General features: G+C 71.5%; 47 protein-coding genes and 1 pseudogene (2 of these 48 running past the window's edge). 31 read left to right on the plus strand and 17 right to left on the minus strand.

Annotation, left to right across the window (positions count from 1 at the left end):
• From ACSMXR_RS24805 to ACSMXR_RS24820, 4 genes are all read left to right on the plus strand, one after another.
• A protein-coding gene (locus tag ACSMXR_RS24805) for a hypothetical protein (protein WP_473169953.1) crosses the window boundary here: on the plus strand, window positions 1-77 show its 3' end. Its footprint begins 352 nt before the window's first position; only the last 77 of its 429 coding nucleotides appear in the window; the start codon falls outside the window, past its left edge; it ends in the stop codon at window positions 75-77.
• A 4-nt stretch (window positions 78-81) separates the two neighbouring features.
• Complete coding sequence (locus ACSMXR_RS24810; RefSeq protein WP_381853656.1) at window positions 82-582, plus strand: hypothetical protein; 501 nt, start codon at window positions 82-84, stop codon at window positions 580-582.
• Window positions 583-606: 24 nt separating this feature from the next.
• On the plus strand, window positions 607-984 hold the full coding sequence (locus ACSMXR_RS24815) for a hypothetical protein (RefSeq protein WP_473169954.1): 378 nt from the start codon (window positions 607-609) through the stop codon (window positions 982-984).
• Window positions 985-1,220: 236 nt separating this feature from the next.
• A complete protein-coding gene (locus tag ACSMXR_RS24820; RefSeq protein ID WP_137231887.1) occupies window positions 1,221-1,724 on the plus strand; it encodes an LPXTG cell wall anchor domain-containing protein in 504 nt (167 codons plus the stop codon).
• A gap of 70 nt (window positions 1,725-1,794) precedes the next feature.
• On the opposite strand, the gene ACSMXR_RS24825 is transcribed toward ACSMXR_RS24820, so the two are convergent.
• A complete protein-coding gene (locus tag ACSMXR_RS24825; RefSeq protein WP_473169955.1) occupies window positions 1,795-2,655 on the minus strand; it encodes a lysostaphin resistance A-like protein in 861 nt (286 codons plus the stop codon).
• Window positions 2,656-2,927: 272 nt separating this feature from the next.
• Between ACSMXR_RS24825 and ACSMXR_RS24830 the strand changes: the two genes are divergently transcribed.
• Window positions 2,928-4,145: a low temperature requirement protein A gene (locus ACSMXR_RS24830; RefSeq protein WP_473172444.1), complete on the plus strand. Its 1,218-nt coding sequence runs from the start codon at window positions 2,928-2,930 to the stop codon at window positions 4,143-4,145.
• 7 nt (window positions 4,146-4,152) lie between these two features.
• Here the strand turns inward: ACSMXR_RS24830 and ACSMXR_RS24835 are convergent, their stop codons facing one another.
• The 6 genes from ACSMXR_RS24835 to ACSMXR_RS24860 all read right to left on the minus strand — a co-directional run bounded on the left by ACSMXR_RS24835 (window position 4,153) and on the right by ACSMXR_RS24860 (window position 10,955).
• Window positions 4,153-4,692: a hypothetical protein gene (locus ACSMXR_RS24835; protein WP_473169956.1), complete on the minus strand. Its 540-nt coding sequence runs from the start codon at window positions 4,690-4,692 to the stop codon at window positions 4,153-4,155.
• Window positions 4,693-4,900: 208 nt separating this feature from the next.
• Entirely contained in the window at window positions 4,901-6,364 is a 1,464-nt protein-coding gene (locus ACSMXR_RS24840) for a glucoamylase family protein (protein ID WP_473169957.1), read from the minus strand.
• A 162-nt stretch (window positions 6,365-6,526) separates the two neighbouring features.
• Complete coding sequence (locus ACSMXR_RS24845) at window positions 6,527-7,753, minus strand: glycoside hydrolase family 1 protein (protein ID WP_473169958.1); 1,227 nt, start codon at window positions 7,751-7,753, stop codon at window positions 6,527-6,529.
• Window positions 7,754-7,849: 96 nt separating this feature from the next.
• Window positions 7,850-8,731: a carbohydrate ABC transporter permease gene (locus ACSMXR_RS24850; protein ID WP_218524860.1), complete on the minus strand. Its 882-nt coding sequence runs from the start codon at window positions 8,729-8,731 to the stop codon at window positions 7,850-7,852.
• On the minus strand, window positions 8,728-9,708 hold the full coding sequence (locus ACSMXR_RS24855; protein ID WP_137231881.1) for a carbohydrate ABC transporter permease: 981 nt from the start codon (window positions 9,706-9,708) through the stop codon (window positions 8,728-8,730). Before ACSMXR_RS24855 ends, ACSMXR_RS24850 begins: the two co-directional genes overlap by 4 nt.
• 2 nt (window positions 9,709-9,710) lie before the next feature.
• Window positions 9,711-10,955 carry a sugar ABC transporter substrate-binding protein gene (locus ACSMXR_RS24860; RefSeq protein ID WP_364891567.1) on the minus strand — a complete coding sequence of 415 codons (1,245 nt, stop codon included), beginning with the start codon at window positions 10,953-10,955 and terminating at the stop codon, window positions 9,711-9,713.
• 253 nt (window positions 10,956-11,208) lie between these two features.
• Here ACSMXR_RS24860 and ACSMXR_RS24865 point away from each other — a divergent pair, with 253 nt between their 5' ends.
• The gene (locus ACSMXR_RS24865; protein ID WP_473169959.1) at window positions 11,209-12,222 is read left to right on the plus strand and encodes an acetylxylan esterase; all 1,014 of its coding nucleotides are present in this window, start codon (window positions 11,209-11,211) and stop codon (window positions 12,220-12,222) included.
• 18 nt (window positions 12,223-12,240) lie between these two features.
• On the opposite strand, the gene ACSMXR_RS24870 is transcribed toward ACSMXR_RS24865, so the two are convergent.
• Window positions 12,241-12,705: a PaaI family thioesterase gene (locus ACSMXR_RS24870; protein WP_381906385.1), complete on the minus strand. Its 465-nt coding sequence runs from the start codon at window positions 12,703-12,705 to the stop codon at window positions 12,241-12,243.
• Between the two features lie 141 nt (window positions 12,706-12,846).
• A complete protein-coding gene (locus tag ACSMXR_RS24875) occupies window positions 12,847-13,917 on the minus strand; it encodes a LacI family DNA-binding transcriptional regulator (RefSeq protein ID WP_218524856.1) in 1,071 nt (356 codons plus the stop codon).
• Window positions 13,918-14,301: 384 nt separating this feature from the next.
• Here ACSMXR_RS24875 and ACSMXR_RS24880 point away from each other — a divergent pair, with 384 nt between their 5' ends.
• The 12 genes and pseudogenes from ACSMXR_RS24880 (at window position 14,302) to ACSMXR_RS24935 (ending at window position 31,502) form a co-directional block, all read left to right on the plus strand.
• A complete protein-coding gene (locus ACSMXR_RS24880) occupies window positions 14,302-16,764 on the plus strand; it encodes an ABC transporter family substrate-binding protein (protein ID WP_473169960.1) in 2,463 nt (820 codons plus the stop codon).
• 379 nt (window positions 16,765-17,143) lie between these two features.
• The gene (gene typA / locus ACSMXR_RS24885; RefSeq protein WP_137231875.1) at window positions 17,144-19,018 is read left to right on the plus strand and encodes a translational GTPase TypA; all 1,875 of its coding nucleotides are present in this window, start codon (window positions 17,144-17,146) and stop codon (window positions 19,016-19,018) included.
• A gap of 574 nt (window positions 19,019-19,592) precedes the next feature.
• Window positions 19,593-21,212 carry a peptide ABC transporter substrate-binding protein gene (locus tag ACSMXR_RS24890; protein WP_381853689.1) on the plus strand — a complete coding sequence of 540 codons (1,620 nt, stop codon included), beginning with the start codon at window positions 19,593-19,595 and terminating at the stop codon, window positions 21,210-21,212.
• Between the two features lie 129 nt (window positions 21,213-21,341).
• Window positions 21,342-22,270, plus strand: a pseudogene (locus ACSMXR_RS24895) (ABC transporter permease).
• Entirely contained in the window at window positions 22,263-23,219 is a 957-nt protein-coding gene (locus ACSMXR_RS24900) for an ABC transporter permease (RefSeq protein WP_218524852.1), read from the plus strand. Before ACSMXR_RS24895 ends, ACSMXR_RS24900 begins: the two are co-directional and overlap by 8 nt.
• Window positions 23,220-23,230: 11 nt before the next feature.
• Window positions 23,231-24,289: an ABC transporter ATP-binding protein gene (locus ACSMXR_RS24905; protein WP_473169961.1), complete on the plus strand. Its 1,059-nt coding sequence runs from the start codon at window positions 23,231-23,233 to the stop codon at window positions 24,287-24,289.
• Window positions 24,282-25,430 (plus strand): ABC transporter ATP-binding protein, encoded by a 1,149-nt coding sequence (locus ACSMXR_RS24910; RefSeq protein ID WP_387994712.1) that lies wholly within the window; start codon window positions 24,282-24,284, stop codon window positions 25,428-25,430. Before ACSMXR_RS24905 ends, ACSMXR_RS24910 begins: the two co-directional genes overlap by 8 nt.
• A gap of 164 nt (window positions 25,431-25,594) precedes the next feature.
• On the plus strand, window positions 25,595-27,229 hold the full coding sequence (locus tag ACSMXR_RS24915) for a peptide ABC transporter substrate-binding protein (RefSeq protein ID WP_137231870.1): 1,635 nt from the start codon (window positions 25,595-25,597) through the stop codon (window positions 27,227-27,229).
• Window positions 27,230-27,350: 121 nt separating this feature from the next.
• Window positions 27,351-28,274 (plus strand): ABC transporter permease, encoded by a 924-nt coding sequence (locus ACSMXR_RS24920; protein ID WP_030082826.1) that lies wholly within the window; start codon window positions 27,351-27,353, stop codon window positions 28,272-28,274.
• Complete coding sequence (locus tag ACSMXR_RS24925; RefSeq protein WP_381853700.1) at window positions 28,267-29,244, plus strand: ABC transporter permease; 978 nt, start codon at window positions 28,267-28,269, stop codon at window positions 29,242-29,244. The genes ACSMXR_RS24920 and ACSMXR_RS24925 overlap by 8 nt, the downstream gene beginning before the upstream one ends.
• A 13-nt stretch (window positions 29,245-29,257) precedes the next feature.
• Complete coding sequence (locus ACSMXR_RS24930; RefSeq protein WP_137231869.1) at window positions 29,258-30,235, plus strand: ABC transporter ATP-binding protein; 978 nt, start codon at window positions 29,258-29,260, stop codon at window positions 30,233-30,235.
• A complete protein-coding gene (locus ACSMXR_RS24935; RefSeq protein ID WP_137231868.1) occupies window positions 30,225-31,502 on the plus strand; it encodes an ABC transporter ATP-binding protein in 1,278 nt (425 codons plus the stop codon). Before ACSMXR_RS24930 ends, ACSMXR_RS24935 begins: the two co-directional genes overlap by 11 nt.
• A 20-nt stretch (window positions 31,503-31,522) precedes the next feature.
• Here ACSMXR_RS24935 and ACSMXR_RS24940 read toward each other — a convergent pair whose 3' ends face one another.
• Entirely contained in the window at window positions 31,523-31,999 is a 477-nt protein-coding gene (locus ACSMXR_RS24940; protein WP_137231867.1) for a DUF3515 family protein, read from the minus strand.
• A 353-nt stretch (window positions 32,000-32,352) separates the two neighbouring features.
• Between ACSMXR_RS24940 and ACSMXR_RS24945 the strand changes: the two genes are divergently transcribed.
• The gene (locus tag ACSMXR_RS24945; protein WP_473169962.1) at window positions 32,353-33,387 is read left to right on the plus strand and encodes a hypothetical protein; all 1,035 of its coding nucleotides are present in this window, start codon (window positions 32,353-32,355) and stop codon (window positions 33,385-33,387) included.
• 41 nt (window positions 33,388-33,428) lie between these two features.
• Here the strand turns inward: ACSMXR_RS24945 and ACSMXR_RS24950 are convergent, their stop codons facing one another.
• Window positions 33,429-35,555, minus strand: a complete 2,127-nt coding sequence (locus ACSMXR_RS24950) for a S9 family peptidase (RefSeq protein ID WP_381789837.1) — start codon at window positions 35,553-35,555, stop codon at window positions 33,429-33,431.
• 176 nt (window positions 35,556-35,731) lie between these two features.
• Here ACSMXR_RS24950 and ACSMXR_RS24955 point away from each other — a divergent pair, with 176 nt between their 5' ends.
• From ACSMXR_RS24955 to ACSMXR_RS24980, 6 genes are all read left to right on the plus strand, one after another.
• A complete protein-coding gene (locus ACSMXR_RS24955; RefSeq protein WP_010063247.1) occupies window positions 35,732-35,926 on the plus strand; it encodes a hypothetical protein in 195 nt (64 codons plus the stop codon).
• An 84-nt stretch (window positions 35,927-36,010) separates the two neighbouring features.
• Entirely contained in the window at window positions 36,011-36,940 is a 930-nt protein-coding gene (mshB, locus tag ACSMXR_RS24960) for an N-acetyl-1-D-myo-inositol-2-amino-2-deoxy-alpha-D-glucopyranoside deacetylase (protein WP_364891591.1), read from the plus strand.
• Window positions 36,937-37,416, plus strand: coding sequence for a DUF6113 family protein (locus ACSMXR_RS24965; protein WP_218524845.1), 480 nt, complete (start codon window positions 36,937-36,939; stop codon window positions 37,414-37,416). The genes mshB and ACSMXR_RS24965 overlap by 4 nt, the downstream gene beginning before the upstream one ends.
• A 175-nt stretch (window positions 37,417-37,591) precedes the next feature.
• Complete coding sequence (locus ACSMXR_RS24970; protein WP_473169963.1) at window positions 37,592-39,748, plus strand: hypothetical protein; 2,157 nt, start codon at window positions 37,592-37,594, stop codon at window positions 39,746-39,748.
• Window positions 39,749-40,046: 298 nt separating this feature from the next.
• Window positions 40,047-41,423 (plus strand): alpha-amylase, encoded by a 1,377-nt coding sequence (locus ACSMXR_RS24975; protein WP_376187552.1) that lies wholly within the window; start codon window positions 40,047-40,049, stop codon window positions 41,421-41,423.
• Window positions 41,424-41,539: 116 nt separating this feature from the next.
• A complete protein-coding gene (locus ACSMXR_RS24980; RefSeq protein WP_137231860.1) occupies window positions 41,540-42,808 on the plus strand; it encodes an ATP-binding protein in 1,269 nt (422 codons plus the stop codon).
• Window positions 42,809-42,911: 103 nt separating this feature from the next.
• On the opposite strand, the gene ACSMXR_RS24985 is transcribed toward ACSMXR_RS24980, so the two are convergent.
• On the minus strand, window positions 42,912-44,687 hold the full coding sequence (locus ACSMXR_RS24985; RefSeq protein ID WP_473169964.1) for a coagulation factor 5/8 type domain-containing protein: 1,776 nt from the start codon (window positions 44,685-44,687) through the stop codon (window positions 42,912-42,914).
• Between the two features lie 311 nt (window positions 44,688-44,998).
• On the opposite strand from ACSMXR_RS24985, the gene ACSMXR_RS24990 reads away from it, so the two are divergent.
• The gene (locus ACSMXR_RS24990) at window positions 44,999-45,502 is read left to right on the plus strand and encodes a DUF4265 domain-containing protein (protein ID WP_381853718.1); all 504 of its coding nucleotides are present in this window, start codon (window positions 44,999-45,001) and stop codon (window positions 45,500-45,502) included.
• 105 nt (window positions 45,503-45,607) lie between these two features.
• Here the strand turns inward: ACSMXR_RS24990 and ACSMXR_RS24995 are convergent, their stop codons facing one another.
• Both ACSMXR_RS24995 and ACSMXR_RS25000 read right to left on the minus strand, forming a co-directional pair.
• A complete protein-coding gene (locus ACSMXR_RS24995) occupies window positions 45,608-46,192 on the minus strand; it encodes a sugar O-acetyltransferase (protein WP_473169965.1) in 585 nt (194 codons plus the stop codon).
• Window positions 46,189-47,442, minus strand: a complete 1,254-nt coding sequence (locus ACSMXR_RS25000) for an MFS transporter (protein ID WP_473169966.1) — start codon at window positions 47,440-47,442, stop codon at window positions 46,189-46,191. Before ACSMXR_RS25000 ends, ACSMXR_RS24995 begins: the two co-directional genes overlap by 4 nt.
• A gap of 103 nt (window positions 47,443-47,545) precedes the next feature.
• Between ACSMXR_RS25000 and ACSMXR_RS25005 the strand changes: the two genes are divergently transcribed.
• The 5 genes from ACSMXR_RS25005 (at window position 47,546) to ACSMXR_RS25025 (ending at window position 55,441) form a co-directional block, all read left to right on the plus strand.
• On the plus strand, window positions 47,546-48,529 hold the full coding sequence (locus ACSMXR_RS25005; RefSeq protein ID WP_473169967.1) for an ArsR/SmtB family transcription factor: 984 nt from the start codon (window positions 47,546-47,548) through the stop codon (window positions 48,527-48,529).
• A 288-nt stretch (window positions 48,530-48,817) separates the two neighbouring features.
• Window positions 48,818-51,532 (plus strand): class III lanthionine synthetase LanKC, encoded by a 2,715-nt coding sequence (gene lanKC, locus ACSMXR_RS25010; protein WP_473169968.1) that lies wholly within the window; start codon window positions 48,818-48,820, stop codon window positions 51,530-51,532.
• A gap of 44 nt (window positions 51,533-51,576) precedes the next feature.
• Window positions 51,577-51,708, plus strand: a complete 132-nt coding sequence (locus ACSMXR_RS25015; RefSeq protein WP_003966507.1) for a SapB/AmfS family lanthipeptide — start codon at window positions 51,577-51,579, stop codon at window positions 51,706-51,708.
• An 80-nt stretch (window positions 51,709-51,788) separates the two neighbouring features.
• Window positions 51,789-53,543: an ATP-binding cassette domain-containing protein gene (locus ACSMXR_RS25020; protein WP_473169969.1), complete on the plus strand. Its 1,755-nt coding sequence runs from the start codon at window positions 51,789-51,791 to the stop codon at window positions 53,541-53,543.
• Complete coding sequence (locus ACSMXR_RS25025; RefSeq protein ID WP_473169970.1) at window positions 53,540-55,441, plus strand: ATP-binding cassette domain-containing protein; 1,902 nt, start codon at window positions 53,540-53,542, stop codon at window positions 55,439-55,441. Before ACSMXR_RS25020 ends, ACSMXR_RS25025 begins: the two co-directional genes overlap by 4 nt.
• Here the strand turns inward: ACSMXR_RS25025 and ACSMXR_RS25030 are convergent.
• From ACSMXR_RS25030 to ACSMXR_RS25040, 3 genes are all read right to left on the minus strand, one after another.
• The gene (locus tag ACSMXR_RS25030; protein WP_103507014.1) at window positions 55,410-56,015 is read right to left on the minus strand and encodes a response regulator transcription factor; all 606 of its coding nucleotides are present in this window, start codon (window positions 56,013-56,015) and stop codon (window positions 55,410-55,412) included. The two genes, ACSMXR_RS25025 and ACSMXR_RS25030, sit on opposite strands and share 32 nt — an antisense overlap.
• 270 nt (window positions 56,016-56,285) lie before the next feature.
• Complete coding sequence (locus tag ACSMXR_RS25035; RefSeq protein WP_137231852.1) at window positions 56,286-57,167, minus strand: transglutaminase-like and tetratricopeptide repeat-containing protein; 882 nt, start codon at window positions 57,165-57,167, stop codon at window positions 56,286-56,288.
• Window positions 57,168-57,282: 115 nt separating this feature from the next.
• On the minus strand, window positions 57,283-57,671 hold the end of the coding sequence (locus tag ACSMXR_RS25040) for a GNAT family N-acetyltransferase (protein ID WP_473169971.1). It continues 607 nt past the right edge of the window; the window shows 389 of its 996 coding nt (coding positions 608-996); its start codon lies beyond the right edge, outside the window; it ends in the stop codon at window positions 57,283-57,285.

A 57,671-nucleotide genomic window follows, 5' to 3' on the forward strand; every position in this document is an offset into this window, starting at 1 on the left:
GGCCCGTGGACCTGTGCGGGTGGGCGGCGGAAGCCTCGGCGAACCACGAGGTCCCGCCCCGTACGGAAGGGGGCTGACCGGATGCTGCAGTGCACCGCCGTGACCCAAGTCCCGTACCCGGAAACGCTGCTGGCGCTCGCCACCATGGAGGGCGGGCCCACGCATCCGCCCGACATCGTGGAGCCGGAGGACTTCGTCCTGTGCGAGCTGGGCGACCACGACGAGTCGGCCGAGCACGCCGCGCACCTGTGGACGGCGGACACCTCGGACGACCGGGACCTGTGGTTCCTCTGGTCGGGGACCGGAGCCCACCGCGTCCACCGGCTCGACACGCTGCCCCTGTGCCCCGCCGTGCTCCGCGAGCTGGCGACCCGCGCGGTGACCCTGTGCGCGTACTTCGACCACCATCCCGGGCCGCACTCCTTCTCGGTGACCGACCCGCTCGGCGACCTCATCGCCGAACACGTCCACAGCGAGGTCCGGCGACTCGTCTCGGAGGACGAGGCTCCCGGCACGCCCGACACATCTGGCACGCCCGACGCACCTGACGTACCCGACGTTCCCGATACCGACGCGCCCTGACGGCGACCGGAGGACTCCCGCCCCATGAACCAGTGCACCGCCGTAACCCTGCTGCCGCCCCCGGAGTTCGTGATCCGGCTCGCCGCTCCCGGCGACCGTCGCCCGGAGGCCGGGTACCTCCTCTGCGAGCTGGCCGCCGAGCACGACGGCGACCACGCGATGGCGTTATGGGACGACGACGCGAACCACACCGCCGTCTGGGCCCGTTGGAGAGGCGAGCGGGCGACCCTGGCGGAGCTGGCCTGGTGCGGTGCGGTCGACCCCCGGGGCGAGGACGCGTGCGGGCTGTACGTCGACCACCCCTCCGCCCACGACTGGGACATCGTCGATCCGACGCTCGCGGCGGTGGACGCCGAACTCGCGCGGGAGCACCCGCATCTCGCACCGCGTGACGGCATGTGACGATTCGTAATGAGTGGTAACAGCATGTGATGAAAGGTGAGGGTGTATGACCAAGGTGCCAGGTGCCACCGTGTCCGGGATTCCCTCGCTTTCGCGTGGCGGTCAGGTCGATACCCCTGCTGCCCGCGCCAGGGTGCGCGCCGCGCGCCGGTGAGGTTGGTTCGGGGTACGGGGCTTGCCTGAGCGGGGACCGAAGCGGTTCCCGGGCACGCCGAACCGTGGAGGGATGGGCTGCTATGCGAGCATCGGTCGTCACCGCCAGTGCTGCCTTCGCCACCGCCGCTTCCGTGCTGATGGCGGGGCAGGCGAGTGCCGAGCCGGTGGGCAGGCTCGAACTGAGCCCTTCCACCGTACGGGCGGGGGCAACGGTTTATGCGACCACGACGGCGTGCGGGGACGAGATGTCCGCTACGGGGGCCAGTAGTGCCAGCCCTGAAGGCAATGTCATGTTCAAGCTCGGGCCCGCCGCGGACAGCCCGTCCCTGCAGGGCGAGTTCACCGTGCCCTCGCGTACCGAGCCCGGCGACTACGACGTGAGCATCGTCTGCGAGGGAGGCCAGAAGGCGTACGCGCGCCTCACGGTGACCCGCACCCCCCACGGTCACGTCAGGACCGGCGTCGGAGGGTCCGTCACCTCCCAGGTGGGCACGGGGTACGCCCTCGCCGGCGCGGCCCTCATCGGCGGGGCCGGTCTCTACGCCTGGCGCCATCGGCGTAAGCCCCGCGCTCAGGAGGGGTGACCCGTTACGTAGTGGGCGGGGCCCGGCAGTCGCCTGCCGGGCCCCGCCCTTCTGGTGTCGCCGATCGAACTCAGGGAAGGACTCCGGCCTCCGGCGCGGCCGACCGGTCGGAAGTGCGGCGGGCGCGGCGCAGGCTCCACAGGGCGCACAGGATCACGGCGGCCAGGACGACGACGGCGGCGACGGTCTGCCCCGCGCCCGCGCTGCTGGAGGTCCCCTCTTCAGGGCTGAACAGACTCGGGATGAAGTTCCACGTGGTGTGGAAGGCGCAGGTGCGCCAGATGCCGCCGTCCGCGGTCGCCCACACCGCCAGGGCCACGCCGAGCAGGAACGTCATCAGCACATAGGAGGCCGAGGCCCCTTGGTTGAACATGTGCGCGCACCCGAACAGCGCCGAACTGCCCAGAACGCCCGCCACGGTTCCCCAGCGACGGCTCAGGACGGGAAGGAGGTATCCACGGAAGAGGACCTCCTCCGTGGAGGACTGGACGGCGACTCCGAGCAGCAGCAGCGCTCCCATGGCCAGGGAGGCGGATGTGCCGTCCCCGGCCTCCCCGTCCGGTCCGTCTCCCGCCATGATCCCGGTCACCGTATTGAGCACGAGGAAGAAGGCGGCGGCGGTCACGGCACCGAGCGCGATCTTGCGCAGGCGGTGCCGGCCACCGAAGCACAGGCCGAGGAGACTTCGGCCGTCGTTGACCCTCACCCAGATCGAGAGCAGGACCAGAGCCGGGAGGAAGGCCGCGATGGACCACAGGGCGATCTCCCGGTGTGTGCCGGACTCGATCCCCGCTTCCCGTACGAAGAGGTGCCCGACAGTCAGACCGACGATCAAGGACGCCGCCACGGCCAGGACTGCCGCGAGCCCGGAACCCTCCGGTGCCGCCGTACCGGAACTGTTCGTGGTCCGTCCGGAATCTTCCCGCCTCATCCACCCACTCCTTCGATCGGCACGTTGTTGCTCCGATCAACCTCTCTCCGGCGTCCGGGCCGCGCGCGTCCGGGGCGGAGGGACTGCTCCATACGGAGGAACCGGTCAGCCGTCGTGGGGCCGCCCGGACCGCTTCCCCGCCTGAGGCCGCTGGAGGCGGCGCGTGTTGCCCACCCGCATGACATGGCGTCAGAAATGATGGCCGCATGCCTGAGCACCCGCGGAAAGACGACGACCACGGCAGACGCGCCCGTCGGCGCCGCCTCGCCCCGATGGCCGGACGTGACCCCGAGGAGGACGGCCGGGTCTCCTCACCGCTGGAGCTGCTGTTCGACCTGACCTTCGTCGTCGCGGTCGGTACGGCGTCCTCCCAGTTCGCGGAGCTTCTGGCCGAGGGACACCTGGGGCACGCGGTCATCGCGTTCGTCATGGCGATGTTCGCGATCAGCGTCGCCTGGATCAGCTTCAGCTGGTTCGCCTCGGCCTTCGCCACCGACGACTGGCTCTACCGGGTCCTGACGATGGTCCAGATGATCGGGGTCGTCGTCTTCTCGCTCGGCCTCCCGGCGATGTTCCACTCCGTCGACGAGGGCGGCCACCTCGAACTGCGGGCGATGGTCGCGGGGTACGTCGTGATGCGGATCGCGATGGTGCTCCAGTGGGCGCGTGCCGCCAGGGAGGCCCCCGAGTACCGGGGCGTGTGTCTGGCCAACATCCGCTGGACGGTGGTCGCCCAGATCGGATGGGTCGTCCTGGCCTTCGTAGGACTGCCGGTCTACGCCGTGTTCGCCGCGTTCGTCGTCCTCGGCGCACTGGAACTGGCCCTGCCGGCCTTCGCCCAGGGGGCCGCGGGCGGCACGCCGTGGCACCCGCACCACATGGCCGAGCGGTACAGCCTCTTCGCGATCATCGTGCTCGGGGAGAGCGTGGTCGGCACGGTCGCCTCCTCGGGCGAACTGCTCGGCGGGGCCGACGGCACGGCCTGGACCGGGAACGCGATCGCCGTCGTGGTCGCGGGGGTCGGCCTGACCTTCGGCATGTGGTGGGTCTACTTCACGACCCCGTTCGGCGAAGTCCTGGAGCGCCGCCGCAACCGCGGCTACCTCTTCGGCTACGGCCACATCCCGCTGTTCATCGGCGTGGCCGGAGCCGGGTCCGGACTGCACGTGGCGGGCCTCTACCTGGAACACCACACGGAGATCCCCGAGACGACGGTCGTCCTCGCCCTGGCCCTCCCGGTGGCCCTCTATCTCCTGGTGGTCTACCTGCTGCACACCCTGCTGCTCTCGGCGGCCGACCGCTTCCACCTGCTCCTGATCGCACTGACCCTGGCGGTCCTGCTGGCCGGCTGCCTGCTGGCCGTGACGGGAGCGCCGTTGGCGGTATGCCTGATCGTCGTGATGCTCGCGCCCTTCGTGACCGTGATCGGTTACGAGACTCTCGGGCGCGAGCATCAGCGGCGCATGCTGGAGGGGATCGGGGTGGGGTAGGGCCCGCTCAGGCATCCGCCGCTCTGTCGGCCGGGTCGCTCAACAGCAGGGTGATGCCACACAGGCCGCCCAGCAGCCAGGCGACCAGCATCCACGTCCCCGAGCCGAGGGCGAGCAGCGCGGCGAAGGCGACCAACGACGCCGTGACACCGGCGACCGCCGTGCGCCGCAGGCCGCTGCCGGCGTCCCACTGGCGGCGCAGGAAGCCGGACCGCCGCCAGGTGCTCCAGAGGGTGACACCGACGATCACGGCTTCCACCGCGACGAACCCGGCGGGAACCGGCGGCAGGCTGAGCGCTTCCGCCTCGCCGCGCCACAGCTCCAGGAGTCCGGTGACCAGGACGATCGGGCCGACCAGGGCGAACACCCCCGCCACCAGGCGGAAGAAGCCGACGCCGATCACGTGTGCTCCGGACCCGACGAACGGAGTGGCGGCGTGGGAGAACGCGTGGAAACGGTGTGCGGCGCCCCGGAAGTCTGCCGCGACGACCCAGCCCAGCGTTGTTGCGAACGTTCCCCAGACCAGCGAAAACATCGTGTCACCCACCCCCGGAATCTGTCCGGCAGGTGTCTGTGCCGGATACGCCGTCAGGGTAGGGAGGCGTGACCCGCCCCCGGTATGCCGACTTCCGGCAATGTACGGGCCCCGCCGGCTGCCGGGCCGGCCACCAGGCTGCCTGTTCCCAGCGCCTGGCGCCCGGCCCGCCGTATGCCGCACCGGAAGAGGCTGCCCCCACTCGTGACAGCCGCCGCCCTCAGATCGAGAACCGCTCCCGCTCCAGCAGCGGTCGCACCCGGGTCCGGAAACCGCCCGTGCGGAACGGGCGTTGCAGCAGGCCCGGGCGCAACTCCTGGGCGAGAGCGGCGACGACCATGCCCTGGTCCAGGGCGAGCATGAAGTCGCTGACCCGGCCCGTGGACACGTTCACCGAGTCCCGGAAGCCGAGCCCGTCCTCGTACGCCCCGAAGTCCCGCTCCAGCGAACGGAGGTTGGCCACCGCCTCCCGGCGGGCGTACGGCAGGGCCAGGAAGGAGGCGTGCGGGGTGACCACTCCGTTGGTGAACGCCGAGGGCGGGGGCAGGGGTTCGCCGTCCGTGGTGTGGGTGCGGTCGGTGTTGGAGGCGTAGCCGTCGACCGCCATGCCGAGCGCGTCGACCCCGTACTCCTGGTAGCCGTCCTCGGGGACGTTGGCGGGGGAGAAGCCCCAGTAGCCGTACTCCGCCTCGCGCAGGCCGTGGTCGATCTGGCCCCGTACGTAACGCCGGTGCGTCACGCCCCAGGCGCGCGGCGACCACTCCGGCTCCGGCACGAACAGCGGCACCATCAGCGCCTCGAACATCGAGCCGCCCCAGGTGGGGACCACCTTCCGGTCGCGGTGCGTGTAGTGGCCGTTCCATACGCGTACGCCGTCGACCGTGACGTACTCACCGCCCGGCTTCTGCTCCTGCTCGTGCTCCGGCAGCATCGTGCGCAGCAGGTGCCAGTAGTGGTCGCCGGGCAGTGATCCGTCCGCGATGCCCAGGTAACTCGCCATGCGCGGCTCGGTGTTGAGCGCGCCGTAGTGGTGCGGGGTCGGCTCCTCCGTGTCCGTCCAGACGCCGCCGCGCAGCTGGCCGGGGCCCGCCACCGGGTCGGCCGGGTCGTACGGCGTGTAGAAGTACGACCAGTCGGCGGTGGCCAGGATGCGGTGGATGCGCGGTCGCAGCGAGGGCGCGGCGTCGGCCGCGATGCGCAGGCCCGTCACCAGCCAGGCGTTGTCCACCGAGGACAGGAACGGACGCACCGGGTCGCCCGTGCCCGGCCACTGCGTGAGCACCGAACCGTCGTGCGCGTCATACCAGTTGAGCCAGAAGCCGTGGTGGCGCTCCAGCTTCTCGACCGCCGTGACCGTACGGGTCAGGGCCCGGAGCATCGCCCCCTCGCCGATCACGCCCAGACCTGCCGCCGCCACCGTCGACCACAGGCCGCAGCCGATGTTGGTCGGGGAGGTCTGCGGCGACTGGGCGGGGGCTCCGGGGCCGCTGAGGTCGATCTTGTCGGTGACCAGGCCGAAGTCGGTCGTCATCGCCTCGATCGAGCGGTACGTGTCGACGAACCAGTGCTTGAGAAGGCGGGGATCGGCCGGGGCGGCGGCATGCGCGGCCGGGGAGGTGACTGCTCCCAGCGACAGGGCCGCGGCCCCGGTCCCTGCGGCGGTGAGAAACGTGCGACGGTCCATCGGTCCGGCTCCTGGTGGCAGAAGGGGGAAGAGGGGAACAGTGCTCGTGCGGGCGGCTCGGGAGCCGGCGGTCGTCAGGTTCCGCCGGCTCCCGGGCCGGAGGGAGCCGTCAGGTGGCTCCCCGTGTGAGGGGCGTCCCCCGAGTGCCGGGAGACGCCGGAATTACGCTGTCGTGCGCGGGAGTTCGCGGGTGCGGCCCAGCGAGCCCAGCCACTTCGCGGAGTCGCGCGGGGTGCGCTCGAAGGTCTCCCAGTCGATCGCGATCAGACCGAACGTGGCCTTGTAGGTGCCCCACTCGTAGTTGTCCAGCGCGCTCCACGCCAGGTAGCCCCGGATGTCGAGGCCGTCCTCCAGCGCCGAGGCGACCTCGCTCAGAGCGCCCGTGTAGTAGTCGACCCGGCGGCTGTCGTCGGCGGTCGCGATGCCGTTCTCCGTGACGATCAGCGGGACGTCCCCGACCACCTCGGCCGTGTGGCGCAGCGCCTCGCCGACCGCGCCCGGGTAGTACTCCCACGTCGTCAGCGTCCGCTCGACGTCGTCGGCCGCCGGGATCGGTCCGTCCGGGCCGATCCGCGTACGGGTGTAGGACTGCACGCCGATCCAGTCGTCGCCGCGCGCCGCCTCGATGAAGACGTCCTCGCGCGGGTGGCGGTAGGCGGCGGTGACGTCCTCCGCGCCGGGGAGGGCCTGGTAGACCTGGTTGGCGATGGTCCAGCCGACCTGGATGCCCGCGTCCAGGGCCCGGACCTCCTTCACCGCCGCGTGGTGCGCGGCGATGACGGCCGCGGTCGTCTCGTCGTCGGGGGTGGGCAGACCGGCGGGCGGGAAGCTGTTGTCGCCGCGCTTGGCCTGGCCCGCCATCACGGCGATCATGTTCGGCTCGTTGATCGTGCAGACGTGCCGTACGCCTTCGGAGATCACCGGCGCGCAGGCCGCGACGTACCGGGCGAACAGCTCCACCGCGCCCTCGGCGGTCCAGCCGCCGCGCGCCTCGAACCACTGCGGGACGGTGAAGTGGTGCAGGGTCACCATCGGGCGCAGACCGCGCTCGATCGCACCCTCCACCATCCGCCGGTAGTGGGCGAGTTCGGCGCGGGAGAAGTGGCCCTCGACCGGCTCGATGCGGGCCCACTCGATGGAGAAGCGGTAGTCCGTGAAGCCGAGCGAGGCCAGCAGGTCCATGTCCTCGGGCCAGCGGTGGTAGCTGTCGCAGGCGTCCAGGCTCGGCTCCGCGATGTGGGTGCCGGCGGCGTGCTCCTTGACCCACCAGTCGCTGTCGGTGTTGTTGCCCTCGATCTGGTGGGCCGCCGTGGAGGCGCCCCAGAGGAAGCCCTCGGGGAACGGCACGGAAGCCGTCGTCGGCTGGTTCGGGGCAGGGGGGTGCGTCATCGCGACTTGTCTTTCTGGTGGTGGTGTGGGGTGTGGCCGCGCGGTCGTTCAGGGGTGGGGTGCGGCCTCGTTACGTGAGGTCGGGTGGTCCGGGGGTTACTTCATGCCCGCCGTGGCGATGCCCTGGGTGAAGTGCCGTTGCAGGGCGATGAAGACGATCAGCACCGGCAGCACGATCAGGAAGGCCCCGGCCATCAGCATCCCGTTGGAGCCGCCGGCCTTGTTGGGGTCGGTGGCGAAGGTCGCCAGGGCGACGGGGAGGGTGTACTTGTCGGGGTCGTTGGTCGCGATCAGCGGCCAGACGAAGTTGTTCCAGGAGCCCAGGAACGTGAAGATCGACAGGGTCGCGAGGGCGGGCTTCACCAGCGGCATCACGATCCGCCAGAAGATGTACCACTCGCTCGCGCCGTCCATCCGGGCCGCTTCCAGCAGCTCGTCCGGGATCGACTGCATGAACTGCCGCATCAGGAAGACTCCGAAGGCCCCGGCGGCGAACGGCAGCACCAGACCCGCGTAGCTGTCGATCAGCTGGAGCTTGCTCATCAGCACGAACAGCGGCAGCAGCATCAGGTTGCCGGGCACCATCAGCGCGCCGAGCACCAGGCCGAAGATCTTGTTGCGGCCGGCGAACTTCAGCTTCGCCAGGGCGTAGCCGAGCATCGAGCAGAACACCAGGTTCGAGACGGTCACCAGGACCGCCACGATCACCGAGTTCATGAAGTACAGCGGCAGGTCCAGCTTGTCGAGCAGCTGCCGGAAGTTGGTCAGGGTCCACTCGGTGGGGATCCACACGGGCGGGCTGGCCGACAGCTCGCTCTGCGTCTTGAAGGCGGAGAGCCCCATCCAGAGGAAGGGCGCCGACATGACCAGCAGGCCGAGCGAGAGCAGGACGTAGACCAGCGGGCGTGCGGTGCTCCGCTTTCCGGGAGACCGCTTGTCCAGGGTCTTGGCCGGTGCGTTGCTGCTGGTGGCGCTCATTTCGTGTTGTCCTTCAGCAGTCGGAGCTGGAGCACCGTGATGCCCATGATCACCACGAAGAGGACGTACGCCATGGCGCTCGCGTAGCCCATGTGGAAGAAGTTGAACCCTTCGCGGTACATGTTCAGCGAGACCGTGAGGGTCGAGTCGGACGGGCCGCCCTGGGTCATCACGAACGGTTCCTCGAACACGTTGAGGTAGCCGATCGTCGTGATCACCGTGGCGTAGAGGACCGTCGGACGCAGGAGCGGGATCGTGATGGACCGGAACTCCTGCCAGACGCTCGCACCGTCCAGCTTCGCCGCCTCCCGCACCTCGGTGGGGATCGCCTGGAGGCCCGCGATGAACAGCACCATCACCGTGCCGACGTTCCGCCAGACGGCCATGACGATCAGCGAGGGCATCGCCAGCGTCTCGGAGCCGAGGAAGTCCGGTGCGGTCCAGCCCACTTCGGAGAAGAGGCCGGCGATCAGCCCGTCGCTCGGATCGAGCACGAACCGCCAGACGACGGCGACCGCGACGATGGTGGTGACCACCGGGGCGTAGAAGCCGACGCGGAAGAAGGTCCGCGCCCGGTCGATGCCGTTGTTCAGCAGGACGGCGACGACCAGCCCGATCCCGATCGTCAGCGGTACGCCGACGACCACGAAGTACCCCGTGTTGAAGAGGGACTTGAGGAACTTCTCGTCGCCGAAGAGGTTGACGTAGTTCTCGAACCCGATGAACTCCGCCTCCCACGGGCGCGTCACATTGCGCAGCCCGAAGTCGGTGAAGCTCATCGCCAGCGTGGCGAGGATCGGGAACGCCATGAAGACGGCGAACAGCACGAGGAACGGGGTGGAGAACAGCCAGCCCGCCGCGTTCTGCACGCCCAGCGTACGCTTGCGGCGGCCGCCGCCCGCGGGCGCCGGGGACGGTGCGGCCCCGGCCTTCGCGGGCCGCGCGGCCTTCTCGGTCGTGGTGGTCGAGGTGCCCATGGCTACTGCTTCACGAGGCCTTCGATCTCGGACTGCGCCGTCTTCAGCGCGTCCTCGGCGGAAGCCTTGCCCTGCGTCACCTTGGCGATGGCCTGGTCCACCTTGTCGGTGATCTCGGTCCAGTTGGCCAGGGACGGCGAGGACTTGGCGGTGTCCATCTGCTTCTTGAAGGTCTGCAGGTCGGCGTCGTCGGCGAGGACGCCGGACTCCCACGCGGAGGTGTTGGCGGGCAGGTCCTTCGTCCGCTCGTACCAGTCGGACTGGCCCTTCGTGTCGGTCAGGTACTTGATGAACTCGGTGGCCGCCGCCTTGTGTTCGCTGTCCTTGGAGACGACGAGCGAGGAACCGCCGGCCATGGAGGTGGAGGAGGCGTCCGCGGGCACGTTGGCGATGGCCCACTTGCCCTTGATCTGCGGCTGGCCCTCGTTGAGCAGCGTCACGTGCCAGGGGCCGCCGAAGAACATCGGGACCCGGCCGTTGCCGAAGTCCTTCACCACGTCGTAGCCGGGCTGCACGGACTTGTTGGACAGGCCCTTGTCGAAGTAACTGCCGTACTCCTTCAGCGCCTTGACCGCCTCCGGGCTGTCGATGACCGCCTCGCCCTTGTCGTTGACGATCTCGCCGCCCGCCGAGTACAGGAAGGAGTAGAAGTTCTGCACGGTGTCCAGGCCGCTGGGCTGGATGGACAGGCCCCACTTCGTGCCGGCCTTCTTCTGGTACGCGGCGGCCAGGTCCTGGAGCTCCTTCCAGTTCTCCGGAGCCTTGTCGACGCCCGCCTTCTCGGCGAGGTCCGTGCGGTAGTAGAGGACTCGGGTGTCGACGTACCACGGCACGCCGTAGGCGGTGCCGTCCACCTCGCCCTGCTCCCAGCCCGCCGGGAAGAAGTCCTTCTTGTCGAAGACCTTGCCGTCCACCGGCTCCAGCACGCCCAGCTCGGCGAACTCGCCCATGTAGCTCCCGCCCATCTGCGCCACGTCGGGCAGAGTGCCCGCCGCCGCTGCCGAGACGAGCTTCTGGTGGGCGACGTCCCAGCCGATCGGGGTCACCTTGACGGTGATGTTCGGGTTGGCCTTCTCGTAGACCTCGGCCACGTCCGCGAGCTTCTCGCCCTCGGCCCCCATGGCCCACACGGTGAGCGTCTGCTTCTCGTCGGCCGCGACGTCGCCGCCGGAGGAGCCGCAGGCGGAAAGGGTCACGGCGAGCGCGAGCGCTATGCCGGCGGGAGCGGTTCTGGCGATGCGGGACATGGGAGGGCTCCTCCTTGAGCAATCCGGATGCTGCGCTATGTATGCGCTGCCTGTAAGCGCATACATCACTCTGCGCCAGTCGTTCGGGAATCCGCAAGAGGGTGCTGGGTCACACTCGTGCAACGTGCTCGACATCCCGGCGCCTTGTTGTTGAACCGTAAACGCGCTGTTTGTGGAACAACAGGCGATGTGACCGATTCGTCGCTCGGGGGCCTGCGGCCTGCGGGGCGTGGCCGGCGTCTACCCTCGCCGCATGGCCTCATCCGTCGCGTTCTCCCACGACTTCCCGTTCGACCCGGCCTACGGGTACGACGCGCCGGACGCCCTGCTGGACATCCCGGCCCCGCCCGCCCCGGAGGGCTTCGACGCGTTCTGGCGGGAGCGGTACGCGCGGGCCCGCGCGGTCGACCCGCGGCCGGTCCTCGGCCCGGTGGAGGAGGAGCGCGACGGCGTGCGGATCCACCGCGTCGCCTACACCTCCGTGGGCGGCGTCCGGCTCGGCGGCTGGCTCGCCCTGCCCGCCGAGGGGCCCGTACGGTACGGATTCGTCGTCGGGCACGGCTACGGCGGCCGCCAGGAGCCCGGCCGCGACCTTCCGGCGCCGCTGCCCGGGGCCGCCGTGATCCTGCCGTGCGTACGGGGCATGGGGGAGCGGGGCCGGGTGGACGGCATCCCGGACCTGGCCGCCGAGCACGTCCTGCACGGTATCGGCTCCCGCGACACCTACGTCATCGGCGACTGCGCGGCCGACCTCTGGTGCGCCGCCTCCGCCCTGACAGAACTGGTGCCCGAACTGGCCCGGGCCGGACGTCCGGGCGGGCCCCGCCTCGGCTACCTCGGCGAGAGCTTCGGCGGCGGGCTCGGGGCCCTCGCGCTGCCCTGGGACGACCGCTTCGGCGCGGCCCAGCTCACGGTCCCCACCTTCGGCAACCACCCGCTGCGCCTCACCCTGCCCTGCGCGGGCAGCGGCGAGGCGGTCCGGGCGCACCACCGCGACCACCCCGAGGTCACCGATGTCCTCGGCTACTTCGACGCGGCGACGGCGGCGACCCGGCTGACGCTGCCCACGCTGGTCGCGGCCGCCCTGTTCGACCCGTCCGTGCCGCCGCCGGGGCAGTTCGCCGTATACAACGCGCTGGCCGGCGAGCGCGAGCTCCAGGTGCTGACGGCGGGGCACTTCGCGTACCGGGGGATGACGGCCGAGGCGGCGGAGCTGGACGCGAACCGGACCCGGTTCTTCGGGGAGCGGCTGGCCCCGGCCGTCTGAGGGCCCGGCCGCCGCGGGTCAGGCGGCCGTCTTCGGGGCGTCCACCCGGATCAGCGTCTGCTGCCCGTTGGCCACGAGCTTGCGGCTGCCGTCCTCCTGGACGCCGAAGACCTCCAGCCGGCACACGGTCAGCGTGCGCCCGGACTTCAGGACCGTACCCACGGCCTCCAGGTGGTCGCCGGCGGCGGGCGCGAGGAGGTTGATCTTGTACTCCACCGTGAGCACCTCACTGTCCTCGGCGAACAGCGTCAGGGCCGCGTAACCGCCCGCGCTGTCCGCGATGGCGCTGGTGGCGCCGGCGTGCACGTAACCGTGCTGCTGGGTCACCTCGGGCCGGGCCGGCAGGACGATACGGACGCGGCCCGGCGCGATCTCGGTGATGCGGGCGCCGAGGTGGTGCATCAGCCCCTGGCGGCCGAAGCTGTCGCGGACCCGGGCTTCGGTGGCGGGGTTCGTGCGGTCCTGCCGGGCGTGCTCGGTCATGGCTCTCCTCCGGCGGTATCGGTGTACGGGGCCGGGGCCGGGGCCGGGGTCAGGAGCCAGGTGCCTGGCAGGCGTGGCGGCCGGCCCACCGGCCCTGGCAGGCGTGGCGGGGGCGGCCCGGCCCACCGGCACGCGCCCCGCTCAGCCGCAGCCGCAGCTGGCCCGCCGGGTCACCGAGACCGGCAGCTCCAGCGAGACCGGGGCGCGGCCTGGGTCGGCCAGGCGTTGCACCAGCAGCTCCACCGCCTGCTCGCCCAGCAGCCGGATCGGCTGCCGGACGGTCGTCAGGGGTGGGCGGACGATCCGGCTCAGCGGGATCCCGTCGAACCCGGTCACGGCGATGTCCTCGGGCACCCGCACCCCGCGCCGCTCCAGCGCCTGGAGCGCGCCGACCGCCATCTGGTCGTTGGCGAACAGCATCGCCTCCGGCCGCTCCACCCCCGTACCCTCCGACCGGTCCAGCAGGGTGTCCGCCGCCAGCGCGCCCTCGGCCTGCGTCATCATCCCGGCGCGCAGCTCCGGCCGGGAGGGCACCGGAAGACCCGCGTCCCGGCAGGCCTCCTGGAAGCCCCGGAACCGGGCCTGGGAGTCCGGCGAATCCTCCCCGCCGCCGACGAACGCCAGCCGGCGCAGTCCGTGGTCCTCGATCAGATGGCGGGTCAGTTCGCGCTCGCCCTCGGTGTTGGCCACCACGATGTGATCCAGGTGGTCGATCTCGCGCGGCCCGGCGAGCATCACCACGGGCAGCCGGCGCGATATCACTTCCAGGTCCTCGGTCGGCACGGTCCGGGCCAGTACGGCGAAGCCGTCGACCCGCCCCGCGACCTTCGCCACCAGGCTCTCCGGCCCGCCCTCCAGCGAGGCCGCGATCAGCAGGGCGTAGCCGTGCCGCCGGGCCGCCCGTTCCATGCCCCGGATGATCTGGTCGGAGTAGAGCATGACGGCCTGGTCGTCGTCCGCGTCGCTCGCGGCCGCGGCGGTCTCGGCGTCCTGGTCCGCGAAGTCCGGGAAGCACAGCCCGAGCACACCGGTCGTCCGGCTGGCCAGGCCCCGGGCGCTGCCGCTCGGCACATAGCCCAGCTCACGGGCCGCCTCCATGACCTTCTCGCGGGTCTGGACGCGTACGGAATCGGGGTTCCGGTAGACCCGGGAGACCGTGGCAATGGAGACGCCCGACCGCTCGGCGACGTCGTACACCGTGGGGGCGCTCACTCGACCGACCGTCCGTCCGCTTTTCTTCCGCGAGGCGATCACGAGGCTCGTGAAAGCGCATTCACCCTAAATCCTGGGCCGCGAGAGGAGCAAGGCCGTTCGATCCGGCGTGCCGGGACTCACGCCAGCTCACGCGCGGTCGCGGCCGGGGAGCGAGCCGGGAGTGGGCTGGGAGCGAGCTGGGGTGGGCCGGGGGCGAGCGAAACGTTCCTCCGAGCGGGTGAGCTTGGCCCTCCCGTCCGCCGTGTCGCCGCCCCCTCGCGCGCAGGGGCGTTTTCAGTGGGCGGAAGGAATCAGTGTGATCAACTGCAAATGCCACCACATACGCACTATCCGGTCCATTCCGGTACGGGGTGGTCCGGGCCGGCCCCGGAGGTAACAGCCATGTCCCACGTCGGCGTCCCGCGCGGGACGGTTCGAAAGCGCCGATCGCTCGCGCTCCTCACGACGGGGGTGCTCACGATCCCGGTGCTGGCGGGCTGCAGCTCCGGCAGCGAGGAGACCTCCCGGGGCGTGCCCCAGGACATCGCGCCCGCCGCCCGCGAGACGGTCACCGACGGTTCGACGGTGAACTGGGCGGTCGACGCGCTGCCCGTCACCTTCAACGCCTTCCAGGCGGACGCGGACAGCGCCACCACCCGGATCACCGGAGCCCTGCTCCCGACCCTCTTCCCGATGGACAAGTCAGGGCAGCCGAAGCTCAACCCGGACTACCTGGAGTCCGCGAAGGTCATCGAGCGCGAGCCGAAGCAGGTCGTGCTCTACAAGCTCAACCAGCAGGCCGTGTGGAGCGACGGCCGCGAGATCGGCGCCCCCGACTTCGTCGCCCAGTGGCGGGCGCTCAGCGGCAAGGACTCCGCGTTCTGGACCGCCCGCAACTCCGGTTACGAGCGGATCGAGAAGATCGAGCGGGGCGCGGACGACCTCCAGGTGCGGGTCACGTTCTCCAAGCCCTACGCGGACTGGCGCTCGCTGTTCTCGCCGCTCTACCCGAAGGAGATCACCGGCTCGCCGGACGCCTTCAACGACGGCGCGCGCACCACCCTCAAGAACACCGCAGGGCCCTTCGTCCTGCGCAGCGTCAGCAAGGCCAAGGGCACGGTCACGCTGGCCCGCAACCCGCGCTGGTGGGGCGACAAGGCCAAGCTGGACACCCTCGTCTTCCGGGCGGTCGCCGCCAAGGACCGTACCCAGGCCCTCGCCGACGGCACGGTGGACGTCGCCGACATCGACGCGGCCACCGCCGACCGCATCACCCTCGCCCGCCGCGACCGGGGCAGCAACGGCCAGCCGCCCGCCCACGGCCCGGGCTCCGAGATCACGCCCGCCGCGGCCCTGCGCTCCTGGGCCCTGGCGCACGGCTCCGACGAGGATGCGGCCGAGATCGCGCAGGCCGCCCGGGAGAAGAACCGCAAGGCCGTCGTCGCGTACGCCACCGAGCAGAAGGCCCTGCGCGACTTCGCCGTACGCAAGTCCCTGGAGCCCGCCTACACCCAGCTCGCGCTGAACGGCGAGTCCGGCCCGCTCGCCGACGACCGGGTCCGCCGGGCGGTGGCCCGCGCCCTGGACCGCCAGGAGCTGGCCCAGACGGTGCTGGGGCCGCTCGGCCTTCCGGCGAAGCCGCTCGGCAGCCACCTCGCCCTCGCGGGCCAGCCCGGCTACAAGGACGGCAGCGGGGCGCTCGGCGACCAGAACACCAAGGAGGCCCAGGCCCTGCTGGCGGACGCCGGCTGGACCCGGGGAGGTGCGGCCCAGCTGCCGAAGGACACCAAGGCGGGCAGCGAGGCGGAGAAGAAGGGCGACAAGGACGCGAAGGAGGACAAGGACAAGGACACGAAGGAAGGCGCGGAGGCGGAGAAGGAGACCGCCGAGGACGCGAAGAAGGACGAGGACAAGGACGCGAAGACCGAGAAGAGCGAGAAGGAGAGCAAGGAGGAGAAGGCCGACGAGGAAGCCGAGGACGAGAAGGGCGACAAGAAGGCCGGCCGGGCCTCCGAGGACAGCGCCGCCTCCCGCGACGAGGGCCTCTACATCGTCGGCGAGGACAACAAGCCCGGCGCCCAGGCCCCCGCCCACGCCTCCGCGAGCGGCGCCTCGGGCCTCCACGTCATCGCCCCCGCCCGGACGGCCGCCGCCCAGAGCGCGGCCCTGCTCCACCAGGCCGGTGTCCTCGGTGAGGACGGCACCGTGGCCGCCCAGGACAAGCAGCCCGGCGGCGCCGCCGGAGCGTACGCCCCCGTCGGCACCGCCGCCCCGGCGCCCGCCGCGGCCAAGGGGCAGCTCGGCAAGGACGGCAAGACGCTCACCCTGCGCTTCGTGCTCCCCTCCGGACCCGGCTCCCAGTCGCTGCGCAGCGTCGGCGACAAGATCGCTGCGATGCTGGAGAAGATCGGCATCGGCACGGAGATCACCAAGGTGCCCGACGAGAGCTACTTCAAGGACCACATCGCCTCCGGCGAGTACGACCTGGCGCTCTACTCGTGGCCCGCCACCGCCTACCCGGCCACCGACGGGCGCCCGATCTACGCCAAGCCGGAGCCCGCCACCGACGGGTCGCTCCTCGTGGAGCAGAATTACACCCGGGTCGGCACCGACCACATCGACCAGCTCTTCGACCAGGCGGCCGCCGAGCTGGACGAGAAGGCCGCACGCGAGCTGATGAAGCAGGCGGACGCCCGGATCTGGGCCGCCGCCGGATCGATTCCGCTCTTCCAGCGCCCGCAGCTCGTCGCGGTCGACAAGAAGCTCGCGAACGTCGGGGCGTTCGGTTTCGCGGCCCCCCGGTATCAGGACATCGGGTTCAAGAACCGGCAAGCGGCAGGTTCCCCCGCAGACCGCAAGAAGTAGCGGGTAAATACCACACCCTCCCGCCGCCAAGCTCAGATGCACCTCAAAACCCTTGCCCGCCGGTTCCGCCGGCGGGCAGTGTGGTGTCTGCCCTGACCCGGGCCGTTCATCGCTTCACCGCTCCTCACCCCCCCCACATGGCTCCGCCATAGCTCTGCCCGAATCCGGCCGTCTCCACGGCCCGGCAGTACCTTGACACCGGCTGAATATCGCCTGAATCACACGGGAAGACCGCCTCTGCGGATCCGCCCGGGAAGCCCGGCGGGCCCAGGGCCCGTACGATGGGACGAGCCGTGGCGTGCCGCCCGGCGGGCGTACGAGGACTCGAAGACCGACTGAGACGCCTGATCCCACGATCCGAGAGAAGCGCAAGCCACCCATGCCCACGCGCCACGACATCCGTAACGTAGCCATCGTCGCCCACGTCGACCACGGCAAGACCACGCTGGTCGACGCCATGCTCAAGCAGGCCGGAGCGTTCGCCGCCCACGCCGCCGAGCACCTCGACGACCGCATGATGGACTCGAACGACCTGGAGCGTGAGAAGGGCATCACGATCCTCGCCAAGAACACGGCGGTGAAGTACCACCCCAAGGACGGCGGGGACCCGATCACGATCAACATCATCGACACCCCCGGCCACGCCGACTTCGGCGGCGAGGTCGAGCGCGGTCTGTCGATGGTGGACGCGGTCGTGCTGCTCGTCGACGCCTCCGAGGGCCCGCTGCCCCAGACCCGCTTCGTGCTGCGCAAGGCGCTGGCCGCGAAGATGCCGGTCATCCTCTGCATCAACAAGACGGACCGTCCCGACTCCCGGATCGCCGAGGTCGTCGACGAGACGTACGACCTGTTCCTGGACCTGGACGCGGACGAGGACCAGATCGAGTTCCCGATCGTCTACGCCTGCGCCCGTGACGGCGTCGCCTCGCTGACCAAGCCCGAGGACGGCACCGTCCCGGCGGACAGCGAGAACCTGGAGCCGTTCTTCTCCACCATCCTGTCGCACGTCCCGGCCCCCGAGTTCGACGAGGACGCGCCGCTCCAGGCCCACGTCACCAACCTGGACGCCGACAACTTCCTCGGCCGTATCGCGCTCTGCCGCGTCGAGCAGGGCGAGCTGCGCAAGGGCCAGACCGTCACCTGGATCAAGCGTGACGGCACCATGTCCAACGTCCGCATCACCGAGCTGATGATGACCGAGGCGCTCACCCGCAAGCCCGCCGAGGTGGCGGGCCCCGGTGACATCTGCGCCGTCGCCGGATTCCCGGACATCATGATCGGCGAGACCCTGGCCGACCCCGAGAACCCGATCGCGCTCCCGCTGATCACGGTCGACGAGCCGGCCATCTCGATGACCATCGGCACCAACACCTCGCCGCTCGTCGGCAAGGGCGGCAAGGGCCACAAGGTCACCGCCCGCCAGGTGAAGGACCGCCTGGACCGCGAGCTGATCGGTAACGTCTCGCTCCGCGTCCTGGACACCGAGCGCCCCGACGCCTGGGAGGTCCAGGGCCGCGGTGAGCTCGCGCTCGCCATCCTGGTCGAGCAGATGCGCCGCGAGGGCTTCGAGCTGACCGTCGGCAAGCCCGAGGTCGTCACCAAGCAGATCGACGGCAAGACCCACGAGCCGATCGAGCGCATGACGATCGACTCGCCCGAGGAGCACCTCGGCGCCATCACCCAGCTCATGGCGACCCGCAAGGGCCGTATGGAGACCATGACGAACCACGGCTCCGGCTGGGTCCGCATGGAGTGGATCGTCCCGTCCCGCGGCCTCATCGGCTTCCGTACGGAGTTCCTGACCCAGACCCGCGGCACCGGCATCGCGCACTCCATCTTCGAGGGCCACGAGCCGTGGTTCGGCGAGCTGCGCACCCGTCACAACGGCTCGCTGGTGGCGGACCGTTCGGGCTCCGTGACGCCGTTCGCGATGGTCAACCTCCAGGAGCGCGGTGTCATCTTCACCGAGGCCGGCACCGAGGTCTACGAGGGCATGATCGTCGGCGAGAACTCCCGCGCCGACGACATGGACGTGAACATCACCAAGGAGAAGAAGCTCACCAACATGCGTGCGGCCTCCGCGGACACCACGGAGAACGTGGTCCCGGCCCGCAAGCTGTCGCTGGAGCAGTCCCTGGAGTTCTGCCGCGAGGACGAGTGCATCGAGGTGACCCCGGAGACCGTGCGTATCCGCAAGGTCGTCCTGGACGCCAAGCAGCGAGGCCGCACGGCCTCGCGCGCCAAGCACGGCTGACCCGACGGCCTCAACAGGCCCTGAGGACCGCCCGGACGCCCCTGTGGGCCTCCGGGCGGTCCTATCTGTGTGTCCTCCCACGTCCAGGAGCCCCGGAGCCCCCTGGCCCCGGAGCCGTACGCTCCGTATGCGAAGACCCGCGGCGCCCCCCGATGGCTCGTCGGACGGTCCGTCAGCACAGGCATTGACAGAAGGCCCGGCCCACCACGGACACTGTGGTGGGCCGGGCCTCCGTCAATCGCTTTTCCTGACCGCGGTGTCCGGATATCGGGGGTCGCTCTCCGGAACATGTGTTAACAGTCCGTTTCGGGCGTGTCTGTCTGGGATCGCTTTGTCCGGATTTCGGGCACACGAGAGGGTCTGATGTTGTCAAACCGAGACCCTTTAAGTGTGGTTTACAGCCCGGCCGTACTCAATAGTTGGCTCCATTGAGCTCGGGTCAATGGGTCACGCACTGTGGGGAGTGCCGACTCACGAGCACACTCGGGGCACTGAACGATCACCGTCAGGGGTGTCGGTGAATCTCTCCAGTGCCCTTCTTGTAGTCAAAAGTGGACTCATGAGGAGGAAACCCATGCGCGGTGCCAAGAGCGCCAAGTGGGTCGCGGGAGCGGCCGTCATCGCCCTGGCCGCGACTGCCTGTGGCGGTAGCGACAGTGGTGACGGAGGCAAGAAGAACACGTCGGGTCAGCCCGCCGGGTACGTCTCGATCGACGTCGGTGAGCCCCAGAAGCCTCTGATGCCGGCCGACACCAACGAGAGCAACGGCTCCTACGTCATCCAGTCGCTGTTCACCCAGCTGCTGGACTTCGATGACAAGGGCGAGATCGTTCTCACGAACGCCGAGTCCGTCGAGACCGAGGACTCCAAGACGTGGACCGTCAAGCTGAAGTCGGGCTGGAAGTTCCACAACGGTGAGGCCGTGACCGCGCAGTCGTACATCGACGCGTGGAACTGGTACGCCAACTCCAAGAACGCCCAGCAGAACGCGTTCTGGTTCTCCGACATCAAGGGCTACGAGGACGTCCACCCGGAGAAGGGTGACCCGAAGAGCGACAAGATGTCCGGTCTGAAGGCCGTGGACGACACCACCTTCACGATCGAGCTGACCGACAAGGTCCCGTACTTCAACTACAAGCTCGGCTACGCGACGTTCGCGCCGCTGCCCAAGGTCTTCTACGACGACCCGAAGGCGTTCGGCCAGAAGCCGATCGGTAACGGCCCGTACACGTTCGAGAAGTGGAACCACAAGAAGCTCATCCAGGTCAAGGCCTGGCCCGAGTACCAGGGTCCGAACAAGGCTGCCAACAAGGGCATCCAGTTCAAGAACTACTCGACCGTCGAGGCCGCGTACACCGACCTCGTCTCCGGCAACCTGGACATGATCCGTCAGGTCGGCCCGCGTGACCTCCCGAAGTACAAGACGGACCTCGGTGACGGCGCGATCGAGCAGCCCTACGCCGCGATCCAGTCGCTGAACCCGGCGTTCTACTCGAAGACGTTCAAGGACATCGACCCCAAGGTCCTCCAGGGTCTGTCCATGGCGATCGACCGTGACACCATCACGAAGACCGTCCTGAACGGCACGCGTACCCCGGCGACCAGCTTCACGCCTCCGCAGGTCAAGGGCAACCAGACCCTCGACACGGACATCCTGAAGTTCAACCCGGCCAAGGCCAAGGAGCTCATCAAGGCCGGCGGCGGTGTCCCGGAGAACAAGATCTCCATCCAGTACAACGCCGACGGTGGGCACAAGGAGTGGGTGACCGCTGTCTGCGAGTCCATCCGCAACGCCACCGGGGTCGACTGCGTGGGCGACGCCAAGCCGGACTTCCCGACCGACCTCGAAGCGCGTGACAACAACGAGGTCAAGGGCTTCTACCGCGGTGGCTGGGTGGCCGACTACCCCGTCAACGTGAACTTCCTCAAGGAGCTCTACCACTCCAAGGCGGAGTCGAACAACGGTCGCTTCAGCGACAAGGAGATCGACGACCTGATGGCGAAGGGTGACAAGGCCGACTCGCTCGAGGCCTCCGTCGCCGCCTACCAGGAGGTCGAGAAGAAGCTGGTCGACAAGATGCCGGCCATCCCGCTCTGGTACTACGCGATCAACGGTGGCCACGGCAAGAACGTCGGCAACGTCAAGGTCGACTTCCACGGTGACTTCGAACTGACGGGCGTCACCACGAAGTAACACGCCTGCGGGTCATTCCCCAACTGGCCGTCATCCGCCCGCGCTGCCATCGGCGCGGCCGGAGGCGCGGGGGTCGCCTCTGCCAAGAGGCGGCCCCCGCGCCGCAGTTATCCCCACACGGAGGCACCCATGGGGCGCTATGTCGCACGACGACTGCTCCAGATGATCCCGGTCTTCATCGGTTCGACCCTGCTGGTCTTCCTGATGATGTACGCACTGCCGGCGACCCCGTCAGAGCTCTTGCCGGTGAACAGCACGTAGACGCTACGCAGATCGCCGCGCTGAAGGCCGAGTACGGTCTCGACCAGCCGATCTGGCAGCAGTATTTGAACTACCTGGGCAATCTGTTCCAGGGCGACTTCGGCACCCAGATCGGGACCCAGCGTCCGGTCGCCGAAGTCATCGCCGACGCATACCCGATCACCGTCAGACTGGCGATCTTCGCCTTCGTCTTCACGGTCGTCGCCGGGATCTCGCTCGGTATCATCGCGGGCCTCAAGGCCGAGTCCCTCCGGGACCGCGGTCTGCTCGGCCTGACGCTGGTGCTGATCTCCATGCCCTCCTTCGTGCTGGGCTTCCTCGTTCAGAACTTCTTCGCGTTCCAGCTCGGCATCGCCAAGCCCAGCGTGAGTCTCGAACCGACCAACGGCGAACTGATCATGCCGGCCATGGTGCTGGCGTCGCTGTCACTCGCCTACGTCGCCCGTCTCACCCGTACCTCGGTCGCGGAGAACATGCGCGCCGACTACATGCGCACGGCTGTCGCCAAGGGCCTGCCGCGCCGCCGCGTCATCGGCGTCCACCTGATGCGCAACTCGCTCATCCCGGTCGTCACTTTCCTCGGCACCGACATCGGCTCCCTGATGGGCGGCGCGATCGTGACCGAGGGCATCTTCAACATCAAGGGCGTCGGATCGCTCGTCTTCGAGGCTCTCTCCAAGCGCGAGGGCGCCACTGTCGTCGGCGTCGTGACGCTGCTCGTCATCGTCTATCTCGTCTGCAGCCTGCTCGTCGACCTGCTCTACGCGGTCCTGGACCCGAGGATCCGGTATGCCTGACACCACCGCACTCACCAAGAGCACCGACGCTCCGGCCGCCGCAGCTCAGACGCCGACCACGACGGACTCCGGCCCCGCGCCCGGCAAGCCGCGCAGTCTCTGGTCCGACGCCTGGCACGACCTGCGCCGCAACCCGCTCTTCCTCATCTCGATGGTGCTGATCCTGCTGCTCACCATCATGTCTCTCTTCCCGGGCCTGTTCACCAGCGCTTCGCCGCGCGACGCCAACCTGGCCGAGCATTACCTGCAGAAGCCGAACTGGGGGCACTTCTTCGCCCCAGACTGGCTCGGTTACGACGTCCAGGGCCGTTCCATCTACGCGCGTCTCATCTACGGAGCCCGCGCGTCCATCATGGTGGGCGTGATCGTGACCATCGCGGTCACCGTCACCGGCCTGGTGATCGGGATGATCGCCGGATACTTCGGCGGCTGGATCGACACGATCCTGTCGCGGATCACCGACGTCTTCTTCGGCGTCCCCTTCATCGTCGGCGCCATGGTCATCCTGACGAGTTTCGAGGAGCGCTCCGTCTGGGTCGTCATCCTCTCCCTGTCCTTCCTCGGCTGGACGTCCATCGCCCGTGTCGCCCGTGGCTCGGTCATCACGATCAAGCAGGCCGACTACGTGGTCGCCGCCAAGGCGCTCGGCGCCTCCACCACCCGGATCCTGACGCGGCACATCCTGCCGAACGCCATCGCGCCGGTGATCGTGGTCGCCACCATCGCGCTCGGCGGATACATCGCCGCCGAGGCCACCCTGTCGTTCCTCGGTATCGGCCTCGCCGAGCCGACGGTCTCGTGGGGTATCGATGTCTCCGCTGCGAAGGACCAGCTCCGCAACGTTCCGTCGGTCCTGATCATCCCCTCGGTGATGGTCTCGATCACGGTGCTGTCCTTCCTGATGTTCGGCGATGCGGTCCGCAACGCCCTCGACCCCAAGATGCGCTGAGGGAGGCGTTCGTGACCACCATCGACAAGACGGCCCACGTCCCCGCACCGCGGGAGTCCGCGAGTGGCGACGGCCCACTGCTCGACGTCCGTGACCTGCACGTGGAGTTCCACACCCGCGACGGTGTGGCCAAGGCGGTCAACGGTGTGAACTACACCGTCAGCGCCGGCGAGACGCTCGCGGTGCTCGGTGAGTCCGGTTCCGGCAAGTCCGTGACCGCGCAGACCATCATGGGCATCCTCGACATGCCGCCCGGGAAGATCACGCAGGGCGAGATCCTCTTCCGCGGCCAGGACATGCTGAAGATGTCCAACGAGGAGCGCCGGAAGATCCGCGGCCGCAAGATCGCGATGATCTTCCAGGACGCGCTGTCCTCGCTGAACCCGGTTCTCACCGTCGGCTACCAGCTCGGCGAGATGTTCCGGGTGCACCAGGGACTGTCCCGCAAGGACGCCAAGGCCAAGTCCATCGAGCTGATGGACCAGGTCAAGATCCCGGCGGCGGCGGCCCGTATCTCGGACTACCCGCACCAGTTCTCCGGCGGTATGCGTCAGCGCATCATGATCGCCATGGCGCTGGCCCTGGAGCCGGACCTGATCATCGCGGACGAGCCGACCACCGCGCTCGACGTGACGGTGCAGGCCCAGGTCATGGACCTGCTGGCCGAGCTGCAGCGCGAGTACAACATGGGTCTGATCCTGATCACCCACGACCTCGGCGTCGTCGCCGACGTCGCGGACAAGATCGCCGTGATGTACGCGGGCCGGATCGTGGAGACGGCCCCGGTCGGCGAGCTGTACAGCCGCCCGGCCCACCCGTACACCAAGGGGCTGCTGGACTCGATCCCGCGCCTGGACCAGAAGGGCCAGGAGCTCTACGCGATCAAGGGCCTGCCGCCCAACCTCACGCGCATCCCCGCGGGCTGTGCCTTCAGCCCGCGCTGCCCCAAGGCACAGGACATCTGCCGTACGGACATCCCGCCGCTCGCCCCGGTGACCGAGCGGGACGGTCTCGAGCTGGTCGGCCGCGGCAGCGCGTGCCACTTCTGGAAGGAGACGATCCATGGCTGAGCTCAAGAAGGAGCAGGAGCCCGTGGACGCCACCCCGAACGTCTCCGACGTGGAGACCGTGGACGCGGCGACCGAGGCGGAGGCCGTAGCCGCCATCGACGCGCCCGTCAGCCAGGGCGAGCCGATCCTCCAGGTGCGGAACCTCGTCAAGCACTTCCCGCTGACGCAGGGCATCCTCTTCAAGAAGCAGATCGGCGCGGTCAAGGCCGTCGACGGGATCTCCTTCGACCTGTACGCCGGTGAGACCCTGGGCATCGTCGGGGAGTCCGGCTGTGGCAAGTCCACGGTCGCCAAGCTCCTGATGACGCTGGAGCGGGCCACCGCCGGCGAGGTCTTCTACAAGGGCCAGGACATCACCAAGCTGTCCGGCCGGGCGCTGAAGGCCGTCCGCCGCAACATCCAGATGGTGTTCCAGGACCCCTACACCTCGCTGAACCCGCGTATGACGGTCGGCGACATCATCGGGGAGACCTTCGAGATCCACCCCGAGGTGGCCCCGAAGGGCGACCGGCGTCGCCGGGTCCAGGAGCTCCTGGACGTCGTGGGTCTGAACCCGGAGTACATCAACCGGTATCCGCACCAGTTCTCCGGCGGTCAGCGCCAGCGCATCGGCATCGCCCGCGGCCTCGCGCTCAACCCGGAGATCATCATCTGCGACGAGCCGGTCTCCGCGCTCGACGTGTCGGTGCAGGCCCAGGTCATCAACCTGATGGAGAAGCTCCAGGACGAGTTCAACCTGTCCTACCTCTTCATCGCGCACGACCTGTCCATCGTCCGGCACATCTCCGACCGGGTCGGCGTGATGTACCTCGGCAAGATGGCCGAGATCGGCACGGACACCCAGATCTACGACCACCCGACGCACCCCTACACCCAGGCGCTGCTGTCGGCGGTCCCGGTCCCCGACCCGGCGGCCCGTGAGGGACGCGACCGGATCATCCTCACCGGTGACGTTCCGTCACCGGCTAACCCGCCCTCGGGCTGCCGCTTCCGCACCCGGTGCTGGAAGGCGGAGGAGCGCTGCGCGACGGAGGAGCCCCTGCTGGCGATCCCCGAGCGCTTCGTGGCGGGGGCCACCCCGGCCTCGCATGAGTCGGCGTGTCACTTCGCCGAGGAGCGGGACGTCGTGCACGCGGCGTGACCGTATTCGGTTCCTGACCGGCCGATGCCCGGTTCCCCTCGGGGGACCGGGCATCGTCGCGTCCGCGCCCGCCCCTGCCCGTACGGGGTAAGCCCGCATGCGATACGTGGCGTTATGAGGTGATATGAGGCATTGAGCTACTCGATGACTCTAGGAGGCACTTCATGCGCGGAGCCACACAGGTCAGGTGGGCCGCATGTGCGGTGGCTGTCGCCCTGGCAGCGACGGCCTGCGGCGGCGGTGACGGTGACGGCGGCGGCAGCGGCGGCGCCGACGGCATCGTCAGCTCCTCCTGGGGAGACCCGCAGAACCCGCTGGAACCCGCCAACACCAACGAGGTCCAGGGCGGCAAGGTCCTCGACATGGTCTTCCGCGGACTGATCCGCTACGACCCGAAGACCGGCGAGGCCAAGAACATGGTCGCCGAGTCCATCGACACGACGGACTCCCAGAACTTCACGATCAAGCTGAAGGACGGCTGGACCTTCTCCAACGGCGAGAAGGTCACCGCCAAGTCCTTCGTCGACGCCTGGAACTACGGCGCCGCGCTGAAGAACAACCAGAAGAACGCCTACTTCTTCCAGTACATCGACGGCTACGACAAGGTCCACCCGGAGTCCGGATCCGCCTCCGCCCAGACCCTGTCCGGCCTGAAGGTCGTCGACGACCTGACCTTCACCGCCAAGCTCACCCAGAAGTTCTCCCTGTGGCCCGACACCCTCGGCTACTCCGCCTTCGTCCCGCTGCCCAAGGCGTTCTACGACGACCACGACGCCTGGCTCTCCAAGCCCGTCGGGAACGGCCCGTACACCATCGAGTCGTACGCCAAGGGCTCCTCGATGAACCTGCGCAAGTGGGACGACTACCCGGGCGACGACAAGGCGAAGAACGGCGGCGTGGACCTCAAGGTCTTCACCGACAACAACACCGCCTACACCGACCTGACGGCGGGCAACCTCGACCTCGTCGACGACGTGCCCGCCTCCCAGCTCCGTAACGTCGAGGCGGACCTCGGCGACCGGTACATCAACACCCCCGCCGGCATCATCCAGACCCTGGCCTTCCCCTTCTACGAGAAGGAGTGGGACACCGACGACGCCCGCAAGGTCCGCCAGGGCCTGTCGATGGCGATCAACCGGCCGCAGATCACCGACCAGATCTTCCAGAAGACCCGCACCCCCGCGTCCGACTGGACCTCCCCGGTCCTCGGCGAGGACGGCGGCTTCAAGGAAGGGCTCTGCGGCAAGGAGTGCACGTACAACAAGGCCGAGGCCAAGAAGCTGATCGACGAGGGCGGCGGCATCCCCGGCGGCCAGCTGAAGATCTCGTACAACGCGGACACCGGCTCCCACAAGGAATGGGTCGACGCCGTCTGCAACAGCATCAACAACGTCATGGGCAACAACAAGGCCTGCGTCGGCGGCCCCGTCGGCACCTTCGCCGACTTCCGCGCCCAGGTCTCCACCCAGAAGCTCACCAGCGCCTGGCGCGCGGGCTGGCAGATGGACTACCCGCTGATCCAGAACTTCCTCCAGCCGCTCTACTACACCAACGCCCCGTCCAACGACGGCAAGTGGAGCAACGAGCAGTTCGACGACCTGGTCGACAAGGCCAACGCCGAGAGCGACAAGGCCAAGGCCGTCACCACCTTCCAGGACGCGGAGAAGATCCTCGTCACGGAGATGCCGGTCATCCCGCTCTGGTACCAGAACGGCAGCGCCGGCTACTCGGACCGGGTCGACAACGTCGCGCTGAACCCGTTCAGCGTCCCGGTCTACGAAGAGATCACCGTCAAGTGACGCGCTGAGCGACGCGGACGGCCGGGACGCCCGACACACCGGCGCCCCGGCCGTCCGCGCTCCTCGTGCCCGTCCGCGCTCCACCTGTCCGGTACTGCTCTCCCGACCCCCGGAGCCCCTCATGGGACGTTATGTGATCCGGCGGCTGCTGCAGATGATCCCCGTCTTCTTCGGCACCACGCTGTTGATCTTCCTCATGGTGAACGTGATGGGCGACCCCATCGCGGGTCTCTGCGGCGACCGCCAGTGCGACCCGGCCACCGCCGCCCAGCTGCGCTCCGAGTTCGGCCTCGACAAGCCGGTCTGGCAGCAATACCTCACGTACATGGGCAACGTCTTCACCGGCGACTTCGGCACCGCGTTCAACGGGCAGAAGGTCACCGAGCTGATGGCCACCGCCTTCCCCATCACGATCCGGCTCACGATCGTCGCGGTCGTCTTCGAGGTCGTCATCGGCATCAGCCTCGGCGTCGTCACCGGCCTGCGGCGCGGCCGCCCCGTCGACACCACCGTCCTCATCCTGACGCTGGTCGTCATCGCCGTCCCGACCTTCGTCACCGGACTGCTGCTCCAGCTCCTCCTGGGCGTCAAGTGGGGCATCATCAAGCCCTCGGTCTCCGCCGACCCCACCTTCGACGAACTCCTCGTCCCCGGGCTGGTCCTCGCCTCGGTCTCGCTCGCCTACGTCACCCGGCTCACCCGGACCTCGATCGCCGAGAACGCCCGCGCCGACTACGTACGCACCGCCGTCGCCAAGGGCCTGCCCCGCCGCCGGGTCGTCGTACGGCACCTGCTGCGCAACTCGCTGATCCCCGTCGTCACCTTCATCGGCACCGACGTCGGCGCGCTGATGGGCGGGGCCATCGTCACCGAGCGGATCTTCAACATCCACGGCGTCGGCTACCAGCTCTACCAGGGCATCCTGCGGCAGAACTCCCAGACCGTCGTCGGCTTCGTCACGATCCTCGTCCTCGTCTTCCTGGCCGCCAACCTGATCGTCGACCTCCTGTACGCCGTACTCGACCCGAGGATCCGCTATGCCTGAGCCGCAGACCCCGGACGAAGCGATCTCCCAGGCGGGCGCCGGAGGCGCGACGGACCTCGCCATGGAGGAGGGCACCAGCCTGGAGAAGACGCCGGGCGGCCCCGACGGCACCGGACCGGCCGGAAAACCGCGCAGCCTCTGGTCGGACGCCTGGCGCGACCTGCGCCGCAACCCGGTCTTCATCATCTCCGCGCTGGTCATCCTCTTCCTGGTGATCATCTCGATCTGGCCCTCGCTCATCGCGAGCGGCGACCCCCTCCAGGCCAACCTGGACGACGCCCAGAAGGGCTCCGAACCGGGCCACCCCTTCGGCTTCGACCCGCAGGGCCGCGATGTGTACACCCGGGTCGTCTACGGCACCCGGACCTCGGTCACCGTCGGCGTCTGCGCCACCCTCGGCGTCGCGCTCCTCGGCAGCGTCCTCGGCGGACTCGCGGGCTTCTTCGGCGGCTGGTGGGACGCGATCCTCTCCCGCCTCACCGACGTCTTCTTCGGCATCCCCGTCGTCCTCGGCGGCCTGGTCTTCCTGTCCGTCGTCACCAGCTCGACCGTCTGGCCCGTCGTCGGCTTCATCGTCCTGCTCGGCTGGCCGCAGATCGCCCGCATCGCCCGCGGCTCGGTCATCACCGCCAAACAGAACGACTACGTCCAGGCGGCCCGCGCGCTGGGCGCCTCCAACACCCGGATGATGCTGCGCCACATCACCCCCAACGCCATCGCCCCGGTCATCGTCGTGGCGACCATCGCGCTCGGCACGTACATCTCGCTGGAGGCGACCCTCTCCTTCCTCGGCGTCGGCCTGAAGGACCCGGCCGTCTCCTGGGGCATCGACATCTCCGCGGCCGCCAACTACATCCGCAACGCCCCGCACATGCTGCTCTGGCCCGCCGGAGCGCTGGCGGTCACCGTGCTCGCGTTCATCATGCTCGGCGACGCGGTGCGCGACGCCCTCGACCCCAAGCTGCGCTGAGGAGCCGGTTGCCATGTTGCTCGAAGTGCGCGATCTGCACGTGGAGTTCCACACCCGCGAAGGCGTCGCCAAGGCCGTCAACGGAGTCAACTACTCGGTGGCCGAGGGCGAGACGCTCGCCGTCCTCGGCGAGTCCGGCTCCGGCAAGTCCGTCACCGCCCAGGCCATCATGGGCATCCTCGACATGCCGCCCGGGAAGATCGCCGGCGGCGAGATCCTCTTCAAGGACCAGGACCTGCTGAAGCTCAAGCCGGAGGAGCGCCGGAAGATCCGCGGCCAGGAGATGGCCATGATCTTCCAGGACGCCCTCTCCTCGCTGAACCCGGTCCTCACCGTCGGCGAGCAGCTCGGCGAGATGTTCGTCGTGCACCGCGGCATGTCCCGCAAGGACGCGAAGGCCAAGTCGGTCGAGCTGATGGACCGGGTCCGCATCCCCGCCGCGAAGGAACGCGTCGGCCAGTACCCGCACCAGTTCTCCGGCGGTATGCGCCAGCGCATCATGATCGCCATGGCGATGGCCCTGGAACCGTCGCTGATCATCGCCGACGAACCGACCACCGCCCTCGACGTCACCGTCCAGGCCCAGGTCATGGACCTCCTCGCCGAGCTCCAGCGCGAGCTGAACATGGGCCTCATCCTGATCACCCACGACCTCGGCGTGGTCGCCGACGTCGCCGACAAGATCGCCGTGATGTACGCGGGCCGCATCGTCGAGACCGCCCCCGTCCACGAGATCTACAAGGCCCCGGCCCACCCGTACACCAAGGGCCTCCTCCAGTCGATCCCGCGCCTGGACCAGAAGGGCCAGGAGCTCTACGCGATCAAGGGCCTGCCGCCCAACCTCACGCGTATCCCGCCGGGCTGCGCCTTCAACCCCCGCTGCCCGATGGCCCAGGACGTGTGCCGCAGCGATGTGCCGCCGCTCTACGAGGTGGACGAGCAGCGCCGGAGCGCCTGCCACTTCTGGAAGGAGACGCTCGATGCACGCTGACCGCGACGAGAGTGCGGGGACCGGCGGTGGCGCGGCCGGCTCCACGCTGCTCTCCAAGGCCCGCGAGGACGCCGTCACGCCGTACACGGAGGGCGACCCGATCCTCCAGGTCCGCGACCTGGCCAAGCACTACCCGCTCACCCAGGGCATCCTCTTCAAGCGGCAGGTCGGCGCGGTCCGGGCCGTCGACGGCGTCGACTTCGACCTGTACGCGGGCGAGACGCTGGGCATCGTGGGGGAGTCGGGCTGCGGGAAGTCGACCGTCGCCAAGATGCTCGTCCACCTGGAACGCCCCACCGCCGGTGCGATCCGCTACAAGGGCGAGGACATCTCCAAGCTGTCCGGCCGGGCGCTGAAGGCGGTGCGCCGCAACATCCAGATGGTGTTCCAGGACCCGTACACCTCGCTGAACCCGCGGATGACGGTCGGCGACATCATCGGCGAGCCGTACGAGATCCACCCCGAGGTCGCCCCGAAGGGCAGCCGCCGCCAGAAGGTGCAGGACCTGCTGGACGTCGTCGGCCTCAACCCGGAGTACATCAACCGCTATCCGCACCAGTTCTCCGGCGGCCAGCGCCAGCGCATCGGCATCGCCCGCGGCCTCGCCCTCAACCCGGAGATCATCGTCGCCGACGAACCGGTCTCCGCGCTCGACGTCTCCGTACAGGCCCAGGTCGTCAACCTGCTGGACCGGCTCCAGGCCGAGTTCAGCCTCAGCTTCGTCTTCATCGCCCACGACCTCTCGATCGTCCGGCACATCTCCGACCGGGTCGGCGTGATGTACCTCGGCCGGATCGTGGAGATCGGCTCCGACGCGGAGATCTACGACCACCCCACCCACCCGTACACCCAGGCGCTGCTCTCCGCCGTGCCCGTGCCGGACCCGACGGCCCGCGAGCACCGGGAACGGATCATCCTGCACGGCGACGTCCCCTCGCCCGCCAACATCCCCTCGGGCTGCCGCTTCCGCACCCGCTGCTGGAAGGCGCAGGAGCGGTGCGAACTGGAGGTCCCGCTGCTGGCGGTCCCCGCGGAGTTCCGGCTCGTCGACACCCCGGCCCGGCACGACTCCGCGTGCCACTTCGCGGAGGAGAAGCGGGTGGTGCCGCCGGAGGGCGAGCTGGAGGTCCCGGGGCGGCCGCCGGGCCCCGACGTGGAGGCCCCGGGCACGACGACCCGCGGCCGGCCGGTCGAGGACGTGCCCGGACCCGGGGGGCCGGGCTCCCCGGACGGGCCGCCGGAGCCCGGGGCGCCTTCGCAGCCCTGAGCCCGGCTCCCGTCGCGCGGTCAGTTCGCGGCGCCGCAGGGCCGGTCGGCCTTGATCTCCTTCACGGCCGGGGCCAGGGCCGAGAGCACGGCCGATGCGTCGATGCTCTCGTTGCGGATCCGGACCTGGACGCCGGGGTCGCGGCCGTGGGCGGCGAACATCTTGGCGGTCCGGTCGTCCGCCGGCTTCTGGGCGACCCAGCCGACCCCGCCCTCGTCGGTGCACTCGGCGCCGGCCCCGGGCCCGGGCATGCCGCAGTACAGGATGATGTCGCCGCCGGACCCCCAGGCGGCCGCGCCGGTCACCTCCGACGTCTCGATGGCGTATCCGCCGAGCTCGTCGGGGAGCTTGCCGGTGAGCGTGCCGCACGCCGGACTGCCGGCGAAGGGCGGTTTGGTGAGGTTGTAGCCGTCGCCGCTGCCGCAGCCGGCGAGGACAGCCGTACAGACGGTCAGAGCGGCCGTGAGGCGGAGCGCCCCCCGTGTGTTGCTGGTCAACGTGTTCCCCCGTGCGGGTGATTTGTCGGTCGGTACGGAAATCTATCGTCCGGCGCCGCACCGACCCCGCGGAGCACGCCTCCCGGGCCGTCCGCCGATCCGTTAACAGGCAGGCAACTCAGCCGACGTCACTCCGATATACGGACGCTCCATGCTGAACAACGTACGGCCGTGCGGGTGCCGTGGACCGGCCGGAGCGTCGTCTTGTCGCTCCGGCCGGTTGCCCGCCGCCCCCGCCCCGCCTCGCCCCTTCCCGCCCGGCGAGCGCACTTGTTCATCCGTTCGGGGCAATGGAGTATCACCGGGTGACACTTACACGGGGAGCAAGAATCACCGGCGCCGTTCTCTGCGCGGTGCTGGCACTACTGACCATGGCCTGGATCGTGCGGGACATCCGGGCCGGCGACGGGCCGGGACCGGTCTGGGACTACTGGGCGGGCACCGCGGACCTCCGGGACGCGCTGCGGACCACCACCTCGGCCACCAGCCTCGTCCTGCTGGTGGCCTACGTCGCCGCCGCCGTGGCGGCACTCCGGTCCGCCTCCGCCGCTTCGGTCCTGGTCGTCACCGGTGTCATCACCTTCGCCCTGCGGCTGCCCGGCGTCTGGATGGCCGCCGACGCCCCGGCCCCGGAGGAACTGCGCGACCGGGCCCTGCTCACCACGTACGTCGCACTCGCCGCCTCGGTCGCGCTGATCGTTGCCGGGGCGGCCGGCCGCCGTCCCGTACCGGAGGGCGAAGAGCGCCCCGCCGGTCCCGGACGCGGCGCGGGGGTGGCGGCCTTCCTGCTCCTCGGCCTCCAGGCGGTGGTCTTCGCCGGCTGGGAGATCCGGCAGCCGTTCGTCTATCCGTCCGAGCTCTACCCCGCGTGGTTCATCGGCGGGGAGCCTCTGAACACCCCGCTGACCGAGGGCCCGCCCGGCTGGGTTACCGGGGTGCACATCCTGATCTTCCTGGTGGCGGCCGTCGGCGCGGTCGCCGGGGCGGCCTACGCGCGACCGCTCGGCCTGATCGGCGGCGGCTTCATACTCGCCTCCGGTGTGCTGGGCGTGGTGCGCATCGTCCACTACGAGATGTACGAGCAGTTCCTCGACATGGAATTCGAGGCGCAGCTGAACATGCTGAGCTTCGTCCTCTCGCTGGTCGTCGCGCCCATCGTGCTCATCGTCCTCGCCCTCAAGGGCAGCCCCAGGACCGCCGGCGGCTCCCCGGGCCCGTGGGGCGGCTCCGGCCCCTGGGGCGTCCAGCCTCCCGGCCACCCACCCGCCGCAGGCCCCGGCGTGCCGCCCCAGGCCCCCGGCCATCCGCCCACCCCCGCCCCCGGCTTCGGGCCTCCGCAGGGCGGCGGGTTCGGGCCGCCGCCCTCCTCCCCGCCGCCGCGCTGGTGAGCCGGTGACGGGGAGGCCGGGGCGGGGCGGGCGTGCGGGGCTCAGGCCCCGGTCAGCCCCAGCGACCGCTTGAGGAAGTCCACCTGGAGCAGGAGCAGGTTCTCCGCTACCTGCTCCTGCGGCGTCATGTGCGTCACCCCGCTCAGCGGCAGCACCTCGTGCGGACGCCCGGCCGCCAGCAGCGCCGAGGACAGCCGCAGGGCGTGCGCGACCACCACGTTGTCGTCCGCGAGCCCGTGCACGATCATCATCGGGCGGACCTCGGCGGCGGGCTCGGAGAGGCCGTCGTCGGTGAGCAGCGAGTTGTACGCGTACACCTCGGGCTGCCGCGCCGGGTCGCCGAGATAGCGCTCGGTGTAGTGGGTGTCGTAGAGCCGCTGGTCCGTCACCGGGGCGCCCACGACCGCCGCGTGGAAGACGTCGGGCCGCCGCAGCACCGCGAGCCCCGCCAGATAGCCGCCGAAGGACCAGCCGCGGATCGCCACCCGGGAGAGGTCGAGCGGGAAGCGGTCCGCCAGCCCGTGCAAGGCCTCGACCTGGTCCTCCATGGTCAGCACGAGGTTGTCCCGTACGGCCTTCTCCCAGGCGGGTGAACGGCCCGGCGCGCCCCGCCCGTCCGCCACGACCACGGCGAAGCCCTGGTCCGCGAACCACTGCGAGGTCAGGTGCGCGTTGTGGGCGGCGACCACCCGGCGGCCGTGCGGACCGCCGTACGGGTCCATCAGGACCGGAAGGGGGCCATCCGCCTCCTGGTAGTCCGAGGGGAGCAGAACGGCGCACGGAATCCGCCGTGCGCCCCCCTCGGTGAGGGTCACGCGGGCGGCGAGCACCGGTTCCTGGGCGAAGCTCGCGATCCGGGACAGCCGCTTGCCGTCCCGTACCACCCACGCGGCGGCTCCGGGCTCCTCGGGAACGGCCGAGACCACCACCGAGAGACCGCCCGAGCGGACCGCGGAGTGCACACCCACCCCTTCGGAAATCCGCTCGATTCCCAGCTCGTTCACCCGGTACACATGGATCTGCCCGATCTCCGGCTCGACCGCGTCCTCACCGGCCACCGCCGAGACCAGGATGTCCGAATCGCCGATGTCCAGCACCGACTGGACGTGCAGCTGCGCCCCGGTGAGCAGCCGGTCGCCGACCGCCAGCACCCGCGCGCCGCCCTCGTCCACGATCCGCACCAGCCGCCCGTCCGGCGCCCACGCGGGCACCCCGGGGAAGAGATCCAGCCACACCGGGTCCTCGTCGACATGGACGATCCGGGTCGCACCGGTCTCCGGGTCCACCGCCAGATACCGCTGACTGCGCTGGTCACGGGCCTGCACCAGGAGCAGCGGGGCGCCCGCGGAGGACCAGTGCACCTGGGCCAGATACGGGAACGCGGCCCGGTCCCAGACCACTTCCGTACGCGCCCCCGCCAGGTCCATGACGAAGAGCCGCACCTCGGCGTTGGGCGTGCCCGCCGCCGGATAGGCGACCTCGGCGGGCCGGCGCTCCGGGTTCGCCGGATCGGCGATGTACCACCGCTGTACGGGGCTGTCGTCGGCCCGCGCGACCAGCAGCCGGTCCGACTCCGGCGACCACCAGAAGCCGCGGTAGCGGTGCATCTCCTCGGCCGCGATGAACTCGGCCAGACCGTAGGTGACATGGGAGTCCTCCGGCTCGGCCAGCGCCCGGTCCTCCTCGCCGCCCGCCGTCACGACCCGCAGCGCGCCCTTGGCCACGTACGCGATGTGCCGGCCGTCGGGGGAGGGGCGCGGGTCGATCACCGGGCCCGGCACCGGCAGCGCCCGCGCGGTCCCGGCCCGCAGCTCGGCCACGTACACCTTTCCGGACAGGGCGAACGCCGCCAACTCCGCCGCCGCGTCCACCGCGTAGGAGACGATGCCCGACGAACCCTCCCGGGTCCGTTCGCGCCGGGCCCGCTCCTGCGCCGACAGCTTCTCCGCCGAACCGCCCAGCAGGACTTCGGGATCGGCGGCGACGCGCTCCTCGCCGGTCGCCGGGTCGTGCACCCAGAGCCGGTTGGTCCGGTCGGTTCCGGACGTCGACCGGAGGAAGATCACCCGTGTCTCATCCGGTGAGACGGTGAAGGCGCGGGGTGCGCCGAGAGTGAAGCGCTGGGTCCGTGCTTGCTGGCGGGGAAAGGACAGCTTCTGCGAGGTCATGGCTCCGAACCTAGTCCCGAACTCGGCCGTGCGGCACGGTTCGTGCGCCCCTCGTGCTGCTGTGCCCCGATCAATGCGTTGGCACGGATAGTTATGATCCGTAGCGCTCGGTGGGTAGGAACCTGCTGACTCCGCGTGTGCTCCCGTCCCGACCGTACTGATGGAGGTGAACCGCCGTGGCGCTCTCGATTTCGGCGGTAGTGCTGCTGGCGATCATCGTCTTCCTGCTGATCCGGAAATCCGGACTGAAGGGAGGACACGCGGTGGTCTGCATGCTGCTCGGGTTCTACATCGCGAGCTCGTCCATCGCGCCGACCATCTCCGATCTGACGACCAACGTGGCGGGGATGATCAGCAGCATCAAGTTCTGACCCGGGCGGCGAGCGGCGGGCGGCGAACGGCGGGCGCGGGGGCGCGGGGGCACAGGGGGCCTCCGGGCTCGTAGGGTGGTCCCCATGAAGGACCTCCCCGCCCGCCGTCTGCTGCTTGTGCACGCGCACCCCGACGACGAGTCGATCAACAACGGCGCCACCATGGCCAGGTATGCGGCCGAGGGCGCCCACGTCACCCTGGTGACGTGCACGCTCGGCGAGGAGGGCGAGGTCATCCCGCCTTCACTGGCCCGCCTCACCGCCGACCGGGACGACGCGCTCGGCCCGCACCGGGTCGGCGAGCTGGCCGCGGCGATGAAGGAGCTCGGCGTCGCCGACCACCGCTTCCTCGGCGGAGCGGGCCGCTACCGCGACTCCGGAATGATGGGCGCCGAGCAGAACGGCCGCCCCGGCTCCTTCTGGTCCACCCCGGTGGACGAGGCGGCGGCCCACCTCGTCGAGGTGATCCGCGAGGTCCGCCCCCAGGTCCTGGTCACCTACGACCCGGACGGCGGCTACGGCCACCCCGACCACATCCAGGCCCACCGCGTCGCGATGCGCGCCGCCGACCTGGCCGCCGACCCGGCGTACGGCTCCGGCGCACCGCACACCATCGCCAAGATCTACTGGAACCGGGTGGAGCGGACCGTGCTGGAGGCCGCCTTCGACCGCCTCCGCACCACCGCGCCGGACGCCTTCCCCGGCATCGCCGCCGTGGACGACGTTCCGGGCGTGACCGACGGGGAGCGGATCACCGCGGAGATCGACGGATCGGCGTACGCCGGGGCGAAGTCGGCGGCGATGCGCGCCCACGCCACCCAGATCGCGGTCGACGGCCCCTTCTTCGCCCTCTCCAACGACCTCGGCCAGCCCCTGCTGACGTCCGAGTACTACCAACTGGTGCGGGGCGTACCGGGCGGGCCCGGGGGCGCGCGTGAGGACGACCTGTTCGCGGGCCTGCCGGACGCCACGGGCACCGCGGGCGTCACGGGCGCCGCTGGAGGCACCGCATGAGCGGGAACACCGGCAAGAAGGGCCGCGAGCGCGCGCGGTCCGCCCGCGCGTCGCTGCGCAACGCGCCGCCCCGGCCGCCCGAGCGGCCCACCGGCCTCCTCGCGCGTCCGAACCCGGCCCGGATCGCCGCCTACTTGGGCTTCGGCGTGCTGGGCGTGCTCGTCGCCCTCGCCGGAACGCTTCTCCAAGCCGCCTGGTTCCCGGGCGGGTTGATCATCGCGCTGCTGGCCTGCGCGGGCCTCTTCTACGGCGGCCGGATCCTGGTCGGCACCCAGCTCGGCGCACTCGCCCCGGCGGCCGGCTGGTTCGTCACGGTGTTCGTTCTGCTGAGCGGCACGTCGGAGGGCGACTACGTCTTCGGCGACGAACTCGGCCTGGCGCTCTTCGTGCTCGGCGGGACGGCCGCCGCTGTGATCTGCGCCACCACCTCCAAAGTGCCGCAATCAGCCATCCGCAGCGGCCGGTCCGGTACGTGAAGTGCCAAGTCCGGGTCCGCCGCGACCCCCACAGGTGTGATGCAGGGGTGGAGGTTTCCCCCGGTCGCGGAGTGTCCGACGGCGGCGGCCAGTATGGTGGTGCGCGCGCCGAGCCGTCCCCTGGCCTGCGGCATGGGGGAAGTACGGGCGGCGGAGCCAATCGGGAGAACCTGCTTTGAGTCGTGAAACTGACAGTTCGTCCTCCGGGCCCCAGGGGCGCGGCGGAGCCGCGTACCCGTCGGGTACGCCGCCGTACGGATCCCGCCAGTATCCGTCGCCGCACCCGTCGCAGGACGGCTCTGACGAGAACCCGGAATCCGTGGATCCGCCCCGGCCCGAGGAACCGAAGACCGAGACGACGCTGACGACGCGCATCCGGATCAACATCCCCGGGTCGCGTCCCATCCCGCCGGTCGTGATGCGTACGCCGATGGCGGAGAGCGACATCGCCGGCGGCCGTTCCGACGCGGAGCGCACCGGCGCCACCCCGCGCCCCGGCACGCCTCCGTCGGCACCCTCGGCCGGAGCCGGAAGCGGCTCGGGCCCCTCCGACCGTTCCGTCCGTTCCGCCGCGGGCCCGGACGGCGGAGCGCCCGCGGACCGGTCCCGGGACGGCGGCCCGGCCGCCGACCCGACGCCCGCGGAGAAGCCGGCCCGGGAGAAGAGCGGCAGCGACTGGTTCGCCCCGCGCAAGACTCCGGCCGGCGGAGCGGGAGCAGCCGCTCAGGGCACCGGTGCGTCCGGCGGCCCCGGCGGCGCGCCTTCCGGTCCCGGCGGCCCCGGAAGCGCCCCGGGCGGTCCCGGAGCCGGTGGCCCCGGAGCGGGCGGCCTCGGCGGTCCCGGCGGTGACGCGGGTCGCTCACGTCCCGACCTGCCGTACTTCTCGGACGCCCCGCAGTCCGGCGGCGCTCCCGGCGGCCCCGGCCGCAGCGCGCTCGACGCCTTCGGCGCCGAAGCCCCCGGCCCCGGGGTGCGGACGCCCGGTCCGTCCGGCCCCACCACGGGACCGGTCACCGGCACCTCCTCGCTCACCCCGAACCTCGACGGCGTCCCGGGCCTCGGCGGCCCCGGCCCGATGGTCCCGGGCGTCCCCGGCGGCGTACCGCCCCGGATGTCCGACGACACCGCGATCCTCACGCCGCAGGCCCCGGCGCCCGAGCCCGGCCCCGGCGGCCATGTCTCGGGCGACACGCTGACCAGCGGCATCCCCGTGGTGCCCAGCGAGCCCCGCACCCCGTTCCCGGGCGGTCCCGGCACCCCCGGCGGCCCGGTGGCGGGCGGACCCGGTGGCCCCGGCGGTCCGGGCGGATCCGGTGTACCCACGCCCGGTCCCGCCGCCCCGCGTCCGGCCCAGCAGTCCGCGGCGGCCCCGGCCCCCGCGAAGAAGGGCCGCTCCAAGCTGGTCCTGCTCGGGGTGGCCGCGGTCGTGCTGCTAGGCATCGCGTACGGCGCGGGCCTCCTGCTGAACCACGCCGAGGTCCCCAAGGGCACCACGGTGCTCGGCGTCGACATCGGCGGCGGCACGAAGGAGGAGGCGGTCGCCAAGCTCGACGCCGCTCTCGGCGAGCGGGCCAAGAAGCCGCTCCAGCTGTCGGTGGACGGCAAGGAGGAGCAGCTCGACCCGGCAAAGGCCGGTCTCACCCTGGACAGCCAGGAGACCGTGCGCGGCGCGGCGGGCAGCGACTACAACCCCGTCTCGGTGATCGGTTCGCTGTTCGGCGGGGAGCGCCCCGCCGACCCGGTGATCCCGGTCGACGAGGAGAAGCTCGGCGTGGCGCTGACCGACCTGGCGGGCGTCTCCGGCTCCGCCAACGACGGCACCATCCGCTTCGAGCCGAACAAGGCCGTGGCGGTGCCGGGCAAGCCGGGCAAGACGCTGGACGCCGGCCAGTCCCTGATCTCGGTCCGGGACGCCTACCGCGCCCAGGTGCAGACCGGGCAGGAGCGGCTGGTCGAACTCCCCGTCACCACCAGCGAGCCCACCATCACCAAGGCCGAACTGGACCGGGCGATGAGGGAGTTCGCCGAGCCCGCGATGTCCGGTCTGATCACCATCAAGGCCGGGCCCAAGCAGATCCAGTTCGGCCCCGCCCGGTCGCTGCCGCAGATCCTCTCCATGAAGGCCGTGGACGGCCGGCTGGTCGACGTCTACGACAAGAAGGCGATCGACACGCTCCTGGACGGCGTCTTCGACGGCATCATGGCGGTCAAGGGCGACGGCAAGAAGCACCAGGTCGGCCCGGACGACGTGGCCCAGGCGATGAAGACCGCCCTGGCCGGGAAGACCCCGGCCGAGCGCACGGTCACCATCGACCTGACCGGCCAGGGCTGACGCCCCGGCAGCACACTCGCTCCACCCCTCCGCCCCCGCCCGGGAACGTCTCCGGCCGGGGGCGGAGCCGTCGGCGGCCGGGCGGGATCCGGGACGGCCTCCCCGGGTTCCCCACTCCGTGAGGGAACTCGCCCGTTCCGTAAGAACTTTCAGAAACAATCTGGAAACCGTTGCACGCACCTTGACGTGTCCATCGCCGGACGGGCAGGCTCCGAACTCCCCCCACGGCAGCCAGGCGCGTGGCTGCCCACGCCGGGTACGGGCGAACGCCCCGTACCCGCGACCGAAGGAGCCGCAATTGAGTTCCCGCGCCGCACGCGCAACCCTGGCGGGCCTGCTCGCCGCCGGAGGCCTCGCGGTCCTCGCCCCCTGGTCCTCCCAGGCGACCCCACCGGGCGAGAAGACCGTCACCGCCACCCTCTTCGAGTGGAAGTACGACGCGGTCGCCGCCGCCTGCACCGACACCCTGGGCCCGGCCGGCTACGGCTATGTCGAGGTCTCGCCCGCCACCGAGCACATCCAGGGCGACCAGTGGTGGACCTCGTACCAGCCCGTCAGCTACAAGATCGCCGGACGCCTCGGTGACCGGGACTCCTTCGCCGCGATGGTGGAGAGCTGTCACGCCGCCGGGGTCAAGGTGGTCGCGGACGCCGTGATCAACCACATGGCCGCCGGGTCCGGCACCGGGACGGGCGGCACCGCGTACACCAAGTACGACTACCCCGGCACCTTCCAGGACCAGGACTTCCACGGCTGCCGCAAGGACATCGCGGACTACGGCGACCGCGACGACGTCCAGAACTGCGAACTGGTCGGCCTCGCCGACCTGGACACCGGCAGCGACGCCGTACGCACGACGATCGCCGGCTATCTCTCCGACCTCCGCTCGCTGGGCGTCGACGGTTTCCGCATCGACGCCGCCAAGCACATGTCCGCCGACGACGTCGCCGCGATCAAGGGCAGGATGGACGACCCCGGCTTCTGGGTCACCGAGGTGATCCACGGCGGGGGAGAGGCGGTCCAGCCGGAGGAGTACACCTCGATCGGCGACGTCGACGAGTTCCGTTACGGCGGCCACCTCAAGTCCGCCTTCCAGGGCGGCGGCCTGTCCGGCCTCAAGTCGATCGCCGACGGCAAACTGCCCGGCGGCTCGGCCCGTACGTTCGTCGACAACTGGGACACCGAGCGCAACGGCTCCACCCTCACCTACAAGGACGGCGCGGCCCACACCCTGGCCAACGTCTTCATGCTCGCCTCGCCCTACGGATCGCCGAACGTCTTCTCCGGCTACACCTGGTCCGACAAGGACGCGGGCCCGCCGAACGGCGGTGCGGCGGACTGCGGTTCCGACGCCTGGACCTGCGTCCACGCCCAGCAGACGGTCACCGGCATGGTCGGCTTCCACAACGCCACGGCGGGCGCGGAGCTGACCGACTGGTGGGACGACGGCTCCTCCGCCCTCGCCTTCGCCCGCGCGGGCAAGGGCTTCGTCGCGCTCAACAACGGCGACGCGGAGCTGACCCGCACCTTCACGACGACGCTGCCCGCGGGCACCTACTGCAACGTGGTCGCCGCCGCCCCGGACGCCTGCGACGGCAACGAGGTCACGGTCGCGGACGACGGCACGGCGACGGCCACGGTCCCGGCACACGGAGCGGTGGCGCTGCACACGTAGGGCCGTGCCCGGTCCCGAAGGCGTCGCCGACAGGCGTCCCGCCCCCGCCCGCTCCATCATGGAAGACAGGGCGGGGGCAGGACGGGGGCCGTCGACAGCTGGGCTGGGACCGGATCATGGCCGTGTGGCATGTGCGGGACTTCGTGCCGGAGGACCTCGAAGCCGTGGTGCGTCTCGACGCGGAGAGCGGGACCACCGGGGAGCCCGCCGTGTTCCGGCTGTCGGAGGTCGTCGCCGCGCTCCAGGGCCAGAACCCCGGGGTGGTGGCCGTGGCGGACGGGCACCTCGTCGGGGCCGCCGTGGGGCGGGTCGACGGCGAGCGGGCCTGGGTGCTGCGGATCGCCCTCCATCCCGCCTGGCGGAATCTGGGGCTGGGCACCGCGTTGCTGTCCGCGCTGGAGCACCGGTTGCAGGGGGCCGGGGCGGTGCTGGTGGCCGCGGTGCTGCCCGAGGACGAGACCGGGGCCACCGCGCTCGGGAACTCCGGGTTCCGGGTGCACCGGGGGCTCACGTACTTCGAGAAGGTCCAGTCGGTGACCGCCGAGGGGTCCGCGGTGCTGGCCTCGCTCGGCGCGACCGTACCGCCCGCCGGGCTCTGGGAGCGGCTCGCCGGGATGGCGGAGGAGAAGGGGCTCGTCGAGCGGCGGATCGTGCTGCCGCTGGCCCACCCCGAGATCGCCGACGAGCACGGGGTCGAGCCGCCGCAGGCCGTCGTGCTGTTCGGCCCGCCCGGCACCGGCAAGAGCACCTTCGCGCAGGCCGTCGCCAGCCGGCTCGGCTGGCCGTTCGTCGAGCTGTTCCCCTCCCGGCTCGCCCTGGAGGACGGCCTCGCCAACGGGCTCGGCCGCCGCTTCGAGGAGATCGCCCAGCTCGACCACGTCCTGGTGTTCATCGACGAGGTCGAGGAGGTCGCGGGGGCGCGCAATCTCGCCGACCCGGTCTCCGTGGGCGTCGTCAACGAACTGCTCAAGTCCATCGTGCGGTTCCGCGACCGCGACGGGCGGCTGCTGATCTGCGCCACCAACACCGTCGCCGCGCTGGACCCCGCCTTCCTGCGCCACGGCCGGTTCGACTACGTCCTGCCCGTCGGGCCGCCCGACCACGAGGCCCGGACCGCGCTCTGGGCCAGCTATCTCGCCCGTACGGGAGCGGAGGCCGACACCGCTCTGCTCGCCGACGCCAGCGAGGGGTTCACGCCCGCCGACATCAAGCAGGCCGCCCGGACCGTCGCCCAGGCCGTCTTCGAGCGGACCCTCGACTCCGGCACCCGCGCGCACCCCACGACCGAGGACTTCCTGCGCACCATCAGCCGCACCCGGCCCACCGTCACCACCGAGATGGCGCTGGAGTTCGCCGACCACACCATCCGGTACGGGCGCACCTGAGCACCCGCCGCCGGACAGCGGAACGGGGCCCGGCGCTCACCAGCAGCCGGGCCCCGCTCCCGTACCTCTCCCGTACCTTTCCCGTACGTCTCCGGGTCAGGGACTACGGGAAGTTCACGACCTGCGAGGGGATCGTGTCCGGGCCGGATGTGGGGGATCCGACGTCGTTGATCACGTGCTCGTACTGGCCGTTGCCGCCGAGCGAGACGACGAGCAGGCTGTGGAACTTCACGCCGGGCTTCACCGGGGCCTTGAAGCCGTGGCCCTGGATGATCGTCGGGTCGACGTTGTAGTAGCAGTAGCTGCCCATGCCCCAGCCCTCGTGCTGTTCCACCGAGTCGTCGACCCGGTAGGCGGCGTAGCCCTTGGTGTCGCCGTTCTGGATCGCCTCCTGGTTCGGGGCGTCGTAGGCCTTCTCGTTCTGGAAGAAGATCGTGCGGCCGCGCTCGCCGTACCACTCCACGTCGTACTTGTTGAAGTGCTCCACGAACAGCCCGGTCGCCAGCACGTCGTCACCGTTGACGCGGACACCGTAATCGGCCCGGTTGGTCTCCCAGCCCCAGCCCTCACCGTGGTCCGCACGCCACACCCAGGTGTGGTCGATGATCGTGTCGTCGCTGTTCACCACGATGCTCGTGGTCGCCTTTCCGGGGCCCGCGCCGCCGATCCGCACGAACACGTCCTGCAGCGACGTCGGGTTCGCCGAGTGGTCCGCCGAGGCGTTCTCCGGGCCGACCTCGATCAGCGTCTCGGAGTTCACCGGGCCCGCGTCGACCAGGAGGCCCGCGAGCTTCACGCCGGACACGTCACCGACCTTGATCGCGGTCACCCCGTTGTCCGGGATGATCGTGGCCAGGCCGAGGCCGAGGGCCACGGTGTCCGCGCGGTTGATGTTGATCGTCTCGTCGACGTGGTAGACGCCGGGCGTGAAGAGCAGATGCAGGCCCTGCTCCACGGCCGCGTTGATGGTGGCCGCGTCCGCGCCCTCCTTCACGACGTAGAACTGGTCCAGCGGGATCGACTCGCCGGCCGGTGTGCCGTTGGCCCACGAGACGCCGCGCGCGTTCTCACGCTTCTCCGGCACGAAGACCTTGTAGTCGTCGCCGTCGAGGTACAGGAACGGCTTCTCGCGCGAGATCGGGGTGGTGTCCAGCGTGGTGTACGGAGGCTCCGGGAAGCTGTTGGCCGGTGCGCCCTCGACGCCCGAGAACGTCATGTTCCAGACGCCGTTGCCCCAGCCGCCCACCGAACTGTCGCGGGTGTACCACTGCTGCTGCGAGTACGGCCCGACCTCGCCGTCGATCTTGGAGTCGGCGATGTAGCCGCCGCTGGCCCAGCCGTATCCGTCGGGCGCGAGGTTGAGCCCGCCCTTGACGTGCATCCGGCGGAAGGGCGCGGCCTGGGAGACCGCCCAGCGGTTGGTGCCGGAGACCGGGTTCAGCGTCAGGTTCTCCGCCGAACGCCAGAAGTTCTGCGTCGCGTTGCCGTCGAACCAGCCCGCGTCGACCGTCACATCACCGTTGAACGTGGTGTCGTTCGGGTTGAGCCCGAGACCGGCGATCTGCGTGTAGAAGCCGATCTGCGCGTTGATGTCGTCGTACGTGCCCGGCTTGAACATCAGCGCGTAGCGGTCGCTGCCGAACTGCGCCGACTCCTGCTTCTTGAAGATCTCGTCGACCTTGCCCTGGATGTCGGGCGTGGACGGATCGAAGACATGGACGTTGGGACCGAGGTCGCCGCCGCCCGGCACCGCCTGGACCTCCTCGCCGAAGGCGGTCTGCGCGATGGGTACGGACATGAGCATCGCCACGGCGAGCGCGGCGAATCCGAGGGCCCGGGTGCGGCGGCGGGTGCGTGGTGCGGTGGGGGGAGCATGCATGGGGTACGTCTCCTGGGTCGTGGTACGTGTGCACGACGAACGGACGAGAGAGCTTTTGGGGGGAGGCGCTGGGAGAGCGCTCTCTCGTTACGGTGATGTTTCCCCGGTGGGCCTGTACGCGTCAAGAGGTGTGCATCAGGAGCCTCAGAAGATGCCGCTGGATCCAACAACTGGCGGTGGGCGCGGCCAAATTGACGGTTCCGGCGGGACGGGCGCGCTCCTTGGCTTCAGAAGCTGATGTCGTGCCTGGTCGTCGCCGCGGTCCTCGCGGTGGACAGGCGGGCGCGCCGCCCGCGGGGGACCATGGGGCCATGGGTTCCCCCGCCGGTCCGCAGCGCCCTCCTCGCGAAACCGATCAGATCAAGGTCTGGTTCCGCTTCGTCCCGCGCGAGGACGGGCCGCCGTACGACACCGAGGGGTTGTGGGCGACGCGGCTCGGCCCGGACACCGCGCGGGTGGACAACGTGCCCTTCCTCCAGGACGGGGTCGCCGAGGGCGAGACCGTACGGTTCCGGACGGACGACGACGGGGTGCACTGGGCCGTCGGCCGGGTGGCGGAGTCGGGCAACTGCACGGTGCGGGTGCTGCCGGTGCCGGGCGGTCCGCTCGGGCACGACGCACAGGCCGTGCACGAGCGGCTCGCCGGCTTCGGGCTCACGGGCGAGGTCTTCAGCGCCGAGTTCCCGCTGGTCGCCCTGACCGTGCCCGGCGGCGCGGACCTGCGCGGGGTCAAGGCGCTGCTGGCCCGGGGCCGGGACGAGGGCTGGTGGCACTTCGAGGTCTCGTGCGTCACGGACGCCTGGCGGGCGGCGTAGCGCACGGGGCGCGGAGTGGAGCAGGGGGACAAGGCGTGGAGCGCGGGCGGACGGCGCGGGTGGACGGCGGGTGCGCGGTGCGCGCGTACGCGGAGCGCCGGGGGGTTACGCCTCCGCCTCGCCGATCTTCCGGATCACCCGGGCCGGGTTGCCGACCGCCACCACGTTCGCGGGCAGGTCCTTCGTGACGACCGCCCCCGCGCCGACCACCGTGTTCTCGCCGATGGTCACCCCGGGGCAGACGATCACACCACCGCCCAGCCACACGTTGTCGCCGATGGTGATCGGCTGCGCGGCCTCCCACTTGGCGCGGCGCGGCTCCGGGTCGACCGGGTGGGTCGGGGTGAGCAGCTGGACGTTCGGGCCCATCTGGACGTCCGCGCCGATGGTGATGCGGGCGACGTCCAGCAGGACCGCGCCGAAGTTGATGAACGTCCGGGGGCCGATGGTGGTCTGGTAGCCGTAGTCGACCCGCAGCGGCGGCCGTACCTCCACGCCCTCGCCCACCTCGCCGAGGAGTTCGGCCAGGACGGTGCGCCGGGCCTCGGGGTCGGCGGCCGATGTGGCGTTGTAGCGCTCGCTCAGGACGGCCGCGTGCAGCGCCTCCGCCGCCAGCTCGGGGTCGTCGGCGATGTACAGCTCGCCGGAGAGCATGGCTTCCTTCTGGCTGGGCCTGGCGTTGTCGCTCATGTGGTCTCTTCCGGTGCGGGGTGTGCGGGGTGGGGTGTACGGGAAGCTCGCGGTGATCCGTTCGCTCCGAGCAGTCTGCCCCCGCCGGCGTCGGTACGATCACGCAGCCCCGGGGCCAGCGCCAGCGTCACCGCCACCGAGAGCCCCGCGACCGCCGCCATGCCCGTCGCCGGGGAGGTCAGCTGGGCGATGCCGCCCGCCACGGCCGCCCCCACCCCCTGCATCGCGAGCATGCCCGAGCTGCTCAGCCCGAGCGCCTGGCCGCTCAGCTCCTGCGGGGTGAGGGCCATCAGCCGTTCCTGGAGCAGCAGACTCGCGGCGAAGCCCACGCTCGCCAGGACCACCACCGCCAGCGCGAGGGGCAGCCCGGGCCGCAGCGCGAAGAGGAGATAGGGCGCGGCCAGCAGCAGCCTGAGCGGAGCCCCCAGCCGGGCCCGCCACCGTGCCGCGACGAACCGCCCGACCAGCGTGTCCCCGGCCAGCATCCCCAGGGCCCCGGCGGCGAAGAGGAGCCCGGCGTGCCCGGGCGCGTACGCCACGTACAGCGACTCGCAGCCGACGACGAGCCCGTTGGGCACCCACAGCGCCAGGAACACGTACCGGCGCGGCGTGGACGACCAGAGCAGCGCGTTCGTCCGGTGGGTCTCCCGGACCGAGGGGCGGCCGGTGGCCCGGGGCGGCCGGGCGGTCAGCCCGAACCGGGTCACGGCCGCCGCGACCGCGTACAGGGCCGCCCCGATCAGCAGCGTGCCGCGCGCCGAGAACACCGCAACCAGCAGCCCGCCCACCGCATACCCGCAGATCTGCATCGCCCCGCCCGTCATGTTGAGCACGGAGCGGCCGAGCAGGAACCCCTCGCGCGGAACGATCTCGTTGAGCAGCCCGTACCGTACGCCGCCGCCCGGTGCCGCGACCGTGCCCACCACCAGCAGGACGGCGAACGCGGCCCACAGCGGCAGCCCGGGCGCGGCCTGGACGCAGGCGGCCCCCGCGGACAGCAGCGCCAGTGCGGTCAGCGCGGCACGCGGCGGCAGCCGGTCCGCCGCCGACAGCAGGGTGAGCGCCCCGGCGACCTGGGCCAGCGACGGGCCGAACATCGCCAGCGCCGACAGCAGCGGCGAGCCGGTTCGCGCGTAGACGAGGGTGCCCAGCGCCAGGCCGGTCGCGGTCCGGGCGGCCGTCTGCACGGAGACGGCCGCGAAGAAGGGGGTGAACTCCGGGGTCCGGAACAGTTCGCGGTAGGTGCGCATGATGCGGAGTCTCCGGAGGCCGCCGCCGGGACCGTTACTGTTTCGCGCGGACGCGAAAGCGCGGGGGCGCGCGGCAGGCGGAGAACGACGGGCGGTGGGGCGTGTGGGCTGGTGGCAGGTGGGTGCGGACACGCTCGCGAACAGCCGGTTCGTCGTCTCCCCCCTCGCGGAGGCCGTCGCGAGCCTGATGGTCCTGGAGCGGGCCACCGCCGCGCACCCGGGGGAGCGCGCCTGGCTGGAGACCCATCTGCCCGCGTACCGCCGGCGGACCGCCGAGGAGCCGGTCTCCGCGCTGGTGATCCGCTCCGCCCTCGCGCCCCGCTGGACCGCCGACTTCCTCGTCCCCGCGCCCGACCCCGCCCCGCCCGGCCGGCCCCCGCCCTCCTTCGCCGAGGAGCTCGCGCGGATCCGGGCCACCCCGCCCGGCCGGGCCCGCGCCGAACTGGCCGAGACGCTGGGCGGGCCGCTGCCCGCCGCGCTGGACCGGGACGACCTGGCCGAGCGCGCCGCCGACCTCGTGGAGTGGGTCTGGACGCAGACCGTGCTGCCCGACTGGCCGAGGCGGCGGCGGATCCTGGAGGCCGATGTGATCGCCCGCGCCGCGCAGTTGGGGAGCGGCGGCTGGGCCGAGGCGCTGAACGGCATGCGCCCCGGCGTCCGTTGGCTGGGCGACAGCCGGCTCCAGATCAACACCCACGACAACCCGCCCCGCGAACTGGGCCGCGCACAGCTGCTGTTCATCCCCGTCACCCCGTACCGGTGCTGGGTCTGCTGGGACATCCCGCACCGGTACGGGCTGGTGTACCCGTGTTCCGGCGCGCTCGCCGAGACCGGCCGCGGGCCCGTACCCGCTCCCGCGGCCCTGGGCGCGCTGATCGGCCCGGCCCGGGCGGCCGTCCTGGTGCTGCTGGCCTCTCCGCTCAGTACGACACAGCTCGTCGCGCTGACCGGCCAGGGGCTGGGCTCGGTCGGCCGCCATCTGCGGATCCTGCTGGACGCCGGGCTGGTGCGCCGCCGCCGGGCGGGCCGCTCCGTGCTCTATTTCCGTACGGAGGCGGGGGACGTGGTGGTGCGCGGAGCGGGCTGACGGCACCGGTGCGCGGTGCGCGGTGCGGGCCGAACGGACCGGTGCACGGAGCCCGTTGACGGGCGCTGGAAGCGCCCCGCGCACGCCCCCGGCCGCCCCCGGGCGCACACCCGTCCGCAGCTGGGCGATCAGCACCGGCGCATCGGTGCGCGGTGCGCTCCGCATGCCCGGTGCGCATGTGCGCGCATGTACGAGTCGTGACAACAGTGACTATGGGCACCCCCCGTCGTTATGACAATTTCTCTCTCGCCGCGAACGACGCGGAAGAACCGAGCGAGGGGGCCGTGCGTGAATCCGGAGTACGCCGCGTACTGCCAGGCGGACCGCCGCTTCTACGACGCCCCCCACCGTTCCCTCGGACCGGACGGGGCCGTCGGTGAGGAGCACTCGTTCTACACGGCCGTCCGTGGCCCCGCACCCGAGGGGTGGACCCGCTCCCGGCGCGGCGACTGGCTCGCGTACAGCCCCGACGGGCTGCGCCTGCCGCCGCAGGGCTGGAAGATCCATGTCTCGGCCGCCCTCGACAACGCGTCCCGGGTGCTCGACCGGGTCGTCGCCCACTGCCTGGAACACCGGCTGGCCTTCAAGTGCATACCGAATCCGGGGCTGTTGGCCCTGCGGAACGCCAAGTACGCGGACCGGGCGGGCAGCGGCAAGTTCATCACCGTCTACCCGCCGTCCGACGAGGCGTTCCCCGAGGTGTGCACCGCCCTGACGGGGCTCCTCGACGGGGAGCACGGCCCGTACATCCTGAGCGACCTGCGCTGCGGGAACGGCCCCGTGCACACCCGGTACGGGGCGTTCGCCGCCCGCTTCTGCTCCGGCCCGGACGGGCGGCCCGTGCCCGCCGTCGCCGATCCGCAGGGCCGGCTCGTCCCCGACGACCGGGGCCCGGCCTTCCGCGTCCCCTCCTGGGTGACCCCGCCCGGCTTCCTGATGCCGCACCTGGAGGCCCGCGCCGCCGTGGGCCTCGCGGACCTCCCGTACACCGTGGAGAAGGCGCTGCACTTCTCCAACGGCGGCGGGGTCTACCTCGGCCGCGACACCCGCACCGGCGAGCAGGTCGTCCTCAAGGAGGCCCGTCCGTACGCCGGTCTGGCCGCCGACGGGGCGGACGCCGTGGCCCGGCTGGAGCGGGAGCGGACCGCGCTGGAGCAACTGGCCGGGCTGGACTGCGTACCGGCCGTCCGGGACGTGTTCGAGGTCGGCGACCATCACTTCCTGGTCCTCCAGTACCTCCCCGGCACCACCCTCAACACCGTCTTCGCCCGCCGCTTCCCGCTCGCCCGGCAGCACCCGTCGGCCGAACTGCTCGCCGAACACGCGGCCTGGGCCGAGGAGTTGTACGGGCAGGTCGAGCGCGCCGTCGAGGCCGTGCACGCCCGGGGCATCGTCATCAGCGATCTGCACATGAGCAACGTCATGGTCGACGAGGAGGCCTCGCGGATCGTCCTGCTCGACTTCGAGGCCGCCTCCCCGGTCGCCGAACGCCGCCGTCAGATCGTCGCCAACCCGGCCTTCGTCGCCCCGCCCGACCGGCGCGGCCCCGACATCGACCGCTACGCACTCGCCTGTCTGCGGCTCGCCCTGTATCTGCCGCTCACCACGCTGTTCGGCATCGACCGTACGAAGGCCGCCGGGCTCGCGCGGGACATCGCCCGCGTCTTCCCGGTCACGGAGGAGGCGCTGCGGCCGGCGGTCGCGGAGATCCTGCGCGACACGGGGGAGCCCGCCGTCCGGGCTTCTGCTTCGGTTCGCGCTTCCGCTTCCGGTCACGTTCCCGGTCTCGGTGACTGGCCGCGCGGCCGTGACGCGATGGTCCGGGCCATCACCGCCTCCTGCACACCGGAGCGCGAGGACCGCTGTTTCCCCGGCGACATCGCCCAGTTCGCCACGGCCACCGGCGGCCAGTCCTTCGCGTACGGCGCGGCCGGCGTGCTCTACGCCCTCCACGAGACGGGCGCCCCGCCGTGCGGACCGGCAGAGGACTGGCTCCTGCGGCACGCCAAGGACCCGGCCTCCGGCAGCCCGCTCGGCTTCTACGACGGACTCACCGGCATCGCCTGGACCCTGCACCGGATCGGCCGCACCGCCGAGGCCGCCGACCTCCTCCGGATCATCCTCGACCAGCCGCTGGAGGGCCTCGCGCCCGGCCTCCACAACGGGTACGCGGGCATCGGGCTCGCCCTCGACGACCTGGCCCGCACCGCCCGCGCCGCCGACGCCCCGGCACTGTCCGCCGCCGCGGCCCGCTGCACCGCCCTCGCCGTCCGCGCGCTCGTCGACGGTCCGCCGTCACCCCGCACCGGACTGCTGCACGGCGCGAGCGGCATCGCCCTGCTGCTGATACGCCGGTACGCGACCACCGGCGACGCCGCCCTGCTCGGCCTGGCCGCCACCGCCCTGCGCCGCGACGTGGAGCGGTGCCGGGCCGGGGACGACGGCGAACTCCTCGTCGTCGAGGGCAAGCGGCTGATGCCGTACCTCGGTTCGGGCAGCGCCGGCATCGCGGCCGTCATCGACGCCTACCTCGCCCACCGCCCGGACCCCGTGCTCGAAGCGGCGGGCCGCGCCCTCCTGCCGGCCGCGCGCTCCGCCTTCTACGTCCAGCCCGGGCTGCTCCGCGGCTCGGCCGGACTCCTGCTGCACCTCGCGGCCACCCCGCTGTGCGACGCGGCCGACCGGGCCCGCGCGACCGCCCGCCACACCGAGCTGCTGGGCAGCCACGCCGTGGCGTACGGCGACGGACTCGCCTTCCCCGGCGAACAGCTGATGCGGCTGTCGATGGACCTGGCCACCGGGACCGCGGGCGCGCTCCTCGCCCTGGGCGCCGCGTCCGGGCGGCCCACCGGACTGCCCTTCCTGCCCGCCGGACTACCTGTCCCGCCCGCCGGACTTCCTGTCCCGCCCGCCGCTCCGGCGGCGCACCCCGGCCGCGCGAGCGGCCCCAAGAACCGGCCCCGCCAGGGGTCGTCGGACCGGCCCCACCCGGGGTCGCTCTAGCACCACCGCCCAAGCACCACCAACCGTCCCCGAAAGGACACATCATGGCGCTTCTCGACCTCCAGGCGATGGACACCCCGGCCGAGGACTCCTTCGGCGAGCTCGCCACGGGCAGCCAGGTCTCGCTGCTGGTCTGTGAGTACAGCTCCCTCAGCGTGGTCCTCTGCACCCCGTGACCCGCTCCGGCCGGCCCACCGGTGATCCTCACCGGCGGGCCGGCCGGCCACGTGCCCGCAGGAACAGGAAAGGCGACCCCGTGCGGCAGCACCCACGCCCGGGCACGGCGTCCGCCGCCGGCGCGCGGCGGCTCGCCCGGCTCCACCCGGCCGCCCTCCTCGGGCTCCTCCTCTGCTCCACCGGCGGGGCGCTCGCCGCCCTCGCCCTGCCCGCCGCCCTCGGCCACACCGTCGACCGGCTCGTGACCGGCGGCCCCGTGCCCTGGTCCTGGCTGCTGCTCTGCGCCGCCCTGACCCTCGCCGAGACCGGGTTCGACGCGGCGGCCGCCGTGACCGGTACGACCACCACCGCCCGGCTCACCGCGTCGCTGCGCACCCGCACCGCCGCCCGGCTCCTGGCCGCCGAACCCCGCCGCGCCCTCGCCCTGCCCACCGGCGACCTCACCGCCCGGCTCACCGCCCGCACCGCCGACGCCGCCGCCGCGCCCGTCACCGCAGCCGGAGCCGTCGCGGGCGTCCTGCTCCCGCTCGGCGCGATCGTCGGCCTCCTCCTCATCGACGTGTGGACGGCCGCCGCGCTCCTCCTGGGCGCACCCCTCCTCGTCGCGCTGCTGCGCACCTTCACCCGCCGGACCGCCGACGCCGGGGCCGACTACCAGCGCGCCCAGTCGCTCATCGCTCACCGGCTCACCGAGGCCCTGGACGGCGCCGACACCATCCGCGCCGCCCGCACCGGCGCCCGCGAACACCGCCGCGTCCTGGAACCCCTGAGCGCGCTCGCCGAACACGGCCGGCGCACCTGGACGGTGTACGGGCGGGCCGTCGGCCGCAGCGGACTCCTGCTGCCCCTGCTCATGCTGCTGGTCCTCGCGGTCGCCGGACTCCGGCTCGGCGCGGGCGCGATCGGCGTCGGCGACCTGGTCGCCGCGTCCCGCTACGCGAGCCTCGCCGTCGGCATCGGCGCGCTCACCGGTGCGCTCGGCTCCCTCGCCCGCAGCCGCGCCGCCGCCCGCAGCCTCGACCCCCTCCTCACCCTCGCCCCGCTGCCGCACCGCGGTCTGGGCCCGGTGCCCGACGCCCCCGGACACCTCGAACTCCGGGACGTCGGCGTCGAACAGGACGGCTCCCCGCTGCTGACCGGCGTCCACCTCACCGTCCCCGGCGGCACGTCCCTCGCCGTCGTCGGGCGCTCCGGCTCCGGCAAGTCGCAGCTCGCCGCGGTCGCCGGGCGGCTGCTCGACCCGGACACCGGCAGCGTGCTGCTGGACGGCGTGCCGATGGACGCCATGGAACCGGCCCGGCTGCGCCGCGAGGTGGCGTACGCCTTCGCCCGCCCCGCCCTCCTCGGCACCACCGTCGAGGACACGATCGCGTACGGACCCGGGACCGCGTCGCCCGAAGCCATACGCGAAGCCGCCCGCGCGGCCCGCGCCGACGGGTTCGTCGCGCTGCTCCCGTACGGCTACGCGACCCCGGTCGCCGACGCGCCGCTCTCCGGCGGCGAACGCCAACGCCTCGGCCTGGCACGCGCGTTCGCCCATCCGGGCCGCCTGATGATCCTCGACGACGCGCTGTCCAGCCTCGACACCGTGACCGAGCACCACGTCCGGCGCGCGCTGGACGCCCGGGCCGGCCGCTGCACCCGGATCATCGTCGCCCACCGGCTCTCCTCGGCCGCGCGGGCGGACCGGGTCGCCTGGCTGGAGGACGGCCGGCTCCGCGCGACGGGCCGCCACGACGAGCTGTGGGCCGACCCGGAGTACCGCGCGGTCTTCCGCGGCACCTCACCGGGCGAGCACGCGGAGCGGGCCGGAGCGGAGGCGGAGACCCGATGACGGACGACGGGACACGCTCCGAACACGACGTCCTGCGCAAGGCCCCCGCGCCGGGTGAGGCACCGCGCGACGCCACAAGTGGGGCACCGCGTGAAGCCTCAGGTGAGGCACCGCGCGACGCCCCACTCCGCCGGGTCGTCCGCGAGGCGCGCCCCTTCCTGCGGGCGCGCACCGGCGTGATCCTGCGGCTGGCCGGCTGGTCCCTGCTGGAGTTCGCGCAGACCTTCCTCAGCGGGTACGGCGTCGCCCGCGCGCTCGACGACGGCTTCCTCGCCGCCCGCCCGCTGACCGGTCTCCTCTGGCTGGTCGTCGCCGCCGTCGCCGTGCTGCCCGCCGTGCTCGCCGCACGCGGAGTGTTCGGGCGGCTCGCCGACCTGGTGGAGCCGCTGCGCGACGGGCTGGTCCGGCGCGCCGTGTCCCGGGCGATGTCCGACGCCCTCGCCCACCCGTCCGGCGATGTCAGCACCCGGTCCCTCTCCCAGGTCACCCATCAGAGTGAGATCGCCCGCGACGGCTGGGCCGGCCTCGTCCTGACGCTGCGCTCGTTCGTGTTCACGGCCGCCGGGGCCGTCACCGGCCTGCTGGCCCTGTCGCCCGCCCTCCTGCTGATCGTGCTGCCCCCGCTCGCCCTCGGGGCCGCCCTGTTCCTCGGCACCCTGCCGCCGATGGCCGCCCGTCAGCGCGACTACCTCGCCGCCGACGAGGCGTACGCCGCCCACGCGGGCCGGCTCGCCGCCTCCGTACGCGACATCGCCGCCGCCGGAACCGCCGGGCGGACGGTGGCCGAGTCCCGGACCCTCGCGGGGGCCCAGCTCGCCGCCTCCCGCTCGCTGGCCCGCTGGTCGGCCGTCAGGGTGCTGGCCCTCGCCGTCTGCGGCCGGTTCCCCCCGCTCCTGCTGCTCCTGGCCGCGCCCTGGCTGCTGCGGAACGGGCTCACACCGGGCGCGCTGGTCGGCGCGCTGACCTATCTCACCCAGGCCCTCGCCCCCGCCGTCCAGGCGCTGATGACCATGCTGGGCACGGTCGGCGGCCGGCTCGTCGTGGTGCTGGACCGGTTCACGGACGCCCCGCCCCCGCCCGCCGACGACCCGCCGCCGCCCGCCCGGGCCGCCGCTCCGCCGCCGCGCGGCACCCCGGTCGCCGAACTCCACGAGGTCACCTTCGCGTACGGGCCCGGCGCCCAGCCCGTCCTGGACCGGCTCTCCCTGACGATCGGGGCGGGCGAGCACCTCGCGGTGGTCGGCCCGAGCGGCAGCGGCAAGTCGACCCTGGCCGCCGTCCTCGCCGGGACCGAGCGGCCGACCGGGGGAGCGGTGCGGTGGCGGGGGCGGCCGGCGCGCCCGGCCGACGCCACCTCCGTACGCGTCCTGCTGCCCCAGCACGCCCATGTGTTCAGCGGCTCGCTGCGGGACAACCTCCGCTACCTCCGGCCCGACGCCCGCGACCGGGAGATCGCGGCGATGGCGGACGCGCTCGGCCTGGACCCGCTGCTCTCCCGGCTCGGCTCGCTGGACGCGGTGCTCGAACCGGACCGGCTCTCCCAGGGCGAACGGCAGCTCGTCGCGCTCGGCCGGGCCTACCTCGCCGCCCCGCCGCTGCTGATCCTCGACGAGGCCACCAGCCGGCTCGACCCGGCCGCCGAGACCCGTGCCGAGCTGGCGTTCGCCGCGCTGCCGGGCGCGCTGGTCGTCGTCGCCCACCGGCTCAGCTCGGCCCACCGCGCCGAACGGACCCTGGTGATGGACGGCCCGCGCACCCGGTGCGGCACCCCCGCCGAACTCCTGCGCTCCAGCGCCCTCTACCGGGACCTGGCCGGCTTCTGGGACCGGGAGGAGCCGGAGGCGGACCGGGGCCGGGGACCCGGCATCAGATCCACCCCGCCTCCTTCGCCCGTCTGATCGCGTCCAGCCGATTGCGCGCCCCGGACTTCCGTATGGCGGCGGCCAGATAATTGCGGACCGTCCCCGGTGTCAGATGCAGCCGAGCGGCGATTCCGGCCACGGTGTCACCCCCTTCGGCCATCGAGAGCACACTCAATTCCCGCGGAGATAACGGCATGTCGGCTACCTGCAGCAGGCTGAAGGCCAGCGACTCGTCGATATGCCGGCCGCCGTCCGCCAGTTTGTGCATCACCTCGGACAGGTCGTCCACCGGGCGGTATTTGTCGATGTAGCCGAGCGCCCCCGCCTCGTACGCCCGCCGCAGCCCGCGCGGCCGGTCGCTGCGGGTGAGCACGGCGAGCGGACACGGCCCGCCGTGCGGTGCGGTCATCGTCCGCACCTCGTCCAGGACGTCCAGTGCGCCCGGACAGTCGAGGTCGGTGAGGAGCACATCGGGTCCGGGCCCGCTCAGCGCGGCGCGTATCGCACCGTGTTCGGCGGTGCGGACCTCTATGCCCCGCCCCGTGCCGAGGAGCGAGGCCAGCGAAGCGCGCCACAACGGCACGGTGTGGACCAACAGCACGGTCGTCATCGATCTGCCCTCAGGTTTCTCTTCCGGCCCGCCGGACGCGGAATGCGACGGGCTGTACGCATCCGGTGACGGGTTTCCAGTTGAGCGCATGGGCATTCGCGTACGCGGACGAACGGGCCGAAAAGCGCGTCCGTTGGGCGCGGAAGGGGGCGTTCGGATGTAAATCGGGAGCGCACATCGCCCACGGACCCATCCGTCTCGCCACCACACGGGCGTTCGGACGGCCGGTGCGGTGGTGGATTGCGCGGACGGCCCGCAGGAAAGGCCGGTTCAGTTCAGCAGGGCGCGTGCGGCGTGGGCCTTACGCCGGATGTTCTCGGCCGTCGTCGGCTCGATTCCGTCGAGGACTTCCGCATATTCCTCCATCTCCGCCGCCCCGCGCAGGAATTCACCGCGCTGGACGAGGAGCTGGGCATGCTCGTAGCGGAGCCTGGCCGGATGCGAGGGCAGCAGCAGCGACAGCTCCACCGCCCACAGGGCCACGTCCGTGCGCTCGGGCCGGGCCGCCGCCCACGCCCGTACGTTGTTCAGGATCCGCAGCACGATCTCCAGCGGCCGCGCGGGCACCATCATCGACGGCTCGAGCGCCGCCCCGGTCGCCCCCGTGACCAGCAGCTCCGCGTCCTGCCCGGTCAACGGCGCGCCCCCGGCGAACGGATCGGCCAGCACCGGGCGCTCCGGATCGCCGAAGCCGACGACGAAGTGGCCGGGCAGCGCCACCCCGTACACCGGAGCGCCCGCCCGCCTGGCGACCTCGATCCAGACGACCGACAGCAGGATCGGCAGGCCCCGGCGGCGGCGCAGCACCTGCTGGAGGAGCGAGGAGTCCAGCCGCTGGTAGTCCACCGACGAGCCGCCGAAGCCGCAGCGTTCGCCCAGCAGTTCGGCCAGCGCCGAGGCCCAGCCGGCGGGGGAGCGGGAGCCGTACGGCAGCAGCCCCGCCAGCCGGTCCAGCTCGATCTGCGCGGCGTCGATGCCGTACGGGTCGGGATCGGCCTCTCCCGGCACCACCGGGCGGACCTCGGCCGGGCCCACCGGTCCGGCCTCCGCGCCCAGCAGCAGACAGAGGAGGGCGAGGTCCGGCCGCTCGGACCGGGCCTCCTCGGCGAACTGCCGCCGCCGCTCGGCCGTCCCGGAATCCAGCGCGCTCATATGCGGCCCATGCCCATGCCCTTGCCCCTGTTCCTGTCGCCCACGTGACCCACGCCGTCCCCGTGACCCGCGGCGTCCTTCCGGTCCACGTCCCGGTGGCTCATCGCGTGGTTCCTCACGCCGAGCGGTAGTGGTGGTAGCGGTGGTGGGCCGCGAAGCCCATGCCGTCGTACAGCGCCCGCGCCCCTTCATTGTCCTCCTCCACCTGGAGCCAGGCCGCCGAGGCGCCCTCGTCCAGCGCCCGGCGCGCCAGCGCGGTCATCACGGTGGTGGCGAGCCCGCGCCGCCGCTGCTCCGGGTCGACCTCGACGGCCATGAAGCCGGCCCACCGCCCGTCCACGACACACCGCCCGATCGCGGCCGGCGCGCCGGACTCCCCGGGGACCGTGGCGAACCAGACCGAGGGGCCGCTGCCCAGCACCCGCAGCACCTGTGGACCGGGCGTCGAGAAACGCTGGTAGCGGGTGAGCCAGGCCGTGTCCGGCGCGCGGCTCAGCCGGACCG

This window comes from Streptomyces sp. DSM 106670 (genome assembly GCF_055792845.1).

What these genes read in the sequence shown, in the direction of transcription:
- ACSMXR_RS24810 (WP_381853656.1), top strand. Translation starts at nt 82, where the DNA reads ATGCTGCAGTGCACCGCCGTGACCCAAGTCCCGTACCCGGAAACGCTG.
- ACSMXR_RS24815 (WP_473169954.1), top strand. Translation starts at nt 607, where the DNA reads ATGAACCAGTGCACCGCCGTAACCCTGCTGCCGCCCCCGGAGTTCGTG.
- ACSMXR_RS24820 (WP_137231887.1), top strand. Translation starts at nt 1,221, where the DNA reads ATGCGAGCATCGGTCGTCACCGCCAGTGCTGCCTTCGCCACCGCCGCT.
- ACSMXR_RS24825 (WP_473169955.1), bottom strand. Translation starts at nt 2,655, where the DNA reads ATGAGGCGGGAAGATTCCGGACGGACCACGAACAGTTCCGGTACGGCG.
- ACSMXR_RS24830 (WP_473172444.1), top strand. Translation starts at nt 2,928, where the DNA reads ATGGCCGGACGTGACCCCGAGGAGGACGGCCGGGTCTCCTCACCGCTG.
- ACSMXR_RS24840 (WP_473169957.1), bottom strand. Translation starts at nt 6,364, where the DNA reads ATGGACCGTCGCACGTTTCTCACCGCCGCAGGGACCGGGGCCGCGGCC.
- ACSMXR_RS24845 (WP_473169958.1), bottom strand. Translation starts at nt 7,753, where the DNA reads ATGACGCACCCCCCTGCCCCGAACCAGCCGACGACGGCTTCCGTGCCG.
- ACSMXR_RS24850 (WP_218524860.1), bottom strand. Translation starts at nt 8,731, where the DNA reads ATGAGCGCCACCAGCAGCAACGCACCGGCCAAGACCCTGGACAAGCGG.
- ACSMXR_RS24855 (WP_137231881.1), bottom strand. Translation starts at nt 9,708, where the DNA reads ATGGGCACCTCGACCACCACGACCGAGAAGGCCGCGCGGCCCGCGAAG.
- ACSMXR_RS24860 (WP_364891567.1), bottom strand. Translation starts at nt 10,955, where the DNA reads ATGTCCCGCATCGCCAGAACCGCTCCCGCCGGCATAGCGCTCGCGCTC.
- ACSMXR_RS24865 (WP_473169959.1), top strand. Translation starts at nt 11,209, where the DNA reads ATGGCCTCATCCGTCGCGTTCTCCCACGACTTCCCGTTCGACCCGGCC.
- ACSMXR_RS24870 (WP_381906385.1), bottom strand. Translation starts at nt 12,705, where the DNA reads ATGACCGAGCACGCCCGGCAGGACCGCACGAACCCCGCCACCGAAGCC.
- ACSMXR_RS24880 (WP_473169960.1), top strand. Translation starts at nt 14,302, where the DNA reads ATGTCCCACGTCGGCGTCCCGCGCGGGACGGTTCGAAAGCGCCGATCG.
- typA (WP_137231875.1), top strand. Translation starts at nt 17,144, where the DNA reads ATGCCCACGCGCCACGACATCCGTAACGTAGCCATCGTCGCCCACGTC.
- ACSMXR_RS24890 (WP_381853689.1), top strand. Translation starts at nt 19,593, where the DNA reads ATGCGCGGTGCCAAGAGCGCCAAGTGGGTCGCGGGAGCGGCCGTCATC.
- ACSMXR_RS24900 (WP_218524852.1), top strand. Translation starts at nt 22,263, where the DNA reads ATGCCTGACACCACCGCACTCACCAAGAGCACCGACGCTCCGGCCGCC.
- ACSMXR_RS24910 (WP_387994712.1), top strand. Translation starts at nt 24,282, where the DNA reads ATGGCTGAGCTCAAGAAGGAGCAGGAGCCCGTGGACGCCACCCCGAAC.
- ACSMXR_RS24915 (WP_137231870.1), top strand. Translation starts at nt 25,595, where the DNA reads ATGCGCGGAGCCACACAGGTCAGGTGGGCCGCATGTGCGGTGGCTGTC.
- ACSMXR_RS24920 (WP_030082826.1), top strand. Translation starts at nt 27,351, where the DNA reads ATGGGACGTTATGTGATCCGGCGGCTGCTGCAGATGATCCCCGTCTTC.
- ACSMXR_RS24925 (WP_381853700.1), top strand. Translation starts at nt 28,267, where the DNA reads ATGCCTGAGCCGCAGACCCCGGACGAAGCGATCTCCCAGGCGGGCGCC.
- ACSMXR_RS24930 (WP_137231869.1), top strand. Translation starts at nt 29,258, where the DNA reads ATGTTGCTCGAAGTGCGCGATCTGCACGTGGAGTTCCACACCCGCGAA.
- ACSMXR_RS24935 (WP_137231868.1), top strand. Translation starts at nt 30,225, where the DNA reads ATGCACGCTGACCGCGACGAGAGTGCGGGGACCGGCGGTGGCGCGGCC.
- ACSMXR_RS24950 (WP_381789837.1), bottom strand. Translation starts at nt 35,555, where the DNA reads ATGACCTCGCAGAAGCTGTCCTTTCCCCGCCAGCAAGCACGGACCCAG.
- mshB (WP_364891591.1), top strand. Translation starts at nt 36,011, where the DNA reads ATGAAGGACCTCCCCGCCCGCCGTCTGCTGCTTGTGCACGCGCACCCC.
- ACSMXR_RS24965 (WP_218524845.1), top strand. Translation starts at nt 36,937, where the DNA reads ATGAGCGGGAACACCGGCAAGAAGGGCCGCGAGCGCGCGCGGTCCGCC.
- ACSMXR_RS24980 (WP_137231860.1), top strand. Translation starts at nt 41,540, where the DNA reads ATGGCCGTGTGGCATGTGCGGGACTTCGTGCCGGAGGACCTCGAAGCC.
- ACSMXR_RS24985 (WP_473169964.1), bottom strand. Translation starts at nt 44,687, where the DNA reads ATGCATGCTCCCCCCACCGCACCACGCACCCGCCGCCGCACCCGGGCC.
- ACSMXR_RS24990 (WP_381853718.1), top strand. Translation starts at nt 44,999, where the DNA reads ATGGGTTCCCCCGCCGGTCCGCAGCGCCCTCCTCGCGAAACCGATCAG.
- ACSMXR_RS24995 (WP_473169965.1), bottom strand. Translation starts at nt 46,192, where the DNA reads ATGAGCGACAACGCCAGGCCCAGCCAGAAGGAAGCCATGCTCTCCGGC.
- ACSMXR_RS25000 (WP_473169966.1), bottom strand. Translation starts at nt 47,442, where the DNA reads ATGCGCACCTACCGCGAACTGTTCCGGACCCCGGAGTTCACCCCCTTC.
- ACSMXR_RS25015 (WP_003966507.1), top strand. Translation starts at nt 51,577, where the DNA reads ATGGCGCTTCTCGACCTCCAGGCGATGGACACCCCGGCCGAGGACTCC.
- ACSMXR_RS25025 (WP_473169970.1), top strand. Translation starts at nt 53,540, where the DNA reads ATGACGGACGACGGGACACGCTCCGAACACGACGTCCTGCGCAAGGCC.
- ACSMXR_RS25030 (WP_103507014.1), bottom strand. Translation starts at nt 56,015, where the DNA reads ATGACGACCGTGCTGTTGGTCCACACCGTGCCGTTGTGGCGCGCTTCG.
- ACSMXR_RS25035 (WP_137231852.1), bottom strand. Translation starts at nt 57,167, where the DNA reads ATGAGCGCGCTGGATTCCGGGACGGCCGAGCGGCGGCGGCAGTTCGCC.